At 72.3% G+C, this 56,778-nt stretch carries 51 protein-coding genes (2 of these 51 running past the window's edge); 21 read left to right on the top strand and 30 right to left on the bottom strand.

Annotation, left to right across the window (positions count from 1 at the left end; translation table 11 throughout):
* Positions 1–1,144 carry the start of a caspase family protein gene (locus AB0M93_RS15705; RefSeq protein ID WP_364273582.1) on the bottom strand. The gene continues 1,256 nt to the left of window position 1, outside the view, so the window shows 1,144 of its 2,400 coding nt (coding positions 1–1,144); the start codon lies at positions 1,142–1,144; its stop codon lies off the left edge, out of view.
* A gap of 54 nt (positions 1,145–1,198) precedes the next feature.
* The gene (locus AB0M93_RS15700; protein ID WP_364273580.1) at positions 1,199–2,326 is read right to left on the bottom strand and encodes an erythromycin esterase family protein; all 1,128 of its coding nucleotides are present in this window, start codon (positions 2,324–2,326) and stop codon (positions 1,199–1,201) included.
* Positions 2,327–2,357: 31 nt separating this feature from the next.
* Here AB0M93_RS15700 and AB0M93_RS15695 point away from each other — a divergent pair, with 31 nt between their 5' ends.
* Entirely contained in the window at positions 2,358–2,993 is a 636-nt protein-coding gene (locus AB0M93_RS15695; RefSeq protein ID WP_364273577.1) for a TetR/AcrR family transcriptional regulator, read from the top strand.
* Here the strand turns inward: AB0M93_RS15695 and AB0M93_RS15690 are convergent.
* From AB0M93_RS15690 to AB0M93_RS15680, 3 genes are read right to left on the bottom strand one after another with little or no spacing between them, the layout of a single operon-like run.
* Positions 2,953–3,093 (bottom strand): hypothetical protein, encoded by a 141-nt coding sequence (locus AB0M93_RS15690; protein ID WP_364273574.1) that lies wholly within the window; start codon positions 3,091–3,093, stop codon positions 2,953–2,955. The two genes, AB0M93_RS15695 and AB0M93_RS15690, sit on opposite strands and share 41 nt — an antisense overlap.
* A 20-nt stretch (positions 3,094–3,113) precedes the next feature.
* Positions 3,114–5,267 (bottom strand): ATP-dependent DNA helicase RecG, encoded by a 2,154-nt coding sequence (gene recG / locus AB0M93_RS15685; RefSeq protein ID WP_364273571.1) that lies wholly within the window; start codon positions 5,265–5,267, stop codon positions 3,114–3,116.
* Positions 5,268–5,271: 4 nt separating this feature from the next.
* A complete protein-coding gene (locus tag AB0M93_RS15680) occupies positions 5,272–6,846 on the bottom strand; it encodes a DAK2 domain-containing protein (protein ID WP_364273568.1) in 1,575 nt (524 codons plus the stop codon).
* 133 nt (positions 6,847–6,979) lie between these two features.
* Here AB0M93_RS15680 and rpmB point away from each other — a divergent pair, with 133 nt between their 5' ends.
* On the top strand, positions 6,980–7,171 hold the full coding sequence (gene rpmB, locus AB0M93_RS15675) for a 50S ribosomal protein L28 (RefSeq protein ID WP_003091970.1): 192 nt from the start codon (positions 6,980–6,982) through the stop codon (positions 7,169–7,171).
* Positions 7,172–7,222: 51 nt separating this feature from the next.
* Here the strand turns inward: rpmB and AB0M93_RS15670 are convergent, their stop codons facing one another.
* The 3 genes from AB0M93_RS15670 to AB0M93_RS15660 all read right to left on the bottom strand — a co-directional run bounded on the left by AB0M93_RS15670 (position 7,223) and on the right by AB0M93_RS15660 (position 9,290).
* Entirely contained in the window at positions 7,223–7,990 is a 768-nt protein-coding gene (locus tag AB0M93_RS15670) for an alpha/beta hydrolase (protein WP_364273565.1), read from the bottom strand.
* 61 nt (positions 7,991–8,051) lie between these two features.
* Entirely contained in the window at positions 8,052–8,729 is a 678-nt protein-coding gene (locus AB0M93_RS15665) for a uracil-DNA glycosylase (RefSeq protein WP_364273562.1), read from the bottom strand.
* Positions 8,730–8,759: 30 nt separating this feature from the next.
* A complete protein-coding gene (locus AB0M93_RS15660; RefSeq protein ID WP_364273559.1) occupies positions 8,760–9,290 on the bottom strand; it encodes a gamma carbonic anhydrase family protein in 531 nt (176 codons plus the stop codon).
* Positions 9,291–9,382: 92 nt separating this feature from the next.
* Here AB0M93_RS15660 and AB0M93_RS15655 point away from each other — a divergent pair, with 92 nt between their 5' ends.
* The gene (locus AB0M93_RS15655) at positions 9,383–10,537 is read left to right on the top strand and encodes a glycoside hydrolase family 27 protein (RefSeq protein ID WP_364273556.1); all 1,155 of its coding nucleotides are present in this window, start codon (positions 9,383–9,385) and stop codon (positions 10,535–10,537) included.
* On the opposite strand, the gene AB0M93_RS15650 is transcribed toward AB0M93_RS15655, so the two are convergent.
* Together AB0M93_RS15650 and AB0M93_RS15645 are read right to left on the bottom strand one after the other, a co-directional pair.
* Positions 10,524–11,003: a GNAT family N-acetyltransferase gene (locus AB0M93_RS15650; RefSeq protein ID WP_364273553.1), complete on the bottom strand. Its 480-nt coding sequence runs from the start codon at positions 11,001–11,003 to the stop codon at positions 10,524–10,526. The genes AB0M93_RS15655 and AB0M93_RS15650 overlap by 14 nt on opposite strands.
* Positions 11,004–11,019: 16 nt before the next feature.
* A complete protein-coding gene (locus AB0M93_RS15645) occupies positions 11,020–11,976 on the bottom strand; it encodes a thiamine-phosphate kinase (protein WP_364273550.1) in 957 nt (318 codons plus the stop codon).
* Between the two features lie 137 nt (positions 11,977–12,113).
* Between AB0M93_RS15645 and AB0M93_RS15640 the strand changes: the two genes are divergently transcribed.
* Both AB0M93_RS15640 and AB0M93_RS15635 read left to right on the top strand, forming a co-directional pair.
* A complete protein-coding gene (locus AB0M93_RS15640; RefSeq protein ID WP_003091994.1) occupies positions 12,114–12,347 on the top strand; it encodes an Lrp/AsnC ligand binding domain-containing protein in 234 nt (77 codons plus the stop codon).
* A 66-nt stretch (positions 12,348–12,413) separates the two neighbouring features.
* A complete protein-coding gene (locus tag AB0M93_RS15635) occupies positions 12,414–12,953 on the top strand; it encodes a DUF3515 domain-containing protein (protein WP_364273547.1) in 540 nt (179 codons plus the stop codon).
* On the opposite strand, the gene AB0M93_RS15630 is transcribed toward AB0M93_RS15635, so the two are convergent.
* Positions 12,950–14,044: a D-alanine--D-alanine ligase family protein gene (locus AB0M93_RS15630; protein ID WP_364273544.1), complete on the bottom strand. Its 1,095-nt coding sequence runs from the start codon at positions 14,042–14,044 to the stop codon at positions 12,950–12,952. The two genes, AB0M93_RS15635 and AB0M93_RS15630, sit on opposite strands and share 4 nt — an antisense overlap.
* A gap of 904 nt (positions 14,045–14,948) precedes the next feature.
* On the bottom strand, positions 14,949–16,319 hold the full coding sequence (locus tag AB0M93_RS15625; protein WP_364273541.1) for a PLP-dependent aminotransferase family protein: 1,371 nt from the start codon (positions 16,317–16,319) through the stop codon (positions 14,949–14,951).
* Between the two features lie 80 nt (positions 16,320–16,399).
* Here AB0M93_RS15625 and AB0M93_RS15620 point away from each other — a divergent pair, with 80 nt between their 5' ends.
* Positions 16,400–17,056: a pyridoxamine 5'-phosphate oxidase family protein gene (locus AB0M93_RS15620; RefSeq protein WP_364273539.1), complete on the top strand. Its 657-nt coding sequence runs from the start codon at positions 16,400–16,402 to the stop codon at positions 17,054–17,056.
* Here AB0M93_RS15620 and AB0M93_RS15615 read toward each other — a convergent pair.
* On the bottom strand, positions 17,028–18,449 hold the full coding sequence (locus AB0M93_RS15615) for a HAMP domain-containing sensor histidine kinase (protein WP_364273535.1): 1,422 nt from the start codon (positions 18,447–18,449) through the stop codon (positions 17,028–17,030). The two genes, AB0M93_RS15620 and AB0M93_RS15615, sit on opposite strands and share 29 nt — an antisense overlap.
* Complete coding sequence (locus AB0M93_RS15610; protein ID WP_364273532.1) at positions 18,446–19,159, bottom strand: response regulator transcription factor; 714 nt, start codon at positions 19,157–19,159, stop codon at positions 18,446–18,448. Before AB0M93_RS15610 ends, AB0M93_RS15615 begins: the two co-directional genes overlap by 4 nt.
* A 147-nt stretch (positions 19,160–19,306) precedes the next feature.
* On the opposite strand from AB0M93_RS15610, the gene AB0M93_RS15605 reads away from it, so the two are divergent.
* From AB0M93_RS15605 to AB0M93_RS15585, 5 genes are all read left to right on the top strand, one after another.
* Positions 19,307–20,653 (top strand): ferredoxin reductase family protein, encoded by a 1,347-nt coding sequence (locus AB0M93_RS15605; protein ID WP_364274340.1) that lies wholly within the window; start codon positions 19,307–19,309, stop codon positions 20,651–20,653.
* Positions 20,654–20,665: 12 nt separating this feature from the next.
* A complete protein-coding gene (locus tag AB0M93_RS15600) occupies positions 20,666–21,157 on the top strand; it encodes an FMN-binding protein (RefSeq protein ID WP_364273529.1) in 492 nt (163 codons plus the stop codon).
* Positions 21,154–21,894, top strand: coding sequence for an FAD:protein FMN transferase (locus AB0M93_RS15595; RefSeq protein ID WP_364273526.1), 741 nt, complete (start codon positions 21,154–21,156; stop codon positions 21,892–21,894). The genes AB0M93_RS15600 and AB0M93_RS15595 overlap by 4 nt, the downstream gene beginning before the upstream one ends.
* 64 nt (positions 21,895–21,958) lie before the next feature.
* Positions 21,959–22,339, top strand: a complete 381-nt coding sequence (locus tag AB0M93_RS15590) for a VOC family protein (RefSeq protein WP_364273523.1) — start codon at positions 21,959–21,961, stop codon at positions 22,337–22,339.
* 41 nt (positions 22,340–22,380) lie between these two features.
* Positions 22,381–23,358 (top strand): asparaginase, encoded by a 978-nt coding sequence (locus tag AB0M93_RS15585; RefSeq protein ID WP_364273520.1) that lies wholly within the window; start codon positions 22,381–22,383, stop codon positions 23,356–23,358.
* A gap of 4 nt (positions 23,359–23,362) precedes the next feature.
* Here AB0M93_RS15585 and AB0M93_RS15580 read toward each other — a convergent pair whose 3' ends face one another.
* The 3 genes from AB0M93_RS15580 to AB0M93_RS15570 form a co-directional block, all read right to left on the bottom strand.
* Complete coding sequence (locus AB0M93_RS15580; protein WP_364273517.1) at positions 23,363–23,842, bottom strand: cysteine dioxygenase family protein; 480 nt, start codon at positions 23,840–23,842, stop codon at positions 23,363–23,365.
* A gap of 178 nt (positions 23,843–24,020) precedes the next feature.
* Positions 24,021–25,037 (bottom strand): NAD(P)H-dependent glycerol-3-phosphate dehydrogenase, encoded by a 1,017-nt coding sequence (locus AB0M93_RS15575; RefSeq protein WP_364273514.1) that lies wholly within the window; start codon positions 25,035–25,037, stop codon positions 24,021–24,023.
* On the bottom strand, positions 25,037–25,756 hold the full coding sequence (locus tag AB0M93_RS15570) for a lysophospholipid acyltransferase family protein (protein ID WP_364273511.1): 720 nt from the start codon (positions 25,754–25,756) through the stop codon (positions 25,037–25,039). The genes AB0M93_RS15575 and AB0M93_RS15570 overlap by 1 nt, the downstream gene beginning before the upstream one ends.
* A gap of 769 nt (positions 25,757–26,525) precedes the next feature.
* On the opposite strand from AB0M93_RS15570, the gene cofC reads away from it, so the two are divergent.
* The 3 genes from cofC to AB0M93_RS15555 are packed head-to-tail and all read left to right on the top strand — an operon-like array spanning position 26,526 to position 30,523.
* Positions 26,526–27,137, top strand: a complete 612-nt coding sequence (gene cofC / locus AB0M93_RS15565; protein ID WP_364273508.1) for a 2-phospho-L-lactate guanylyltransferase — start codon at positions 26,526–26,528, stop codon at positions 27,135–27,137.
* Positions 27,138–27,179: 42 nt separating this feature from the next.
* Positions 27,180–29,573 carry an RNA degradosome polyphosphate kinase gene (locus AB0M93_RS15560; RefSeq protein ID WP_364273505.1) on the top strand — a complete coding sequence of 798 codons (2,394 nt, stop codon included), beginning with the start codon at positions 27,180–27,182 and terminating at the stop codon, positions 29,571–29,573.
* Positions 29,570–30,523, top strand: coding sequence for an NUDIX hydrolase (locus AB0M93_RS15555; protein ID WP_364273503.1), 954 nt, complete (start codon positions 29,570–29,572; stop codon positions 30,521–30,523). The genes AB0M93_RS15560 and AB0M93_RS15555 overlap by 4 nt, the downstream gene beginning before the upstream one ends.
* Before the next feature lie 529 nt (positions 30,524–31,052).
* Here AB0M93_RS15555 and AB0M93_RS15550 read toward each other — a convergent pair.
* From AB0M93_RS15550 to leuC, 4 genes are all read right to left on the bottom strand, one after another.
* Positions 31,053–33,764: a BTAD domain-containing putative transcriptional regulator gene (locus AB0M93_RS15550; protein ID WP_364273500.1), complete on the bottom strand. Its 2,712-nt coding sequence runs from the start codon at positions 33,762–33,764 to the stop codon at positions 31,053–31,055.
* A 799-nt stretch (positions 33,765–34,563) separates the two neighbouring features.
* Positions 34,564–35,232: an HU family DNA-binding protein gene (locus tag AB0M93_RS15545; protein WP_364273498.1), complete on the bottom strand. Its 669-nt coding sequence runs from the start codon at positions 35,230–35,232 to the stop codon at positions 34,564–34,566.
* 232 nt (positions 35,233–35,464) lie between these two features.
* Positions 35,465–36,067 carry a 3-isopropylmalate dehydratase small subunit gene (gene leuD / locus AB0M93_RS15540; RefSeq protein WP_364273495.1) on the bottom strand — a complete coding sequence of 201 codons (603 nt, stop codon included), beginning with the start codon at positions 36,065–36,067 and terminating at the stop codon, positions 35,465–35,467.
* Between the two features lie 19 nt (positions 36,068–36,086).
* Positions 36,087–37,520 (bottom strand): 3-isopropylmalate dehydratase large subunit, encoded by a 1,434-nt coding sequence (gene leuC / locus AB0M93_RS15535; RefSeq protein ID WP_364273493.1) that lies wholly within the window; start codon positions 37,518–37,520, stop codon positions 36,087–36,089.
* A gap of 141 nt (positions 37,521–37,661) precedes the next feature.
* Here leuC and AB0M93_RS15530 point away from each other — a divergent pair, with 141 nt between their 5' ends.
* The 3 genes from AB0M93_RS15530 (at position 37,662) to AB0M93_RS15520 (ending at position 39,512) form a co-directional block, all read left to right on the top strand.
* A complete protein-coding gene (locus tag AB0M93_RS15530; protein ID WP_004560682.1) occupies positions 37,662–38,363 on the top strand; it encodes an IclR family transcriptional regulator in 702 nt (233 codons plus the stop codon).
* A gap of 280 nt (positions 38,364–38,643) precedes the next feature.
* A complete protein-coding gene (locus AB0M93_RS15525) occupies positions 38,644–38,898 on the top strand; it encodes a hypothetical protein (protein WP_364273490.1) in 255 nt (84 codons plus the stop codon).
* A 35-nt stretch (positions 38,899–38,933) separates the two neighbouring features.
* Entirely contained in the window at positions 38,934–39,512 is a 579-nt protein-coding gene (locus tag AB0M93_RS15520) for a hypothetical protein (RefSeq protein WP_364273487.1), read from the top strand.
* A 4-nt stretch (positions 39,513–39,516) separates the two neighbouring features.
* On the opposite strand, the gene AB0M93_RS15515 is transcribed toward AB0M93_RS15520, so the two are convergent.
* The 6 genes from AB0M93_RS15515 to AB0M93_RS15490 all read right to left on the bottom strand — a co-directional run bounded on the left by AB0M93_RS15515 (position 39,517) and on the right by AB0M93_RS15490 (position 49,296).
* Positions 39,517–39,726, bottom strand: a complete 210-nt coding sequence (locus AB0M93_RS15515) for a hypothetical protein (protein WP_364273484.1) — start codon at positions 39,724–39,726, stop codon at positions 39,517–39,519.
* Positions 39,727–39,733: 7 nt separating this feature from the next.
* On the bottom strand, positions 39,734–41,785 hold the full coding sequence (locus AB0M93_RS15510) for a glycoside hydrolase family 3 C-terminal domain-containing protein (protein WP_364273481.1): 2,052 nt from the start codon (positions 41,783–41,785) through the stop codon (positions 39,734–39,736).
* Between the two features lie 185 nt (positions 41,786–41,970).
* Positions 41,971–42,948, bottom strand: coding sequence for a hypothetical protein (locus tag AB0M93_RS15505; protein WP_364273478.1), 978 nt, complete (start codon positions 42,946–42,948; stop codon positions 41,971–41,973).
* Positions 42,945–46,346: an AAA family ATPase gene (locus tag AB0M93_RS15500; protein WP_364273475.1), complete on the bottom strand. Its 3,402-nt coding sequence runs from the start codon at positions 46,344–46,346 to the stop codon at positions 42,945–42,947. The genes AB0M93_RS15505 and AB0M93_RS15500 overlap by 4 nt, the downstream gene beginning before the upstream one ends.
* Before the next feature lies 1 nt (position 46,347).
* Positions 46,348–47,508, bottom strand: coding sequence for an exonuclease SbcCD subunit D (locus AB0M93_RS15495; protein WP_364273472.1), 1,161 nt, complete (start codon positions 47,506–47,508; stop codon positions 46,348–46,350).
* Positions 47,509–47,544: 36 nt separating this feature from the next.
* Positions 47,545–49,296: an ATP-binding protein gene (locus AB0M93_RS15490; protein ID WP_364273470.1), complete on the bottom strand. Its 1,752-nt coding sequence runs from the start codon at positions 49,294–49,296 to the stop codon at positions 47,545–47,547.
* An 803-nt stretch (positions 49,297–50,099) separates the two neighbouring features.
* Here AB0M93_RS15490 and AB0M93_RS15485 point away from each other — a divergent pair.
* The 3 genes from AB0M93_RS15485 (at position 50,100) to AB0M93_RS15475 (ending at position 52,169) form a co-directional block, all read left to right on the top strand.
* Complete coding sequence (locus AB0M93_RS15485) at positions 50,100–50,780, top strand: HU family DNA-binding protein (RefSeq protein ID WP_364273467.1); 681 nt, start codon at positions 50,100–50,102, stop codon at positions 50,778–50,780.
* 531 nt (positions 50,781–51,311) lie between these two features.
* Entirely contained in the window at positions 51,312–51,506 is a 195-nt protein-coding gene (locus AB0M93_RS15480; RefSeq protein ID WP_364273464.1) for a hypothetical protein, read from the top strand.
* A 249-nt stretch (positions 51,507–51,755) separates the two neighbouring features.
* Entirely contained in the window at positions 51,756–52,169 is a 414-nt protein-coding gene (locus AB0M93_RS15475) for an Lsr2 family protein (RefSeq protein WP_364258903.1), read from the top strand.
* 199 nt (positions 52,170–52,368) lie between these two features.
* Here the strand turns inward: AB0M93_RS15475 and AB0M93_RS15470 are convergent, their stop codons facing one another.
* Genes AB0M93_RS15470 through AB0M93_RS15460 form a run of 3 tightly spaced genes read right to left on the bottom strand, consistent with a single transcriptional unit; the run spans position 52,369 to position 55,506 of the window.
* Entirely contained in the window at positions 52,369–52,968 is a 600-nt protein-coding gene (locus tag AB0M93_RS15470; protein WP_364273461.1) for a TetR/AcrR family transcriptional regulator, read from the bottom strand.
* 28 nt (positions 52,969–52,996) lie between these two features.
* A complete protein-coding gene (locus tag AB0M93_RS15465; protein ID WP_364273458.1) occupies positions 52,997–54,058 on the bottom strand; it encodes a hypothetical protein in 1,062 nt (353 codons plus the stop codon).
* Positions 54,055–55,506, bottom strand: a complete 1,452-nt coding sequence (locus AB0M93_RS15460; RefSeq protein ID WP_364273455.1) for an FAD-dependent monooxygenase — start codon at positions 55,504–55,506, stop codon at positions 54,055–54,057. The genes AB0M93_RS15465 and AB0M93_RS15460 overlap by 4 nt, the downstream gene beginning before the upstream one ends.
* Before the next feature lie 400 nt (positions 55,507–55,906).
* Between AB0M93_RS15460 and AB0M93_RS15455 the strand changes: the two genes are divergently transcribed.
* Positions 55,907–56,778 carry the 5' portion of an alpha-L-arabinofuranosidase B gene (locus AB0M93_RS15455; protein ID WP_364273452.1) on the top strand. It continues 664 nt past the right edge of the window, so the window shows 872 of its 1,536 coding nt (coding positions 1–872); its start codon is at positions 55,907–55,909; its stop codon lies off the right edge, out of view.

The following is a 56,778-nucleotide window of genomic DNA, read 5'->3' as shown; positions in this document are numbered from 1 at the left end:
GCGGCTCCGCTCCCGGCGTCACCCTCACCTCGGCACCGCCCGCGGTCTCCCGGACCTCGATCCACTCCGCCGACGCTTCGAACCGGCAGGCCCGCGCCACCGGCGGCCCCAGCAACCGGATGCGCCTGCTGGCCACGTCCGCCTCGAACCGCACCGACGGCACGTCCGCCCGCACCACCGCGAACGCCATCGCGTCCGCGGCCGCCGCCGCGATGTGCTCGATGTCCGTCGATGCCATTGCCTTGAGCGCCTCGAACGCGCCCATCGCCACCGGCAGGTTGTCGCTCGACAGCCTCCGCCGCAGCTCCGCCACCGCCCCCAGCCTGGTGAACGGGTTCTCCGCCCCGATCGCCGCCGCCAGGTCCGCCGGGACCGGGGACGGCTTGATGCGCCGCCGCCGGCTCTTCGCCAGGTACAGCTCGCCCTGCATCTCGATGTCGCGGCTCGGCGTCTGCTTGGGGTTGCGCTCGCGGACCCGGTCGAACAGGTACTCGTACAGCTCGCCCAGTGCGATCCAGCCGTCCTCGTCGCGGTCGGCTTCGCCCGTGCGCAGGCCCTCCACCAGCGCCGAGGTGAACACCGACGGCCGGGCCGGCTCGTCCGAGGCCAGCCTCGCGCCCTCGAAGGCGTACTCGATCGAGTTCGACGCCGTGATCACCGCCCGGCCGCGGCCGCCGCGGAAGCTGTCGAGGACGTTCGCGTCGCCCGACGCCCGGACCGCCACGCCCTGGCCGAACGCGCCGCCGTAGCAGCAGTCCAGCAGCAGGACGATGCTGCGCGAGCGGCTCTGCCGGATGCACTGCTGCACGAACTGCGCCGGCACCGCCGTCGACCGCAGCCGGTCGGGGCGCGTGTTGCGGGCGGCGAAGTACAGGGCGCCCGAGTCGTCCTTCAGGCCGTGGCACGAAAAGTGCAGCAGCAGGACGTCGTCGGGCTTGCCCTCCACGCAGAGGTCCTCGATCTCCGCCTGCACCGTGTACGCGGTCTCGTTCCGCACGACACGCACGTCGAAGTCGCTGATCGCCCGGTCGGCGAGCACCCCGGCCAGGGCGTCGGCGTCCGCCGCGGGCGAGCCCAGCCGCTGCAGCCCCGCGTTGTCGTACTCGCCGTTGGCGACGATCAGCGCCCGCCTCCGCCCGGCCATACCGCCAGGAAACGCCCATCCGGCGCATTACTGCAAGCAGCCGAACGGGCGCACCTATCCAGCCGCGGACCGGAAAATCGTTTCCTGCTTCTCCAGGCAAACCACCGCGTCGAACGCCGAAGCGACATCGACCGGCACGGTCACGTGCGCGTGCCGGATGCCCGACGCCGTGGGACGCGCGACCACGCACGGCGCCCGTGAGGCCAGCGCTGCCTCGACGCTGCCTTCCGCCGGCTCGTCGAGACCCTGCTCGAACATCCGGAACCCCAAGGGGAAGGCCGGATCGGACGCCAGGCCGGTCGTCGTCCCCGAGACGGCGGTCAACGCGAGCGCGAAATACCGATCCCCCAGCTCGGCGGCCAGGTGCGTGCCCGCCGTCGGCGCCAGCATGCCCGGCACCGGCGACAACGGGACGCGCTGCAAGTGTCCGTTGTGGAGCATCAGGACGATCTTCTCGCCGGGGAACCGCCGCCGCAGCAGCCGCACGGTGGCCGCCATGTACGTGTCCCGCGACGAGCTCTGCGGCTCCGGCGCCTGCCCGGCCATCAGCGCGTCCAGCTCCCGCAGGTACAGGTCGACGCGCAACGCGCCATCCGCGTCGTGGGCGGCTTCGGGTGCCACCGACTCGACGTGTCCTTTGAGGACAGTCAGCGCCACGGTGGCCGCGTCCCGTGCCGCGACGCTCATCTCCCGGTACCGGTCCGGCGCCACCGCACTGCTCACCGACGCGTACGCCTCGCAGGCCGCCAGCGCATTGTCCACAAGGAACACATTGGCGGGATCCACCCGCGAGAGGACTTCGCGCACCGCCTCCAGCGACGGCACCGGCGAGCCCGCCGAACCCGGCACGTCGAGGCCGGAAAACCGGACCCCGCGGCCGCGCAGCCACGTCAGCATCTCGTGCACCTCGGCCGAGTCGCCGAGGCCGAAGGTGAAGCCGTCCCGGGCGACGTCGGCGACCTCGCCCGGACCGCCCCGCAGCCACGCGTCGACCAGGTGGCCCTCCGGGAAGCCGCCTTCGAACCCGAGCACGGTGAACCCGCACTCGGCGACGAGGTGGCGCAGGAGGCGGTCGCGCAGCACGCCGAACTCGCGGATGTGATGGTTGTTCTCGCCGATGGCGACGACTTCGGCGTCGCCGATCAGGCCGGCGATCTCGGCAACGTCGACGGTTCCTGTCATACTGAGCACACTAACGCAACAGGAGTAGCAGTTGGCAACCGAGATTTCCGGGACGAAGCGCCCGGGCGGCCGCACCGAGCGGACCCGCCTCGCCGCGCTGAACGCCACCCTCGAGCTGCTCGGCGAACGCGGGTACGCGGAGCTGAGCGTCGAGGCGGTCGCCGAACGCTCCGGCGTGCACAAGACCACGCTGTACCGCCGCTGGGAGTCCGCCGAGGGCCTGGTCGCCGCGGCCCTGCTGATGGGCGCCGAGCAGGAGTGGGCCGTGCCGGACACCGGCTCCCTCGAAGGCGACCTGCGCGCCGTCAACCTGGAGCTGGTCCGCTACTTCACCACCCCGGGCGAGCGCGAGCTGCCGACGGCGTCGATCTCGGCGGCCTTCCTCTCCCCGCGCGCGGCCGACGCCCTGCGGGAGTTCTACGTCGACCGCCACGCCCGTTCGGCGGCCGCGGTGACCCGGGCGATCGAGCGCGGCGAAGTCCCGCCCGGCACCGACCCGGTCGAGGCGGTGCGCGTGGCCTGCGGGCCGATCTTCTACCGCCTGTTCGTGTCCCGGGAGGGCGTGACACCGGCGGACGCGGGCGTCGCCGCCGCCGCGGCTGCGGCGGCGGCGAAAGCCGGCGTGTTCACGGCAACGACCGGCGGAACCGCATCTCCTCCAGGGTGACGCGCCCGTCGTCCTCGACGACCAGCACCCGGCCGCCGTCACCGATGCGCCGGGCCCACGCCGCCGCCCGCGTCTCGCCGATCGCCGGGGCGTCGGCCACGGTGGCGGCGCGGACGGCACTCAGCTCTTTTCCAGGTACTCCGCCCGGTCGACGTCGACGACGTCGCCGACCATCTGGGCCAGGCCGCGGTACTTCTCCAGGTCCGGGTCCTTCTCGACGATCTCCTGCGCGCTCTGCCGGGACGCGGCGATGACGTCCTCGTCCCGCAGCAGCGACAGCAGTTTCAGCGTGGACCGCTTGCCCGACTGCGCGGCGCCGAGGATGTCGCCTTCGCGGCGCAGCTCCAGGTCCAGCCGCGACAGCTCGAAGCCGTCCGTCGTGGATTCGACCGCCGCCAGCCGTTCGCGGGTCGCCGTGCCGTCGAGGGTCTCGGTGACCAGCAGGCACAGCCCCGGCACGCTGCCCCGGCCGACGCGGCCGCGCAGCTGGTGCAGCTGGCTGACGCCGAACCGGTCGGCGTCCATGATCACCATCGCGGTGGCGTTCGGCACGTTCACGCCGACCTCGATCACCGTGGTGGCCACCAGGACGTCCAGCTGCCCCGCGGAGAACGCGCGCATCACGGCGTCCTTGTCGTCGGGGGGCATCCGGCCGTGCAGCACGCCGATCTTCAGCCCCTGCAGCGGGCCGTGCTCCAGCTCGGGGGCGACGTCCAGCACCGCCAGCGGCGGCCGCTTGTCGCTCTTGTCCGACGGCGGCTCGTCGCCGATCCGCGGGCAGACGACGTAGGCCTGGTGGCCCTTGCCGACCTCTTCGCGCACGCGCTGCCAGATCCGCTCGAACCAGGCCGGTTTTTCGGCGACCGGCACGACCGTGGTCGAGATCGGCGACCGCCCGACCGGCATCTCGCGCAGCGCCGACACTTCCAGGTCGCCGTACACGGTCATGGCGACCGTGCGCGGGATCGGCGTCGCGGTCATGACCAGGACGTGCGGGCTGGTGTCGCCGGCGCCTCGCGTGCGCAGCGCGTCCCGCTGCTCGACGCCGAACCGGTGCTGCTCGTCGACGACGGCGAGGCCGAGGTCGGCGAACTCGACGTGGTCCTGGATCAGCGCGTGCGTGCCGACGACGATGCCCGCTTCGCCGCTGACGATCTCCAGCAGCGCCTTCTTGCGTTCCTTCGCGCCCATGGACCCGGTGAGCAGCGTGACGCGGGTGGCGTTCTCCGCCGCGCCCAGCTCGCCCGCCTGGCCGAGGTCGCCGAGCATCTCCCGCAGCGACCGCGCGTGCTGCGCGGCCAGCACCTCGGTCGGCGCCAGCATCGCGGCCTGCCGCCCGTTGTCGACGACCTGCAGCATCGCCCGCAGCGCGACCACGGTCTTGCCCGAGCCGACCTCGCCCTGCAGCAGCCGGTTCATCGGGTGCTCGGACGCGAGGTCCGTCGCGATCTCGTCGCCGATGCCCCGCTGGCCGGCGGTGAGGTCGAAGGGCAGCCGCTTGTCGAAGGCGTCCAGCAAGCCGCCGCTGACGTGCGGGTTCGCCTTCGCCGGCCGTGAGATGGCCGAGTGGCGCCGCTGCGCGAAGATCAGCTGGACGGCCATGGCTTCGTCCCACTTGAGCCGCTTCTTCGACGCCTCCAGGTGCGCCCAGTTCTCCGGGCGGTGGATGCCACGCAGGGCGTTGTCGAGGTCGGCCAGCTTGTGCAGCCGCCGCAGCTCGGCGGGCATCGGGTCGTCGTCGACCTCGAGGACGTCGAGGACCTGGCGCACGCACTTGGCGATCGACCACGTCGGCATGCCCTGCGCCGCCGGGTACACCGGGATGATCGCGGCGAGGAAGTTGTCCATCGCCTCGGCTTCGTTCTCGGCGTCGAACAGCTCGTACTCGGGGTTGGTCAGCTGCAGGGTGTCGCGGAAGGCGGACACCTTGCCGGCGAACAGGCCGGTCTTGCCGGGGACCAGGTCCTTCTCGCGCCACGCCTGGTTGAAGAACGCGCAGGTCAGCCGGCGTTTCCCGTCGGTGATCACCATGTCGAGGATGGTGCCGTTGCGGGCCTTCATCCGCCGCTTGCTCACTTTTTCGATGCGCGCCAGCACGGTGGCGTGCTCGCCGAGCTCGAGCCCGTGGATGTCCGTGAGCTCGCCGCGCTCGGCGTAGCGGCGCGGGTAGTGGCGCAGCAGGTCGCTGACCGTTTCGATGTCCAACGAAGTGGCGAGCGCCTTCGCCGTCTTGGCGCCCAGCAGCAGCGGCAGCTTGTCGCGCAGTCCGGCCATCTCGCTATTCGACTCCCATCAGCAGCACCGCGTCCGCCTGGCCGCTGGCGTAGCTGGTCAGCTCCACCTCCGGGTGCTCCACCCGCAGCTGCTCCGCGAGCTCGTCGGCGACCCCCGGCGGAGCGGCGGCGCCGCTGAGCACCGTCACCAGCTCGCCGCCGAGCGCCAGCATCCGGTTCAGCACCTTCATCGCGGCCGCGACCAGGTTCGTCTCGGACGCGGGCGCGGGCTCGATCAGCACCACCTCGTCGTCGACCAGGCCGACCACGTCGCCGGACTGGGCCCGGCCCACCCAGGTTAGCGACTCCTCCTGCGCGATCCGCAGTTCGCCACGCCTGGTCGCGGCGGCCGCTTCGGCCATCGCGACGACGTCGTCGTTGGTGCGGCGCCCGGCGTCGTGCACGGCGAGGGCGGCCAGCACCTGCACCGGCGAGGCGCACGGGATGACCACGACGTCCCGGTCGGCGGCCATCGCGTGCCCGGCGGCGGTGTCGGCCGCGGCAGTGAGGGCGACGCTGCCCGGCAGCACGGTCACCTGCCGCCCGGCGGCCTCGTTGAGCAGGCTCATCATGTCCTCGACACTCGGCGTCCCGCCTTCGGGCACGGCCAGCACCGGGATGCTTTCGGCGCGCAGCAGCTCGGCCAGCGCCCCGCCGTGGACGACGGCGACGACCGTGCGGTCGATCCCGCCGCCCGGCTCGATCGGCGTCGGCGTGAGCAGGGGTTCGACCCGGATCCTGCGCGGCCGGCCGAGCGCGAGCCCGGCTTCGATGGCGCCGCCGATGTCGGCGCAGTGGACGTGCACGGCGTGGCTGCCCGAGCCGTCACCGGCCACGGTGACGCTGTCCCCGAGGCCGCTCAGCTCCTTCTGCAGCGTCGGCAGGCTCGCCTCGTCGACGCCGTCCAGGAGGTACATGACCTCCCAGGCGTAGGCCTCGGCGCTTTCGGTGTGGACCTCGAGGGGGTGCTCCTGCTCGACGGGGGCGCCGGTGAGCACGCCGACCAGCGCGTCGAGCACGGCGACCAGGCCGCGCGCCCCGGCGTCGACGACCCCGGCCCTGGCCAGCGCGGGCAGCTGCTCGGGCGTCTTCTCGAGGGCGTGCGCGGCCTCTTTCGCTGCTTTGGTGGCGATCTCGGGCAGGGAGCTCGTGTCGCCACGCACGGCGAGGGCGACGGCGTGCAGGACGGTCAGGATGGTCCCGGCGACCGGGCGGCTGACGGCGCCGGTGGCGACTTCGTCGGCGTGCCCCAGTGCTTTCGCCAGCCAAGCGCCGTCCAGGTCCCCTTCGGCGCGGTCGGCGAGCCCGCGCACGACCTGGGAGAGGATCACGCCGGAGTTGCCCTTGGCGGAGGCGACGGCGCCCCGCGCGAGGGTCTTCAGCGCTTCGGCGGCGGTTTCCGGCGTGGACCGCTCGAGCTCCCGGGCCGCACCGGTCATCGTGAAGAGCATGTTCGAGCCGGTGTCGGAATCGGCGACGGGGTAGACGTTGATCTCGTCGATGGCCGGCCGCAGGCTCGCGAGACTGTGCACACAGCCCGCAGCCCAGGCCGACACCGCCGCCGCGTCCAGCACCCGCACCCCGTAACCTCCTGACCGGTCCGAGGCAGCGTATCGACCCGGTGCCGAGGGCCGCGAAAGCACTAGTTACTATGGTCGAGTTGCCCAGTGCATCTGGGCTCATTTCTATGACCCAGATCCAAAGGAGTTCGACGTGGCTGCCGTGTGCGACGTCTGTGGCAAGGGACCCGGCTTCGGCAAGTCGGTCTCGCACTCCCACCGCCGTACCAACCGCCGGTGGAACCCGAACATCCAGACCGTCCACGCCAAGGTGGGTGTGTCCCAGCGCAAGCGCCTGAACGTGTGCACCTCGTGCATCAAGGCGGGCAAGGTCGTTCGCGGCTGAGGCGAGAAGAGTTCGAATGGCGGGTGCTCCTCGGAGCACCCGCCATTTTCTTTACTTCAGGAAGTCCGTCAGCAGGGGCTTGAGCGTCTCCGGGTACTGCAGCACCCCGTGGTCCTGCCCCTCCAGCGTCTCGTGACGAGCACCCGGCACCGCCGCGGCCGCCGCGCGGGCGCCCGCCTGGAGCGTGTCGTCGCTCGCGCCGCCGCCGATCACCAAGGCCGGCACCTTGATGCGGGCCAGGTTCTCCGTCCGCGGGCGGGCGTCCGGGCCGACGATCGTCAGGTCGTACGGCAGCGTGTGCGCCAGCGCCGTGAACCAGCCCCACACCGGGGCCTGCTTCATCCCCTCGATCATCTCTTCCGGCGTGCCCGCGACCTTCAGGAACGTCGCCACCGCGCCGTCGCGGTCCCCCGCCGCCAGCCGGGCGCGCACCTCGGCCACGACGTCGCGCGGGTGCTCGTCGGTCGCGTACGGCGGCTCGTACGCCACCACGCGCTCGATCGGGAGCCCCGCCGCGGCCGCCTCCAGGGCCAGGACCGCGCCCGACGAGTGGCCGAACACCGACGCCGTCCCGCCCACCTGGGCGATCAGCGCCGCGATGTCCTCGATCTCGCGCTCGACCGCGTACTCGGCCGAGTCGCCGGAGTCACCCCGGCCGCGCCGGTCGTAGACGATCGTCGTGAAGTCGCCGGCCAGGACCTCGGCCAGGCCCACCGTGGTCGTCCGGTCGTTGAACGCGCCGCCGACCAAGATCACCGGCGGGCCGTCGCCGCGCTGCTCGAAGAAGATGGTCGTGCCGTCGGCCGATGTGACGTTCATGTGCCCTCCAAGGATCCGTTTCCCCTCGGTCGGAGCCGTCACGCGGATCCGGACACCGAACCTACGGCAGTTTCCAGTCCACCGGCGCCGCGCCCTGCTGCTCCAGCAGCTGGTTCGCCCGGCTGAACGGGCGCGATCCGAAGAAGCCGTTGTGCGCCGAGAGCGGGCTCGGGTGCGCCGACTCGATGCACGGCACCTCGCCCAGCATCGGCCGCAGGTTGCGCGCGTTGCGGCCCCACAGGATCGCCACCATCGGCTCCGACCGGGCCGCGAGGGCCTTGATCGCCTGCTCGGTGACCTCTTCCCAGCCCTTGCCCTGGTGCGAGTTCGACTTCCCCGGCTGCACGGTGAGCGCCCTGTTGAGCAGCAGCACGCCCTGGTCGGCCCACGGCGTCAGGTCGCCGTTCGACGGCAGCGGGTGGCCGAGGTCGTCGACGTACTCCTTGTAGATGTTGACCAGGCTCTTCGGGATCGGCCGGACGTCCGGCGCCACCGAGAAGCTCAGGCCCACCGCGTGCCCCGGCGTCGGGTACGGGTCCTGCCCGACGATCAGCACGCGCACGTCGTGGAACGGCTGCTGGAACGCCCGCAGCACGTGTTCACCCGCCGGCAGGTAGGTGCGGCCCGCGGCGATCTCCGCGCGGAGGAACTCCCCCATCGCGGCGACCTGCGGCGCCACCGGTTCGAGGGCTTTCGCCCAGCCTGCCTCGACGATGTCCTGCAGCGGTCGTGCGGTCACGGCGCGCAAGCCTACCGGGCGTGGCCGGCGTCACCCGAGCGGGTCGAGCCGCCTCAGTTCGGCGCGGAACCGCTGCGCCCGCTTGACGTACGAATCCACGACGAGCGCGATGTTCTCCGCGCTGAACGACTTGTTCTCGCGCACCTTCCCCGGCACGCCCAAGGCGATCTCGCCGGTCTTCACGTGTGAGCCGTACGACAGCACCGCGCCCGCGCCGACCATGCCGCCGTCCTCGATGACCGAGCCGTTCAGCACCACCGAACCGGAGGCGATCAGGCAGCCGGTGCCGATCGTCGCGCCCTCGACGTGCACCGCGTGCCCGATCGCCGACGACGGCCCGAGGATCGTCGGGTGCCGCTCGGTGCAGTGCAGGACGCAGCCGTCCTGGACGTTCGAGCGCTCGCCGATCTCGATGTAGCCGTGGTCGCCGCGCAGCACGGTCTGCGGCCACACCGACGCGTGCGCGCCGATCCGGACGTCGCCGATCACCGTCGCGTCGGGGTGGACGTAGGCGTCGGGGTGGATCGTCGGTTCGAGATCACCGAGTGCGTAGATCGCCATGCCGCCTCCGGGTGACTGCGGTTTCACTTCCGGTGCGATTGGATCACGCCATCGCCGCGGAAAGGAACGCCAGTACCGGGAGCACGGGCCTCGTGCTCCTGCTCGTCGTGCTGACCTGGCTGCTCAGCCTGCCCGTGGCCACCCCGGCACTCGCGAACGGCCTGGCCGGGACCCCGCCGATGGGCTGGAACAGCTGGAACCAGGTCCGCTGCTACGACCTCACCGAGGATGTCGTGCGCAAGGCCGCCGACGCGCTCGCCGACAGCGGCCTGCGTGACGCGGGTTACAAGTACGTCGTCGTCGACGACTGCTGGCAGGCGCCCGCCCGGGCCGCCGACGGGTCGCTGCAGCCGGACCCGAAGCGGTTCCCGCACGGCATCGCCGACCTCGCCGACTACGTGCACTCCCGCGGCCTGCTGTTCGGCATCTACGCCGTCCCCGGCAGCCGCACCTGCGCGATGGCGAACGACGCCTACCCGGCGGCCGGCATCGGCTCGCTCGGCCACGAGCGCCAGGACGCCGAAACGTTCGACCGCTGGGGTGTCGACTACCTCAAGTACGACTGGTGCAACGCCGACACCGTCGACGGCCTCGACCGGAAGGCCGCGTTCGAGAAGATGCGCGACGAGCTCGCCGCGCTGCCCCGGCCGATCGTCTACGCGATCTCCGAATACGGCGTCTCCAGCCCGTGGACCTGGGCCCGGCCGGTGGCGAACCTGTGGCGCACCACCTACGACCTGGTCCCTACCTGGGACTCGGTGCTCGCGACGATCGACCAGCAGGCCGCCGTCGCCGTGCACAGCGGCTCGCCCGGCGGCTGGAACGACCCCGACATGCTGCAGGTCGGCAACGGCACCCTCACCGCCGACGAGGCCCGCGCGCACTTCAGCGTCTGGGCCGTGCTCAACGCGCCGCTGTTCGCCGGCACCGACCCGGCGAAGCTGAGCGACACCGACCTCGCGACGCTCGGGAACACCGAGGCGATCGCGGTCGACCAGGACTTCGCGGGCGGCCAGGGACGGCGGCTCGCCGCGGGCCCCGGCTACCAGGTGTGGGGAAAACCGTTGTCCGGCGGCGGTTTCGCGGTGGTGCTGCTCAACACCGGCAGCACCACCGCGACCGTCTCCGCGTCGGTTCCCGGCGCGTGGCAGGTCCGCGACCTCTGGGCCCACCGGGACGCCGGAACCGGCGTCTCGGCGACGCTGCGTCCGCACGCGGCGGCCCTGCTGAAGCTCACACCGAGGTGAGGTCCTTGCCGTAGCAACGGCTTTCCGGCTCGTTCCGGTAGACGCCGAACTTCGGGATCTCGACGTACCCCGACGACGTGTACAGCGCGATCGCTTCCGGCTGCTTGGTGCCGGTCTCCAGGACCGCGCGCTTGCGGCCGCACAGCGCCGCCGTGCGCTCCAGCTCGGACAGGATCATCCGGGCGAACCCGCGGCCGCGGGCGGAATCGGCCACGTACATCCGCTTGAACTCGGCGTCGCCGTCCTGGAAGTCGGGCTCGGGGCCGTCGTGGGCGCGCCACGCCCCGCACGCGACGGGCTCGTCGCCCTGGTAGCCGACGAGGAACACGCCCTGCGGCGGATCGAAGTCGGCCGGGGTCATCGGGGTGATGTCCTCGCTGCCGTAGCGCTCGACGTACACCTGCTGCACCGCGGCCATGAGCGTGGCCGCGTCGGGATGGTCGTAGGGGACCGGAACGATTCTCACGCTTCCGGAGCCTAGATCAGCGCCAGTGCGTCCAGCCGCCTTCTCGCGAAAACGGTTTCCCGTCGACGGTGATGCCGGAGCCGGCCATCGTGACGACGCCGATCGTGCGCCAGCCGTCCGGGAGCTCGGTGAACGGCGGGAAGGTGGCCGCCAGTGCGTGGTCCTCGCCGCCGGTGAGCACCCAGTCCAGCGGGTCGGCGCCCAGCGCGGCGCCGACCTCGGTGAGCCGGGCCGGGATGTCGAGGTCGGCGGTGCGGACGTCGATGCCGACGTCGGATGCCTCGCCGATGTGGCCCAGGTCGGCGAGCAGGCCGTCGGAGACGTCGATCATCGCGGTGGCCCCGGCCAGCGCGGCCCGCGGACCGGCCTCGTAGGGCGGCTCCGGGCAGCGCTGGGCGTTGACGACCCCGACCGGGGACCGGAAGCCCCGGCCGAGCACGGCCAGGCCGGCGGCGGCCCAGCCGAGCCGCCCGTTGACGGCGACCAGGTCGCCGGGCCGGGCCCCCGAGCGCGTCACGGGCTCGCGGTCGCCGAGGTCACCGAGCGCCGTGACACTGATCACGAGCTGGTCGGCGCGCACCATGTCGCCACCGGAGACACCGACCCCGGCGCGTTCCGCTTCGGCCCACATACCGTCGGTCAGCGCCTTGACGACGTCGCTCGGTGTGTCGGGCGGGCAGGCCAGGCCGACCAGGACGGTGGTCGGGGTGGCGCCCATGGCGGCGATGTCGGCCAGGTTGACCGCGACGGCCTTGCGTCCCACGTGCTCGGGCGAGGACCAGTCGAGCCGGAAGTGCACGCCCTGGACGAGCACGTCGGTGCTGGCGACCACCCGCCCGTCGGGGGCGGCGACGACGGCGGCGTCGTCACCCGGGCCGAGCAGGGTGCCCGGCGGCTGGCGCCGTCCTTCGGTGACGGCGCGGATGAGCGCGAACTCGCCGGTCTCGGCGACCGTTCCGTCGTTCGGTGACACCGGTCACCTCTGCTTTCTCTACCGGGACAAAGATCGATCACCGATAGTCGGATGCCCTATGTTTTTCCGTGAGCTGGCGATACGTTGCTGATGACGTTCCTACCTTGAGAGACAAGATCCCGACGAAAGGGCGCGCCGTGGTCCACGCATACATCCTCATCCAGACCGAGGTCGGCAAGGCGGCCGCGGTGGCTGCCGAGATCTCCAGCATCCCGGGTGTGACCAGCTCGGAGGATGTCACCGGACCGTACGACGTGATCGTCCGCGCGGCCGCCGACAACGTCGACCAGCTGGGCCAGCTCGTGGTCGCGAAGGTGCAGAACGTGGAGGGCATCACCCGGACGCTGACCTGCCCGGTCGTCCACCTCTGAGCAGCGTCATTCCTGGGGGGACGACCCCCAGACCCCCGGAACTGACCGCAGTGGTGTCATGGTCGGGTGCCTGAATCCGACACCGGTGCCCCACCGAGGGTGGTCCTCGTCACGGCAGCGGCGCTCGCCGTGGCCTTGGCGGTCGCCGTCGCCGTGTTAGCCCTGACCCGGCCCCCCGCGGACTCCGCGGATTCCGGTCCCCTGCCGCTCGTCCCGGTGCCCGCGCCGTCCGCGGGGTCACCGGGGTGCACGACGTTGCTGGGAGCGGTCCCGACGGAGCTGACGTCCAACGGCGCTTCTCTGAAGGTGCGCTCCCTGGCGTCCCCGGCCCCGCCCGCCACGGTGGCCTGGGGCACGACCGACCCGCTGGTGCTGCGGTGCGGCCTGGACCGGCCGCCGGAGCTGACGCCGTCGGCGCAGCTGCGGCTGGTGAACGGCGTCCAGTGGCTGCAGGTGCCGGGCGAGGGCGCGTCGACGTGGTACGTGGTGGACCGCGAGGTCTACGCGGCGCTGACGGTGCCGGACAGCGCCGGAACGGGCCCGCTGCAGCAGATCTCGGACACAGTGGCCGCGAAGCTGCCCGCGCGGCCGCTGCGTTTCGGCTAGCGGAGCCCGGTTCCGCGCGCGATCGCGGTCTCGACGAGGGTGGTCAGCAGCGTCGGGTAGTCCATGCCGGTGACCTCCCACATCTTCGGGTAGGCGGACTTCGTCGTGAAGCCGGGCATGGTGTTGACCTCGTTGATGACCAGCTCGTGGTCTTCGGTGACGAAGAAGTCGACGCGCGCGAGCCCCTGGCAGTCGAGGGCCCGGAACGCTTCGACGGCCATCGCGCGGAGCTTCTCGGTGAGGGCGTCGTCGAGCTTGGCCGGGATGTCGAGCTCGGCGTCGTCACCGAGGTACTTGGTTTCGAAGTCGTACCAGGCGTTCTCGTCCTCGGACAGCACACGGATCTCGGCGGGCAGCGAAGCTTCGACGCGGCCGTCGGGGAATTCGAGGACACCGCACTCGACCTCACGCCCGACGACGGCGGCCTCCACGAGAACCTTCGGATCGGTAGCCCGCGCGAGTTCGACGGCGGCGTCGAGTTCGGCCCAGTCGGCAACGCGCGAGATCCCGACGGAGCTGCCGGCACGCGACGGCTTGACGAACACGGGCAGCCCGAGCTCCTCCCGGTCCGTTTGCTCCAAAGTAGACTGTCCACGCTTCAGGGCGACGTAGGTTCCGACCGGAAGCCCTTCGGCGGCCAGGAGTTTCTTCGCGGTCTCTTTGTCCATGGCGGCAGCGCTGGCGAGCACCCCGGGCCCGACGTACGGGATGCCGGCGAGTTCGAGCAGGCCCTGGATGGTGCCGTCCTCACCGAAGGCCCCGTGCAGCACGGGGAAGACGACATCGACACGCGACAGCATTTCGCTTTCCCGCCCGGGTTCCACGGCAACGAGCCCCTGGCTGGACGGATCACCGGCGAGAACGAGCCCCTTCCCCCCGTCGACGGACGGCAGTTCACGGCCCCGGATGGCGAGCTGGGCGGAATCGCCGGTCCCGAGCACCCAGCGGCCTTCCCGGGTGATCCCGACGGGAACGGCCTCGAACCGCGCGGGATCGAGGTGCCCCAGGACACTGCCGGCGGAAAGGCACGAGATGGTGTGCTCGCTGCTGCGCCCACCGAACACGACGGCAACCCGGATCTTCTCGCTCATGGTGAGCCACGGTACCCGGTGACCTCGCGGAACAGCCCAGCCCGGTGCGCCGGGTGGCGCCCGTCGAGCGGTGAACGCAACGGGTGACGGGGTTGGCACGTCTGGTGTGTCGAGGGGGTTGGTGGGCGGGTTGTGGATTCGCCGGGCCGGGCCTGCCGCACCAGTTCCGCCGAGCCGGGCCCGCCGGGCCCGCCGGGCCCGCCGGGCCCGCCGGGCCGGTTCGCCAGGCCGGTTCGCCAGGCCGGTTCGCCAGGCCGGTTCGCCAGGCCGGTTCGCCAGGCCGGTTCGCCAGGCCGGTTCGCCAGGCCGGGTTCACGAACCGCGGCCGCCGGCGCCAAGTCCACCGGGCCGAGCTCACGAACCGCGCCCGCTCGGGCCAAGTCCGCCGGGCCGAGCCCGCCGAGCCGGGTCCGCCGAATCAGATCCGCCGGGCCGGGTCCGCCAGGCCGGGTCCGCCAGGCCGGGTCCGCCAGGCCGGGTCCGCCGGGCCAGATCCGCCAGCCGCGCCCACCAAGCCAGATCCGCCAGCCGCGCCCACCAAGCCGGGTCCGCGAGCCGAGCCGCCGCACCAGTCCCACTGAGCCGGATCGGCAAGGCCGCATCTGTCTCGCCCGGATTCCCCCAGCCTGGTCCGCAGCACCAGGGCCGCCTGGCCCCAGGTATGCGACCCGCGCCCGCCAAGCCGGATCCACCCACCCAGCTCCCCAACCCAACCTCACCCCGCAGGTCCACTCGCCACACCTGATCGTGCAGCCCCATCGCCCCTCACCCGAACAGGACCCGCCCTCCCAGGGGGAACCACCACCAAATTGACCATATCCACCCCCACTGACCCCAACGCCCGAAAAACCCCGCCCAGACCGAGCTTCTCCACATCACAACAGCCCTGTGCACAACCCAGAGCTCACCGCAGCAAAGCCACCAAGGTAGGCAAAGCAGCCACCAGCGCCTCCCGCGAACACCCCGCGTACCCGATCGCCACCCCGAACACCGAAGGCGGCCCGGCGAAGTGCCGCGCCAGCCCGTCCAGCCGGATCCCGCGCCGCTCGGCCGCCGAGATCACCGATGCCTCCACCGAAGCCGACGAACACGGCACCACCAGGTGCGCTCCGGCGTCGTCCCCGCGCACCGGGATGCCCGCCGCCGACAACGCTCCCGCCAGCAACGTTCGCCGCTCGGCCATCTCGCGGCGCAGTTTTCGCAGGTGGCGGCCCAGGTCTCCGTTTCGCGCGAACTCGTGCAACACCCGCTGTCCCGCCGGTGACGGCCGTGTCCCGGTCGAATCGCGGTATGCCAGTACCGCCGAAGTGATCGCCTCCGGCGCCACCATCCATCCCGCCCCCAACGTAGGCGTGAGGATTTTCGACGTGGTCCCCAGATGCGCCACGACGTCCGGTGCCAATGCCGCCAGCATCGGCAGCGGCGCCACGTCGAACCGCAGCTCTCCGTCGTAGTCGTCCTCGATCACCAGCATCGACGATGCCCGCGCCCGCTCCACCAGCGACACCCGCCGTGCCGCGCTCAGCCTGCTGCCCATCGGGTACTGGTGTGCCGGCGAGCAGTACACCGCCCGCGCACCCGCCGGAATCGCGGAAGGCCGCAACCCTTCGTCGTCCACCGGGACGCCCACCACCCGCATCCCCGCCCGCCGGAACGCCTGCACCGCCCGCTGGTAGCCCGGCTCTTCGACCGCGACGACGTCCCCGCGCTCCAGGACCGCCGCCGCCAGCTCCACCACCGCCGCCGTCGTGCCGCCGGTCGCCAGGACCGAGCCCGCGGCCAGTCCCCGGTGGCGCAGCAGGTGCTCCGACACCGCCGCGCGGTACTCCGGGAGGCCCGCCCGGTGGGCCCGCACCAAGGGCTCCGGGTCGGCCGCCGCCCGCCAGGCGCGGCGCCAGGCCGCGCGGTCCAGGCCCGCCGCCCACGGTGCGCCCGGGCTGAGGTCGAGCAGCACCGGCGGCGATGCCTCGACCGCCGGGACCGCCGGCGCCGGGACCTCCGAAGCCGAGGAAGAAGGCGGCGTCGTCACGTACGTGCCCGAGCCGTGCCGCCCGGCGATCCAGCCCTCCGCGTGCAGCTGCTCGTACGCCGCGGACGTCACCGTGCGGCTGACGCCGAGGCGGCCGGCCAGTGCCCGCGTCGACGGCAGCCGGTCGCCGCCGCGCAGGTGGCCGCTCGCCGCCGCTTCGCGCAGCGCGTCGGCCAGCTGGACCGCCAGTGGCGTCACCGCCGAACGGTCGAGGCTGACCGGGAGCGCGGTGTCGGCGTGGGTCACGGGGCCTCCTCGAGTGGACTTCCCAAGTGTACGAGAAGTGGCCGTTTTCCGAGGCCACTGGCGCGGGAGACGCTGGTCGCATGTTGTCGACCACGCCCCGCACCACGCTCGGCCGCAAGAAGCACCGCGCTGTCACCGACCGCTCCGCGCTGCACGCCGTCCTCGACGAGGGGCTCATCTGCCACCTCGGGATCGTCCGCGACGGCGCACCGCTGGTCCTTCCCACCGGCTACGGCCGAGACGGCGACACGCTGTACCTGCACGGTTCGACCGGCGCCGCCAGCCTCCGCACCGCGGCGGACGGCCTCGACGTCTGCGTGACGGTGACGCTCCTCGACGGCATCGTCTACTCGCGCTCGGTCAACAACCACTCCATGAACTACCGCAGCGCCGTCATCCTCGGCCAGGCGAAGCCCGTCCTGGACGCGGAAGCGAAGATGCACGGCCTGAAGGTCCTCACCGACCACCTCGCGCCGGGGTCGTGGGCGCACGCGCGCGAGGTCAACGCCAAGGAGTTCGCCGCGGTGTCCGTGCTCGCGCTGGACCTCGCCGAGGCGTCGGTGAAGATGCGCGCCGAAGGCCCGGACGACGAGCCCGAAGACATCGAGGCCGACACCGCCTGGGCCGGGGTGCTGCCGGTGCGGACGGTCTACGGCACGCCGGAGCCGTCCGCGGACCTCTCCCCCGGCTGGACCACACCGGAGCACGTCACCGCGCGAGCGGCAACCGCACGCTGAAGGTCGTCCGGCCCGGCGACGAAGCCACCGACACCGTGCCGCCGTGCGCGGTGACCAGGGACTGGACCACCGACAGCCCGAGCCCGGTGCCGCCGTTGCCGCGGGTGCGGGAGTCGTCGACGCGGAAGAACCGGTCGAAGATCCGCTCCTGGTCCGCCACCGCGATCCCCGGCCCGGTGTCGGTGACGGCGACGACCGCTTCGGCCCCCGAAGCCGCCACCGAAACGTGCACCGACGTCCCCGGCGGGGTGTGCACGGCGGCGTTGGCCAGCAGGTTGTCGAGCACCTGCCGCAGCCGCAGCGGGTCGGCGTCGACGAACGCCGTCGCCAGCGACGAGGTCAGCGGGTGGTCCGGCCGGCCGGCGGCGAACGCGTCCGCCGCGTCTCCGGCCAGCTCGGCCAGGTCGACGCGCTCGGGCCGCAGCGGCGCCTCGGTGGCCCGCGCGTCGAGCCGGGCCAGCAGCAGGAGGTCGTCGACGAGGACGGTCATCCGGGCCGTCTCCTCGCGGATCTTCGCCAGGTGTGCCTCGCGTTCCGCCGGCTCGTTCGCCGCGGCGTAGCGGAAGAGGTCGGCGTAGCCGCGGATCGACGTCAGCGGCGTCCGCAGCTCGTGCGAAGCGTCCGCGACGAACCGGCGCAGCCGCTCGTTGGCCTCGGTCTTCGCGGCCAGCGACGTGTCGATGTGGGCCAGCATGACGTTGAACGCCGTCCGCAGCTCGTCGACTTCGGCGCCGCCGCCGGTGCCCGCGGCGCGCACCGGCAGGGCGGGGTTCGCCGTGAGGTCGTGGGAGGCGATGTCGTGTGCGGTGCCGGCCATGTCGGCCAGCGGGCGCAGGCCGCGGCGCAGCACCAGCCGTCCTACGACCACCAGTACGGCCAGCGCCAGCGCGAACGCGCCGACCTCGACCCCGATCAGCTGCCGGACCGTTCCGTCGAGGTCCTTCTGCGGCGCGGCGGACAGCAGCACCGAGTCGGTGTCGACTGGGCACGCGCGGACCCGGTACGGGCCGTCGTCGCGCAGGTAGATGTCGCGTGTGACGTCGCCGTTCACCGCCTCCGCGGCGATGTTCGCCAGCTGCTCGGCGTCGCCGGGCAGCTGGCCGCCCCGCTCCGGGACGGCCACGCCGCCCTGGATCTTGTACAGCGCCGAGTACCACGAGTAGACCGACTGCGGCGAGCCGTGCGTCTCGCGCAGCAGCGGCAGCTGCCCGTTCTGGCTCTTGGACAGCTGCTCGTCGAGCCGCCGGTCGAGGTAGCCGTGCATGATCCCGACCGTCGTGACGCCGACCGCCGCGAACACGACCAGCGCGAGCGCGCCGAGGCCGAGGGTGATCCGGGTGCCGAGCCGGGTGCGCTGCCAAGCCCCGTACCACCGGGTGAAAAAGCCCTTCACCGGTGAGCCTGCCGCACGACGTAGCCGACGCCGCGCACGGTGTGGATCAGCGGTTCGCCGCCGCCCGCGTCGACCTTGCGCCGCAGGTGCGAGATGACCAGTTCGACCACATTGGACCGGCCGCCGAAGTCGTACTCCCAGACGTGGTCAAGGATCTGCGCCTTGGTCAGCACCGCGGGCGAGCGGCGCATGAGGTAGCGCAGCAGCTCGTACTCGGTCGGGGTGAGCTCGGCCACGCGGTCGCCGCGGCGGACCTCGCGGGTGTCCTCGTCCAGGGTCAGGTCGCCGACCCGCAGCACGGCACCGCGCGCTTCCGGCTGGTGCGCGGCACCCGCGCTGCGCCGCAGCACCGCCCGCAGCCGCGCCATCAGCTCCTCGACCGAAAACGGTTTCACGAGGTAGTCGTCACCCCCGCGGGTGAGCCCGGCGATCCGGTCGGCCGTCGCGTCCTTGGCCGTGAGGAAGACCACGGGCACCGCGTTGCCGCCCGCCCGCAGGCGGTCGAGCACGGTGAAGCCGTCGAGGTCGGGCAGCATCAGGTCGAGCACGACGATGTCCGGCCCGAACTCCGCGGCCCGGCTCAGCGCGGCCTGCCCGGTCCCGGCCGTGACCGCCTGCCAGCCCTCGTACCGGGCGACGGTGGCGACGAGGTCGGCGATGTGCGGCTCGTCGTCGACGACGAGCAGGCGCACGGGGTCGGGAGTCTGCACCCCTGCATCTTCTCCCGCCGCGCGCGGGCCGGGCGACCGGACGGGGCGGCCGACAGGATTCCGACAGCCGGTACCCAGACTCGCCACAGGACGGGCGGCGAGGCTGGCCTTCGTGAACCGAACCGAAGGGGAATCCGTGTGACCACCATGACGCAGACCGCCGAGGCCGCGCGCCCGGCGATCCGCCCCCGGATCGCCGCGAAATCCGGCCTCTTCCTCTTCCTCGGTGCCAACGTGGCCGCCGTCACGGTGCTGTTCGCGCAGGCCGGGCTGTCGCCGAACTCGCTGATCACGATCGGCCGCCTCGCCGGGCTGTACGGCGCGCTGGCGATGGCGTTCCAGCTGCTGCTGGTGGCCCGGCTGCCCTGGCTGGACCGCCGGATCGGGATGGACCGGCTGACCACGTGGCACCGCTGGACCGGCTTCACGATCCTGTGGACGCTGCTGGCGCACCTGGTGTTCATCGTGTTCGGCTACGCGCAGGTCGAGCGCCACGGGGTCGTCGACGAGCTGGTCGACATGGCCGACCAGCTCGAGGGCATCCTGCGCGCGCTGGTCGCCTTCGCGGTCATCCTCTTCGTGGGCGCCGCGTCGGCGAAGTTCGCGCGCAAGCGGCTCGCGTACGAGACGTGGCACTTCATCCACCTCTACACCTACGCCGCGGTGCTGCTGGCGTTCACCCACCAGCTCGCGCTCGGCACGTCGTTCGCCGGCTCGGAATGGGCGGAGGCGTACTGGTGGACGCTCTGGCTCGGGGCCGGCGCCGCCGTCCTCGCCGGGCGCGTCCTGCTGCCGCTGTGGCGGAACCTGCGCCACCAGCTGCGCGTCACCGCGGTGGTTTCCGAGGCCCCGGACGTCGTTTCGGTGTACATGACCGGCAAGCACCTGGACAAGATGCCCGCCAGGGCGGGGCAGTTCTTCCTGTGGCGGTTCCTCACGAAGGACCGCTGGTGGCAGGCCAACCCCTTCTCGCTGTCGGCCGCGCCCGACGGCCGCACCCTGCGGCTGACCGCGAAGGCCCTCGGCGATTCCAGCGCCGGGCTGCGCAACCTCCGGGTCGGCACGCGCGTGTTCGCCGAAGGCCCGTACGGCGCCTTCACGACGATCCACCAGAAGCAGCCCAACGCGCTGCTCGTGGCGGGCGGCGTCGGGATCACGCCGATCCGCGCGCTGCTGGAGGACATCGACGGTCACGTCGTCGTGCTGTACCGGGTGCGCACCCAGGCCGACGCGGTGCTGCTGCCGGAGCTGAACGAGCTGGCCAAGGCCCGCGGCGCGGTGGTGAGCGTCCTCACCGGACCGGACCAGGCGGCCGGGCCGCGCGGGGTGATGCTCGGGCCGGCGAACCTGCACATGATGGTGCCGGACGTGCACGAGCGCGACGTGTTCGTCTGCGGCCCGCCGGGGATGACCTCGGCCGTGCTGCGCAGCCTGCGCGAGCTGCGCGTGCCGAACGCCCAGGTCCACGCCGAACGCTTCAGCCTCGCGGCCTAGGGGGATCCTGTTGTGAAGAAGACCATTTTCGTCGTCGCGCTGTCCATCGCCGGGTTCATCGCGGTCTGGCGGTTCGAGCCGGGGCCGGTGCACAACACCGCCGCCGTCGCGCAGGCACCGCCGCCGAGCGTCACCGCACCGTCCACATCGGCCCCTCCCGCACCGTCCTCGCCGACGCCGTCGACGGCGGCCAGTCCGTCCACTTCGGACAGCCCGTCCACTCGGGACACCACGAACGAGACGGTGACCACCCAGGGCAGCGCCGAGTCGAGCCGGTACGGCACCGTGCAGGTGCAGGTGACGTTCACCGGCGCCCGGCTGACCGCCATCACCCTGCTGCAGGCCCCGGACAGCGGCCGGTCCCTCACCGCGCTCCCGCGGCTGCAGGAAGAAGCGATCAAGGCGCAGAGCGCAGACATCGACACGGTCACCGGCGCCACCGAGACCAGCGAGTCGTACAAGACGTCCCTGCAGGCCGCGATCGACGCGAGAGGAACCCGATGACCAACCGCGTCGAACAGGTGATGGGCCTGCCGATCTCCCTCGACCTGCGGGACGAGGGTGACTTCGCCGAGGTCGTCGACGAGGTCTTCGCGTGGTTCCGCGACGTCGACGCCCGGTTCAGCCCGTTCAAGGAGGACAGCGAGGTCAGCCGGTACGACCGCGGCGAACTGACCGCCGCCGAGCTGAGCGACGACCTCCTGGAGGTGCTGGAGCTCTGCGCGTACTACGAGCAGCTCTCCGGCGGCGCGTTCCGCGCGCGGCTGCCCGGCCGCGGCCTCGACCCGTGCGCGGTGGTGAAGGGCTGGGCGGTGCAGCGCGCCGCCGACCTGCTGAAGGCCGAGGGCGCGACGACGTTCTGCCTCAACGCCGGCGGCGACGTCGTCACGGCAGGCGAACCGGAGCCCGGGCGGCCGTGGCGGGTCGGCGTGCGCCACCCCGAGCAGCCCCTGGCGGTGTGCGCGGTGCTGGAGTCGCGCAACGGCGCGATCGCGACGTCGGCGGCGTACGAGCGCGGCTCGCACATCCTCGACGGCCGTTCCGGCACGCCGGCGACGGGGCTGATGAGCGTCACCGTCGTGGCCGGGGACCTGGTGACCGCGGACGCGCTGGCCACGGCGGCGTTCGCGATGGGCACCGAGGGCATCACCTGGGCCGCGGACCGCCCGGACTGCGAGATCCTGATCGTCGACGACAGCCGCCGCGTGCACCGGACGGCGGGCCTGTCGCTGGCGTCCTGAATCGGGTCGCCCTTCCCGGACGGCTGGGCCAGACTCGGGCCCGTAGCCGTCTTCGAGGAGTGCCATGCCTTCGTCCGTCCTGCACGTGTCCGTCGACTGCGCCGATCCCTACAAGCTGTGCCAGTTCTGGAGCGCGGTCACCGGGAAGCCGATCCCGGAGACCGATTCCCCCGGTGACGACGAGGTGGGCATCGAGCTCGAAGGCGGGATCGACCTGCTGTTCCTCAAGGTGCCCGAGCCGAAGACGGTGAAGAACCGGCTTCACGTGTGCCTGCAGCCGGACATCGCCCGTGACGACGAGATCGAACGGATCCTGGGTTTGGGCGCGACGCTGGTGAACGACCTGCGCAACCCCGACGGCACCGGCTGGGCCGTCCTCGCCGACCCCGAAGGCAACGAATTCTGTGTGCTGCGCAGCGCTGCCGAGCGCGCGGCGACGTCGTGACACGCGCCAGGCGGTCGTGGGCGGCTGAATAGGGTGGCCGCATGCCCCTGATCGCCCTCGCCTCCCTCGGCGGCACCATCTCGATGGCCCCGGTCGACGCGGACGGCGGCGCGGTCCCGCGGCTCGGCGCGGCCGATCTGCTCGGCGGCCTCGGCGACCTGCCGATGGACGTCCTGGCCGAGACGCTGGCCGGGATCGGCAGCGCGTCGATGGACTTCGCGACGCTGCTGCGCTGCCGCGACTGGGGCCTGCGGCAGGACGCCGACGGGTTCGTCGTCGTCCAGGGCACGGACACCCTCGAGGAGACGGCGTACTTCCTCGACCTGGGCTGGCCGGCGGAGATCCCGGTGGTGGTCACCGGCGCGATGCGCAACGCCGGCCTGTTCAGCGCGGACGGCCCGGCCAACCTGCGCAACGCCCTCACGGTGGCGGCCGACCCGCGCAGCCGCGGCCGCGGCGTGCTGGTGACGCTCAACGACGACGTCCACGCGGCGCGCTGGGTGCGGAAGGCGCATTCGAGCCGCCTGGACGCGTTCTCGTCGGCGCCCGCGGGGCCGCTGGGCATGGTCGTCGAGAACGCGGTGCACTACTTCCACCCGTCGCCGCCGCGGCCGCCCGCGCTCACCGGGGTGGACTTCGGCGGGCTGGTGCCGGTGGTCGAAGCCGGCCTGGACGACTCGGGCGCGGTGCTGGCGCACGTGGCTTCGCAGCCGGACGTGCGCGGTGTCGTGGTCGCGGCTACCGGCGCGGGGCACGTTTCGTCGGGCACGGCCGACGTCGTGTCGCGGCTGCTGCCGTCGATCCCGGTAGTGGTCGCATCGCGGACGGGAGCGGGCCCGACGCTGCGCTCGACGTACGGCTTCCACGGCTCGGAGTCGAGCCTGATCGCGATGGGCGCGACGATGGCGGGCTGGCTGGACGCGCGGAAGGCGCGGATCCTGCTGCACGCGCTGCTGGCGTCCGGCGCGGACCGCGACGGGATCGAGCGGGAGTTCCGCCGGCGCGGCGACCTGGACTGAACGGCTAGTCCGGGATCGGACCTTCCACCGGGTCGAGGTGGTACGGGCGCATCGCGCGGCCCGCGTCGCGGTAGACGTGGACCGAGATCGCCGGGTCCGGACCGTCGTTGCGGACCTCGTGCACGTACCCCGGCCCGAACACCCGCGACTGCCCGGCGGCGAGCGCGTGCAGCTCGGTGACCGCGCGGCCGTCCGGCGCACGCCGCGCCACGGCCTCGGTCAGGTGACCGCTGACCACGGTGAACGCGCCGCTGGCGAACGCGTGGTCGTGCAGGTCGGTGCGCTGGCCGGGCAGCCAGCTCATCAGCCACACCTCCTGCTGCTCGTCCTTCGACACGAGCGCCGCGAAGCGCTCTTCGGGGTCGTAGCGCAGCAGGTGGCGCCAGCGGTCGCGGTCGGCGGCGACCTCGAGGGCGACGCGCACCGGGTGGCGCAGGGCGGGGTTTTCGGGACGCAGCAGGGTGTTGTCCGGAACGGCGAACATGAGGGTCCTCACGGGAAGAAAGGGGTGTCGAGCTGGGCCGGGGCGGGGTTCACCGACAACAGCGACACGCGCGCACGCTCGAGCGGAGGCCCATCGGGCCCCACGACTCGGACACGGCTTGCGCGAACATGCGACCAGAGTCGCAGCCGCGTCCTTCCCGGTCAAGCCGTCCCACGGATCAGGACCATTCGTGTTTCTGGGACCGTCCGAGCAGCTCGGCGCCGGCCTGGCGCGGGTCGACGCCCTCGTGGCAGACGCGGTGCATGGCGTCGGTGATCGGCATGTCGACCCCGAGGCTCTGCGCCAGCGCCCGGATCGACGAACACGACATGACGCCCTCGGCGACCTGGCCGCCGGTGGCCGCCTGCGCCTGCTCGAGGGTCTCGCCGCGGCCGAGGCGCTCCCCGAAGGTGCGGTTGCGCGAAAGCGGCGACGAGCAGGTCGCGACCAGGTCGCCGACACCGGCGAGCCCGGCGAACGTCAGCGGGTCGGCGCCCAGCTTCGCGCCCAGCCGGGCCATCTCGGCCAGCCCGCGCGTGATGAGCATCGCCATCGTGTTGGTGCCGAGGCCGAGGCCCGCGGCCATCCCGGTGCTGAGCGCGATGACGTTCTTGCAGGCACCGCCGAGCTCGCAGCCGACGACGTCGGTGTTGGTGTACGGGCGGAAGTAGGAGTTGCCGCAGGCCCGCTGGATCGCGACGGCGCGTTCGTGGTCGGCGCAGGCGAGCACGGAGGCGGACGGCTGCCCGGCGGCGATCTCCTCGGCCAGGTTCGGCCCGGTGACGACGACGACCTCGTTCGGGTCGATCCCGACGATCTCGCCGATCACCTCGCTCATCCGCTTGAGCGTGCCGAGCTCGACGCCCTTGGCGAGGCTGACGAGGATGGCGCCGGGCGGCAGCAGCGGACGCCACGACGTCAGGTTGGCGCGCAGGCTCTGGCTGGGCACGGCCAGGACGACGGCTTCGGCGCCGTCGAGGGCCTTCGCCGGGTCGCTGGTGGCGGTGATGTTCTCCGGGAGGGCCACACCGGGCAGGTAGGCGCTGTTGGTGTGCCGTTCCCGGACGTCCCCGGCGACCTCCTCGCGGCGCGCCCACATGGTGACGTCCCGTCCGGCGTCCCCGAGCACCTTGGCGAAGGCGGTGCCCCACGAACCGGCCCCGAGCACGGTGACCCGCTGCACGTCGGCGCGCATCAGGCGGACTCCTCCGGCTTCGCGGCGGGCGGTTCTTCGTGCCGGATCTCGGCGAGCAGCCGGGTCACGTCGTCCATCATGATCTTGGTGACCTCACGCAGCTTCGAGGCGCTGCGCGTGTTGCCGCCGCGGTAGGCGGAGAGGTCGAGCGGATCGCCGACGGAGTGGGTGATCGTCTTGCGCGGGAAGGGCGTGAACTTCTTCGTGTAGCCGTTGAAGATCTGGCTGGTGCCCCACCGGGCGATCGGGATGACGGGGACGTCGTTCTGCAGCGCGAGCCGCGCGGCACCGGTGAAGGACTCCTTCGGCCACCCGGCGGGATCCTTGGTGATGGTGCCTTCGGGGTAGATGACGACGATCTTCCCGTCCTGAAGGGCCTGGTGAGCAGCCTTGAGACTGTCCCCGGCGGCGGCCGACCCACGCGAGACGGGAATCTGCCCGGACCCGGAGACGATCGGCCCGAGGATCGGCGCGCGCTGCAGGCTCTCCTTGTAGAGGAACCGCGGAACCCGCTTCTGCCGGTGCACGAAGACGGCATCGACGGCGGGATCGAGGTGCGAGATGTGGTTCAGGACGAGCAGAGCGGGCCCCTGCCGGGGAATCTTCTCGGCCCCGAGGTAGACCCGCCGGGCAATGGCGGTAAGGGGGTAGAACAGAACGGCGGCGAGCCCCACCCAGAAGCCACCCTTTTCACGCCGGGCCACGATCTCCTCCTCCACATGTGACGTCGGGCGTTGATCCTGCCGCGCCGGGCTCGGAGCAGTCCAGGGAGGGTGGGTTCGGCCTGCTCGGGAGCGGTTTCGGGGCGTGTTGGCGCCGTGGCGGGCCTGGGGCGGTGGGCGCTTTGACGGGCTGGGGTCGCGGGGCTGGAGTGGGCGCTTCGGCGACCTGGGGTCGCAAGGCTGGGCGGTCGCCTTGGCGGCCTGGGGCCGCAGGCTGGGCGGGCGCTTCACCGGCCAGGTCGCGAGGCTGCGCCGGCGCTTCACCGCCGGTATCGCGGGGCTGGGCGGGCGCCTGGCCTGCGGTGATGTGGGACCGGCCGCTCGGCGTGCCTGCCGCGGATCCACGGCGAGGTGCCTGCCCCGCAGCAGCTGGTCGAAGGGTCGCCGGGAGCCGATCCACCCCCGGCTCACAACGATCCGGCCGGAGCCTGCCTCATCGGCGTGCTCGCCGCCGATCCATGCCGGGCCACCCCCGGCACCGGATCTCGTAAGCACCGCGAGCGGACGGCTGCCGATGAGGCTCGGCTGCGAGGTGCAGCCCACCCAGCAGCCCACCCACCCAGCAGCCCACCCACCCAGAGCCCACCCACCCAAGGGGGCCGCCATCCCCCATCGGGCCCACCCCGGAACCGACCGTATCGACCCCGGCCGACAAAACCCGCCCCGAGCCCACCGCCACCCCCAGGTTGTCCACAACACCCGTCACCTGTGGACAACCCACCCCACCCGGCCACCTCCGCACCAGCTTTCCGGTAAAGATGGACACGTGGACGTGGATCTGGTCGTGCCGATGAAACACCCCCGCGACGGCAAGTCGCGGCTGCGTGGTGCCGTCGAGGCGGACCGGCACCCCGGGCTGGTCCTGGCGCTGGCCGCCGACACGCTCGCCGCCGTCGTCTCGGCCGGGCGGGTGCGGCGGGTGCTGCTCGTCGCCGCCGATCCGCGGGCCGTCGGCGAGCTCGCCGAGCTCGGTGTCGAAATCGTCGGCGAACCCGCCGAACAATCCCTCAACGCCGCCTTCCGCCACGGCGAAGCCCTGCTGAAAGCCGACGATCCGGCCGCCGTCGTCGGCGCGCTCCAAGCCGATCTGCCCGCCCTCAGCGCCGGCGACCTGACCGCCGCCCTCACCGAGGCCGCCGGCAACCGGGCCTTCGTCGCCGATCGGCAGGGCACCGGCACCACCCTGCTGCTGGCCGCGCCCGGCGAGCCCCTCGACCCCCGGTTCGGGCCCGGCTCGGCGCGCCGGCACGCCGCGTCCGGCGCGATCGCCCTGCGCCAAGCCCTCCCGACCCTGCGCAGCGACGTCGACACTCCCGATGATCTCGCTCACGTCCGCGCCCTCGGTGTCGGAAAACACACGGCCGAGCTGTTCATCTGACCTTCACCGCGGCCTGCGCAATCCGGCGCGGCTTAGTGAAGAATGGGGGCCGTGAGCACAGACGACGGCGGCACGCCCGCACCGCGGAGGCGACGGAACCCGGCGAACGGATCTTCGGAGACGGCGAAGAAGACGACCGCCCGGGCGAACGCGGCCAAACCGGCCACCGCCAAGAAGGTCCCGTCGAAGTCCACCGCGCGCGACACCGCCGCCCGTGCCACCGCCGGCAAGGCCAGAGCCCGCAAGACCACCACCGCCGCGGCCACCCCGGCGACGCGGCGGCGCAGCTCCACGCAGGGCAACGCCCGCAACGCCGAGGAGTTCCGGGCCGTCCCGTCGGCGCCGCCCGCGGTCACCTCCACCGCGCCGACCGCCGTCGAGACGCTGCCGGACGACCGGTACTTCAACCGCGAGCTGTCGTGGCAGGACTTCAACGCCCGTGTGCTCGCGCTGGCCGAGGACGAGTCGCAGCCGCTGCTGGAGCGGGCCAAGTTCCTGGCCATCTTCGCGTCCAATCTGGACGAGTTCTACATGGTCCGCGTCGCCGGTCTGAAGCGCCGCGACGAGACGGGCCTGCTGGTCCGCAGCGCGGACGGGCTCACCCCGCGCGAGCAGCTCGGCTACATCGCCAAGCGCAACCAGGACCTGGTCGAGCGGCAGACCGGCGCGTTCGAGAAGCACCTGCGCCCGCAGCTGGCCGAGGAGGACATCCACATCGTCGGCTGGGCCGACCTGGCCGGCGCCGACCAGCTGCGGCTGTCCAGCTACTTCTCCGAGCAGATCTTCCCGGTCCTGACGCCGCTGGCCGTCGACCCGGCGCACCCGTTCCCCTACATTTCGGGCCTTTCGCTCAACCTCGCGGTGACGGTCCGCGACCCGGAAGGCGGCACCGAGCGCTTCGCCCGGGTGAAGGTGCCGAGCAACGTGCCGCGCCTGATGCGCGTCGAGACCGATCGCTCCAGCCGGACGGCGACGTTCCTGCCCCTCGAAGAGCTGATCTCGGCGCATCTGGGCGAGCTGTTCACCGGCATGGACGTCACCGAGCACCACGTCTTCCGCGTCACCCGCAACGCCGACTTCGAGGTCGACGAGGACCGCGACGAGGACCTCCTGCAGGCCCTCGAGCGCGAGCTGGCGCAGCGCCGGTTCGGCCCGCCGGTGCGCCTCGAGGTCGCGCAGGACATGAGCGAGCACATGCTCGAGCTGCTGCTGCGCGAGCTGGACGTCGACCCGGCCGACGTCGTCGAGGTGCCCGGGCTGCTCGACCTGACCTGCCTGCACCAGCTGTCCGCTGTGGACCGCAAGGAGCTGAAGGACCGGCCGTTCGTCCCGGCGACGCACCCGGCGTTCGGCGAGCGCGAGACGCCGAAGAGCGTTTTCGCGACGCTGCGCGAGGGCGACGTGCTGGTGCACCACCCGTACGACTCGTTCTCGACGAGCGTGCAGCGGTTCATCGAGCAGGCGGCGGCCGACTCGAAGGTCCTGGCGATCAAGCAGACGCTGTACCGGACGTCCGGTGACTCCCCGATCGTCGACGCGCTGATCGACGCCGCCGAGGCGGGCAAGCAGGTCGTCGCGCTGGTCGAGATCAAGGCGCGGTTCGACGAGCAGGCGAACATCACCTGGGCGCGGACGCTGGAGCGCGCGGGCGTGCACGTCGTGTACGGCCTGGTCGGGCTGAAGACGCACTGCAAGGTGTCGATGATCGTGCGCCAGGAGGGCTCGACCATCCGCCGCTACTGTCACATCGGCACCGGCAACTACAACCCGAAGACGGCGCGGCTCTACGAGGACATCGGCCTGTTCACCGCCGACCCGAGCATCGGCGCGGACGTCACCGACCTGTTCAACGTGCTGACCGGTTACTCGCGGCAGGACACCTACCGGACGATCCTGACGTCGCCGCACGGCATCCGCCGCGGCATCGTGCGCGCGATCGGCGAGGAGATCGAGCTGGCGCGGGCCGGGCAGGACGCCGGGATCCGGATCAAGTGCAACTCGCTGGTCGACGAGCAGGTCATCGACGCGCTCTACCACGCGTCGCAGGCCGGGGTGCCGGTCGAGATCGTGGTGCGCGGCATCTGCACGCTCAAGCCCGGCGTCGAAGGGCTGTCGGAAAACATCCACGTCCGCTCGATCCTCGGCCGGTTCCTGGAGCACTCGCGGATCTTCAACTTCCGCGCCGGCGGCACGCACTGGATCGGCAGCGCGGACATGATGCACCGCAACCTGGACCGGCGCATCGAGGCACTGGTGCGCGTCAAGGACCCGAAGCTGACCGCGCAGCTGGACAACATCTTCGACTCGGCGCTGGACCCGGCGACGCGGTGCTGGGTGCTGACCGAAAGCGGCGAGTGGTCGCCGTTCCCGGCGGACGGCTCGCGCGTGCGTGACCACCAGCTGGAGCTGGCGAAGCTGCACGGAGCCGCTGGATGACCCAAGAGGTACGGGCGGCCGGCGCGGTGCTGTGGCGCGTCGCCGGAGGGGTGACGGAAGTCGCCCTGGTGCACCGCCCGCGGTACGACGACTGGTCGTTGCCGAAGGGGAAACTGGACCCGGGCGAGACGATCGCCGAAGCGGCGGTCCGGGAAGTCCGGGAGGAGACGGGGTTCACGGCGGTCCTGGGCCGGTACGTGGCCAGGACGGCGTACCCGGTGCCGTCGAAGAGCGGTTCCGGAACGGTCCCGAAGACGGTCGACTACTTCGCGGCGGAGGCGGTCTCCGGCGAGTTCACCCCGAACGACGAGGTCGACGAGCTGCGCTGGCTAGAGCCGGCGGCGGCCGAGAAAGCGCTGACGCGGCCCGAGGACGTGCGGGTGCTGCGCTCATTCTGCGAGCTGCCGGTGGGCCTGACGACGGTGTTGCTGGTCCGCCACGCAAAGGCGGGCAAGCGCGACGACTGGACGGGCGACGACGACCTGCGCCCCCTGTCGGAGGCGGGCCAGCGCCAGGCGGCGGCCCTGCGCCGGGTGTTGCGGTTGTTCGGCCCGGACCGGGTCCTGTCGGCGCCGCGGCTGCGGTGCGTGCAGACGGTCCACGGAGTGGCGGAGGACCTGGGCGCAGAGGTCCGCCACGAGCCACTGCTGTCGGAAGAGGGCTACTGGCCGGACCCGGTCCTGGGCGTGGCGCGATTGCTGGCGGTGGCGGGCGACGGCGGAACACCGGCGGTGTGCAGCCAGGGCGGAGTGATCCCGGACCTGGTGAGCACCCTGGCCGACCGAGACGGCGTGGAGATATCAGCGGCCCGCGGCGGAGTGGTCCCGAGCAAGAAGGGCTCGTTCTGGGTCCTGTCATTCCGCCCACCGACGGCCACGGAAGGCCCGATCCTCCTGGCGGCGGACTACCACCCGAGCGCCTTGCCGGCCCCCTCCCCAAGCCGCCACTGACCAGGTAGTCCACACCCAGGCGGCGATGTGGACAACAGGCCCCAGCGAACCCCCATTTCCGGCTTTTCGTCGGACCCACCCGATAGGCTGGACAAGGGCACGCCCCCCAGGGAGGGCGGGGGCGCGACCTGACCACGACGGGCACCCAGACCCCCGCAACCCCGATCCGAAGCCAGAACACGGCCGGCGGTACCGGGTCAAGGCACGCTTTCCCGCCTTGACGCGGTACCACCGGCCGTAGTCACAATCGGGCTTCGGGGTGGCGGGACTGCTCAGCCGGCGGCCAGGCCGTAAACCGCCACCAGGCCCACCAGCCGCGACCGACGGCGGCCGGCGCCGACGGCCCACCACGGAAACCCAGCTCCGATCCCCACCCCCGCGCCACATCCGCGGCCGGCAGCGCCCCCCCAGAGATCCCGGTTCCCACCATCACCGCATGCCCCACCCCGACAACTCCTGTCGGCACAAGACAGCGGCATGACAGTCGATCTTGGTGTACTTGATCAGGGTCCCGTTGGGCTGCGCCGGGCTAGGGGTACGGCGCATCCCCGGGCGAGGGGGTTTCTGTCGGCACCGTGGCCAGCAGGGTTTGGATCTCCGCGACGCGGGGATCGCCGAGGCGCTGGCTGACCGTCAGCGCCTCGGCCCAGTGACCGCTTGCTTCCCGGTCCCGGTCCGTGCGGTGCTTGAGGCGGCCGAGGGTGATCTGGACGTCGATCGTGCCGTAGTCGGCGTTCAGTTCCTTCAGCTCGGCGAGGGCGGCGAGCCCGGCGCTTTCCGCCTCGTCGTACCGGCCCGCGCCTTCGAGGGCCTCGGCGACGTTCCCGAGCGCCAGCGCCGCGTGATAGCGGTCGCCGAGTTCCGCGAAGGCCTCGTGGGCGGCCTGGGCGGCTTCGGCCGCGTGGTCGTAGTCGCGCAGGCCGATGCGGCTGGCGCTGACGTTCAGGAGCGCGTGCGGGACGAACGTGCGCTGGCCGTTGTCGCGGGCGAGGCGCACCGCTTGGAGCGCGTGGCGTTCCGCTTTGGCGTATTCGTCGCGGACGTAGTAGGCGCCGGCCAGGTTGGACTGGATCGCCACGGCCAGCGCGGTGCCGTCGCCGGCCTCCGACGCCGCGCGTGCTTCCTCCAGCGCTTCGAGCGCCTTGTCGGGCTGCAGCGTGCGCAGGTAGGCCGAGCCGAGGTTGTTGGCGCTGTACTGGAGCCCCGTGTTGTCGCCGGCGGCGCGGGTGGCGGCGACGGCCGTGCGCGCGGTGGTGATCCAGTCGTCGCGGTCGTGGCGTTCGGCGAAGAAGCCGCGCAGGAGCCAGGCCAGTTTCCAGGCGTGCGCGGTCCAGCCGTGGCGGGCGGCGATGCCGACCAGCGCGGTCAGGGCCTGGCGTTCGGTCGTGTACCAGGCGATCGTCTGCTCGTGCTGTGCGAAGCGGACGGCGGGCAGCGGCGCCGGGTCGAGCGTGATGTCCTCGGTCAGCAGGTCGGGACGGACGAGTTTGTTCGCTTCGGCGACACTCGCGAGGTACCAGTCGAGGAGCCGGCGCAACGCGGCTTCGCGCTCGGCCGCTGTCGTTTCGGTTTCGACGAGTTCGGCGGCGTAGACGCGCAGGAGGTCGTGGAACTGGTAGCGGTCGGTGCCGGGCTGGTTGAGCAGGTGCGCGGCGGCGAGCTGATCGGCGAGTTCCCGGGCTTCGCGCAGGTCGGCGCCCGCGAGCGCGGCGGCCGAGGACAGGCTGAAGCCGTGGCCGGGGTGGAGGCCGAGCAGCCGGAAGAACCGGGCGGCCGCCGGGCGCAGGGCCTTGTACGACCAGGAGAACGCGGCCCGCAGGTCGGTACCGGCGTCCTCGGGGTCGCGAAGGGTGTCGAGCCGCAGCCGCTGGTCACGGAGTTCTTCGACGATCCCGGCGAGCGAAACACCGGAGAACCGCGAAGCGCGTTCTCCGGCCAGCGCCAACGCCAGCGGCAGCCGGCCGCAGAGCTGGACGAGTTCGGCGACGGCGTCGGGCTCGGCGGCGAGACGCTGTGACCCGACGCTGCCGGCCAGCAGGGCGGTGGCGTCGCGGTCGTCGAACGAGCGCAGCGCGATGCGGCGGGCGCCGTCGCGGGCGACGAGGCCGCGCAGCTGGTTCCGGCTGGTCACCACGACCAGGTTGCCGGGGCCCGGCAGGAGCGGGCGGACCTGGTCGGCGTCGCGGGCGTTGTCGAGCAGCATCAGGGTGCGGCTGCCCGCCAGCCTGCTGCGCAGCAGCGCCGACCGTTCCTCCACTGTGGAAGGCAACGTCTCGGCCGGGACACCGAGGGCGCGGAGGAAGCCGGCCAGTGCGGCGCCGGGCGCGACCGGGGTGTCGGCGGAGTGACCGCGCAGGTCGAGGAACAGCTGGCCACCGGGGAAGCGGTCGCGGACGCGGTGGGACCAGTGCACGGCCAGCGACGTCTTCCCGACGCCCGCGGTGCCCTCGATGACGACGATGCCGGAGGCGCCACCGGGCGGCAGCCGGTCGAGCTCGGCGAGTTCGGGGCCGCGGCCGGTGAAGCCGGCGACGTCGAAGGGCAGCTGCCGCGGCACGGTGTGGACGGCCGGGTCGGCATCGGCGGCCAGCAGTTCGGCGTGCAGGCGGCGAAGATCCTCGCCCGGCTCGACACCGAGTTCGTCGGCCAGCAACGCGCGCAACCCGGCGTAGCGCGCCAACGCTTCGGCGCGGCGCCCGGAGCGGGCGAGGGCACGCACCAGCCGTTCCCACAACGACTCCCGCAGCGGGTGCTGCGCGACGAGGTCGGTCAGCTCGGCGACGAGCCGCGCATCGGGGACCAGCCCGGCGTCGAGATCGATGCGCTGTTCGACGGCGAAGAGGTACCGCTCGGTCAGCAACGGCCCCCATTCGGCGGCCAGCGCGGGAGATCCGACGCCTTCGAGGGGGACGCCGCCCCAGCCGGCGAGGGCGGTGGTGAGCAGTTCGCGCCGCTGGGCGGGTTCGGCGGTGGCCGCGGCCTGGTCGAGGGTGTGGAGGAACCGCAGGGCGTCCACCCGGGACGGCTCGACGACCAGCCGGTAGCCGTCCGGTTCGGTGACGACGGAGTCTTCGCCGCAGAGCCGGCGCAGGCGCATGACGTAGGTTTGCAGGCTGCCGCGGATGTGCGCGGGCGGCGTTTCCCCCCAGACGCCCCGGGCGAGGGCATCGATCGACACGAGCCGCCCGGCGGCGAGCGCGAGGGTGGCGAGCAGCGCGCGTTGCCGGGAACTGGTCAGCACGACCGGCGAACCGTCGACGAGCACCTGGAACGGGCCGAGCAGCCGGATGTCGATGGTGGTCGCCCCCAGGTTCGCCTCGCCCCGCCGGCCCCGCCGGACGCGGGCCAGGAAGGCAGCGTGGCATCACTCGGCCGGGCGCTCAAGCAACTTTGAGAAATTGGCCGGAACCGGTCCCGGAGCCGAGGTTGCTCCGAGCGGGTGGCGAGCGGCGCCGGTTCGCGCACCGGTGCGGCAGATGGTGACTTTGGGCGATCACCGCTTCGCGTAAGTGGATGGTCGGCTCACGTACCCGAGGGGTCGGTTCGCGTACGCGGAGGGTCGGCTGGCGTGCCGGGACAGTCGGTTCGCTTGGCCGGGTCGGCTTGGGCCGCGCGCCTGGGGTCGCGGTTCGCTGGTGCCACTCGCTTCGCGCGCTGGTCACCTGGGCGCGGGAGCCGCCCGGTCTCCGTACGCGACCCGACCGTCCCGGTACGCGAGCCGACCCGCGAGGTACGCGAGCCGACCCTCCACGTACGCGAGCCGACCGTCGGGGCACGCGAGCCGACCGTCCTCGTTTCCGAGCCTGCCCTTGGGGTACGCGAGCCGACCGTCGGGGTACGCGAGCCGACGCTTCCGGCCGACCCGCTGGCCTCCGAAGGTGCGAACCGCTTCTGGCGCGCCGGCGCCGGCGCCGGACATACGGCAGGGCCCCGCGCACGTCGCGCGGGGCCCTGCCGGAAAGCTGCTCGCCCAACAGGGGGTCGCCCCCAGGGGACCCCCTGATTTCACGTTACCGCAGGGGTCCGACAGTTTCGGGTGGTCAGGCCTTCTTCGCCGCGGTCGACGCTCGCTTGGCCGGTGCCTTCGCCGCGGTCGTCTTGCGAGCCGTGGTGGTCTTCGCCGCCGTCGTCGGCTTTGCCGCCGTCGTTGTCTTCGCCGCCGTTGTCTTCGCCGCCGTCGTCCTTGCGGTCGTCGGCTTCGCCGCCGTTGCCTTGGGGGCCGCCGCCTTCGCTCGGGTCGTCGTCTTCGGGGCCGTCTTCGCCGCCGTCGCCGCCGGCTTGGCTGCCGTTGTGCGGGTTCGCGTCGTCGTCGCGCGGGTTGTGGCCGGCTTGGCCGCCGCCGTGCGGGAGGTTGTTGCGCGCGTTGTCGTCGGGGCCGCGGCTCGCGTTGCCGTTGTCGTGCGCTTGGCCGGGGTGGCCTTCGGCAGCTTCTTCGCGCCGGAAATGACGTCCTTGAACGTGGTTCCGGCGCGGAACGCCGGCACGTTCGTCTTCTTGACCCGCACCGCTTCGCCCGTGCGCGGGTTGCGGGCCGTCCGGGCGGCGCGGGCGCGCTTTTCGAAGACGCCGAAGCCGGTGATGTTGACCTTTTCGCCCTTGTTGACCGTCCGGATGATGATGTCGACCAGACCGTCGACCGCCTCGGAAGCGGCCTTCTTGTCGCCCAGGCGCTCCGTCAGCGCCTCGATCAGCTGGGCCTTGTTGGCCATGTCCAGTCCTCCAGGAAGGATCCACGGCCGCGTCGGCCGACTAGCGACACGGTATTACCAAGGCAGCACAAATTCCAAACGGCACGCGGAACTTTCCCTTGCCCCGGGACGGGTTCCGCCTCGCGCGGAGCCCCGGTAAAAGGGCTCGCGGAGGGCCGTTCGGCGTCTGTCGAAGCGACCGGTCGGGGGCGGGAATCCCCTGTCACACAAGCGATCCCGCCCCCAAACCGGGCTAGCCGGCGGCCACCGGTGTCGTCGTCGGCTTCCACGACGGGCGGCTCGCCTCGAAGCTGTCGATCTCACCGGCATGGCGCAACGTGAGAGCGATGTCGTCGAGGCCTTCCAGCAGCCGCCAGCGGACGTAGTCGTCGATCTGGAAGGGCGCGGTGAAGTCCTTGGCGCGCACGGTCTTGGTCTCGAGGTCGACCGTGACCTCGGTGCCGGGCTCGTTCTCGAGCAGCTTCCAGAGCAGCTCGACGTCGTGCTGCTCGCACTGCGCGGCCACCAGGCCGCCCTTGCCGGAGTTGCCGCGGAAGATGTCGGCGAACCGGGCGGAGATGACGACCTTGAAGCCGTAGTCCATCAGGGCCCAGACGGCGTGCTCGCGGGAGGAACCGGTTCCGAAGTCCGGCCCCGCGACCAGCACGCTCCCGTTCCGGAACGGCTCCTGGTTGAGGATGAAGTTCTCGTCGCCGCGCCAGGCGGCGAACAGGCCGTCTTCGAAGCCGGTCCGGGTCACCCGCTTGAGGTAGACCGCGGGGATGATCTGGTCGGTGTCCACGTTGGACCGGCGCAGCGGGACGCCGACGCCGGTGTGCTGGGTGAACGGTTCCATGGCAGTAGCTCCTCGGTGGTCAGCGGGCGGCGGTCAGCAGGTCTTCCGGCGACGACAGCGTGCCCCGGACGGCCGTGGCGGCGGCCACCAGCGGCGACACCAGGTGCGTCCGGCCGCCCTTGCCCTGCCGGCCCTCGAAGTTGCGGTTCGACGTCGACGCGCTGCGCTCCCCCGGCTTCAGCTGGTCCGGGTTCATGCCAAGGCACATCGAGCAGCCGGCCTGGCGCCACTCGGCGCCCGCGTCGGTGAAGACCTGGTCGAGGCCCTCCTCTTCGGCCGCCTTGCGGACGCGCATCGAGCCGGGAACCACCAGCATCCGGACCGAGTCCGCCACTTTCCGACCGCGCAGCACCTCGGCCGCGGCCCGCAGGTCCTCGATCCGGCCGTTGGTGCAGGAGCCGAGGAAGACGGTGTCGACGGCGATCTCGCGCAGCGGCGTGCCCGGCTTCAGGTCCATATAGGACAGGGCTTTTTCAGCGGCGATGCGGTCGTTCTCGTCCGGGATCTGCTCCGGGTCGGGCACCTCGGCGCCCAGCGGCAGCCCCTGGCCGGGGTTGGTGCCCCAGGTCACGAACGGCGTCAGCTCGCTCGCGTTCAGGTGCACCTCGGCGTCGAACTCGGCGCCGTCGTCGGTGCGCAGCTCCCGCCAGTTCTCGACCGCCGCGTCCCAGTCCGCGCCCTGCGGGGCGTGCGGACGCCCCTTCAGGTAGGCGAACGTCGTCTCGTCCGGCGCGATCATCCCGGCGCGGGCGCCCGCCTCGATCGACATGTTGCACACGGTCATCCGGGCCTCCATCGAGAGCGCCTCGATGGCCTGGCCGCGGTACTCCAGGATGTAGCCCTGGCCGCCGCCGGTGCCGATCTTCGCGATCACCGCGAGGATGATGTCCTTCGCCGTGACGCCGGGCCGCAGCTCGCCGTCGACGGTGATCGCCATCGTCTTGAACGGCCGCAGCGGCAGCGTCTGGGTGGCCAGCACGTGCTCGACCTCGGACGTGCCGATGCCGAAGGCGATGGCGCCGAACGCGCCGTGCGTCGAGGTGTGGCTGTCGCCGCAGACCACGGTCATGCCGGGCTGGGTCAGGCCGAGCTGCGGGCCGATGACGTGCACGATGCCCTGCTCGGCGTCACCCATCGGGTGCAGCCGGACACCGAACTCCTTGCAGTTGCGGCGAAGGGTGTCGACCTGCGTGCGCGAGACCGGATCGGCGATGGGGAGCTCGATGTCGACGGTCGGGACGTTGTGGTCCTCGGTCGCGATGGTCAGGTCGGGGCGGCGCACCGGCCGCCCGGCCAGGCGGAGGCCGTCGAAGGCCTGCGGGCTGGTGACTTCGTGCAGCAGGTGGAGGTCGATGTAGAGCAGGTCCGGTTCGGCGCCTTCGCCTCGGCGCACGAGGTGGCTTTCCCACACCTTCTCCGCCAGCGTGCGGGCCTTGCCGGTCGGGCTGGTCATCTCCGGCTCCTTCCACGGTTCGTCGACGAACTCGGGCGCGCACCTGCGAACGGATGCGAGCCGCGAAAGGAGGGCGCAGCTCGAGTTCAGGGTTTTCCCAGATGCTGGACTTCCCAAAGTGCGGGACGCTAGTATCGGGTCGTGGGACAGCATAGCGGTATCGGAGTACTGGACAAAGCAGTGGCCGTCCTGCAGGCGGTCGCGGACGACCCCTGCGGCCTGGCGGAACTGTGCACGCGGACGGGCCTGCCCCGGGCCACCGCGCACCGGCTCGCGGTGGGCCTGGAGGTGCACCGCCTGCTGCGCCGCGGTCCGGACGGCCGCTGGCGCCCCGGTACGGCACTGGCCGAGCTGGCGGGCGGTTCGACGGACCCCCTCCTCGACGCGGCGGGCGTGGTGCTGCCGAAACTGCGCGACGTGACGGGCGAAAGCGTCCAGCTGTACCGGCGCGACGGCGTCCAGCGCGTGTGCGTCTCGACGGCGGAGCCCCCGAGCGGGCTGCGCGACACGGTCCCGGTGGGTTCCCGCCTGCCGATGACGGCCGGCTCGGGCGCGAAGGTGCTCGCGGCCTGGGCGGACCCGCACACCCAGCGCACGATCCTGGCGGACGCGGTCTTCGGCGAGCGAACCCTCCTGGAGGTCAGGCGCCGAGGCTGGGCCCAGAGCGTGGCGGAGCGAGAGCCGGGAGTGGCGAGCATCTCGGCCCCGGTCCGCGACTCGGCGGGCACGGTGGTGGCGGCGGTATCGGTGTCAGGCCCCATCGAGCGAATAGGCCGCAAACCGGGAGCACGCTGGGCAGCGGACCTTCTGGCGGCGGCGGACGCCCTGCAGGAACGGCTCTGAGAAACCCCGAGCGGACAGCGACGGACCGGCGAAACCGGACCACGACGGACACCCACACCCTCCGCAACCCCGATCCGAAGCCGTAGTCACAATCCGGCTTCGGGGTGGCGGACCCAACGGCTCGACATCCGGCGTTCAACGCATCGACGAACGCACCCGGTCTCGGTCAGGTCACCGTCGCCGCAGGATCGTGCACCTGTTCGGGTGACCCTGGCCGAAACCGCGTATTCGGTGACGGCCGTCACGTCTCTTCCTTGTCAGCACCACAAAGGGGGAGACCATGATCACCGAACTGAATCGCCGGGCGCTGGCGATGCTGCGGGCCGTCGGGGCCGGGCGCGCCGAGCTCACCTGCAGCTGTGAACCCGATCTGCGTGTCGACGGCCTGCCGTGCTGCGACCAGGCCACCGCCCACCAGCTGGCCCGGGCCGGGCTGATCCGGCCGGCGCGGGTCGTCGCCGTCGGGCAGTGGACGCAGGCGGAGCTGACCGAAGACGGCAAGGTCGCGCTGGGCGGGACGCTCGCCGCCGCCTGACGCAACCTTCCGGGCCTCTCGCGCGTGTACCACCCGTGAAGATCGCTGCGGCGCTGCTCGGCGCCGGCCTGCTGGTGACCGCCTGCGAGCGCACGCCGGCCGAAGCTCCGCCGTCCCACTACCTGAGCCCGGTCGACACCATCCCGCCGTCGCCGATCGCCGATCCGGTGGCGGTGCGCTGGATGGACGGCTTCTGCACCGCGGTCCACGGCTACCGGGACCGCGCCCGCCGGGAGGCCGACCCCACGCGGCCGGTGCCCGGCACCGTCGCCGAGGCGCAGCAGGCGCTCAGCGCGGACCTGGGCGGGATGGCCGCCCGCACCGGCGAGGTCGTCGGCAAGCTGGCCGCGCTGCCCGCCGCACCGGTGCCGGCCGCCGAGACCGCGCGCCAGGCGTACGTCGCGAAGTTCTCGAAAGCCCGCGATCGCGCGGCGGCGGCGAAGGCCCGGCTCGACCGGGCGAAGCCAGGCGACCAGGCGTCCCAGGGCCCGGCGGCCGAAGCGCTCGAGCAGGCGCAGCAGGACATCGAGGGCACCTACGACCCGGTCGGCGCGGTGACGGCGTCACCGGAGCTGATGCTCGCCGCCGAGAACGCGCCGAGCTGCAAAGCCTGAGACCTCAGACGAGCGCGGCGAACCGCCGGCCCCAGAGCGGATGACGGCGGTAGGCGGGATCCGGTTCGCCGAGCTCCAGGCCGTCCCACGCCAGCCACGCGCTGCTGAGCCAGCGGCCCACCAGCGCCGCGAGCCGCGCGGCGTGGGCCGCGGTGATCGCTTGCCGGCCGGCGAGCCAGTGCGGCTCGTACCCCTCGATGTCGAAGAACGTCACCCCGCCATCATCGCCCGAGCGGCGCCTGCAGCGGCAGCGAACGCGACGAGTCGCCGACCGACACCGTGAACGCGCCGCGCACCGGCTGCCACGCGTGGTGGCCCGTGTCCCAGACCGAGAAGTCGCGCGTGTCCAGGTGGATCGTCACCCGCTGGGACCGTCCCGGCGCGAGCGAAACCCGCGAGAAGCCCTTCAGCTGCCGCGGTGGCTCGCCCGCGGCCGCCGGGAAGCCCAGGTAGAGCTGGGCCACCTCGGCGCCCGCGCGGCGACCTGTGTTTCGGACCGTGAACGTCGCCGTGGCGCCGTCACCCGTGTTGCGCACCTTCAGGTCCGAGAAGGCGAACGTCGTGTACGACAGGCCGTGGCCGAACGGGAACAGCGGCGTGCGTTCCTGCGCGTCGAACCAGCGGTAGCCGATCTGCAGGCCCTCCGAGTAGGTCGCGACCCCGTTGACGCCCGGGAACTGCGCCGGCGTGTTCGCCGGGGTGTCGGCGTCCGCCGCCGGGAACGTGATCGGCAGCTTCGCCGACGGGTTGACGTCGCCGAAGAGGACGCTCGCCACCGCCGCGCCGTCCTGCTGGCCGGGGTACCACGCCTGGAGGATCGACGGCACGCGCGAGGCCCACGGCATCAGCACCGGGCCGCCGCTCTTCACCACGACCACCGTGTGCGGATTCGCCTCGGCGACGGCCGCCACCAGGGCGTCCTGGTTGCCGTCCAGGGCCAGGCTCGCGCGGTCCTTGCCCTCGGCCTCGTTGTCCCCGACCATCGCGACGCTGACGTCGGCGGTCCGGGCCAGCGCGGCCGCCCGGGCGGGGTCGCTGCCGTCGTCCAGGGTCACCGCGGCGCCCGGCACGCGCTGCTGCAGGCCCGGCAGCGGGTCCACTGTGGACGTCGGGATGACGGCCGAGCTGCCTCCGCCGCCGGTCTTGGCCTTGGTGGCGAACGGGCCGATGAGCGCGATCGAGCGCACCGCGGGGTCCAGCGGGAGCTGGGCGTGTTCGTTGCGCAGCAGCACCATGCCGCGTTCGGCGAACTCCTTCGCGGCGGCGTCGTGGCGGGCGGTGGGCAGCGGGGTGAGCACCGGCGGGTGGTCGAACTGGCCGAAGGCGAACATCGTGCGGAACCGCGGCAGCAGCAGCTCGTCGACCCGCTGTTCGGTCACCTGCCCGGCCAGCACGGCCTGCTTCAGCTTGTCGCCGTACCAGGTACCGTCGATCATTTCGAGGTTCATGCCCGCGTTCGCCGAGCCGACGGTGCTGTGCGCGGCACCCCAGTCGGACTGGACGAACCCCTTGAACCCCCAGTCGTCGCGCAGCTTGCCCTGCAGCAGGGCCGGGTTCTCGCACGTGAACACGCCGTTGATCTTCGGGTAGGCGCACATCACCGAGCCCGCGTGCCCTTCGGTCACCGCCTGCTCGAAGTGCGGCAGGTAGATCTCGTTGAGCGTGCGCTCGTCGATGCGTTCGTCGACGCCGTGGCGGTCGGTCTCCTGGTTGTTCGCCGCGTAGTGCTTGACCTCGGCGATGGTGCCGTTCTCCTGGATGCCGCGGATGTCGGCGGCGGCCAGCGTGCCGGCGAGCACCGGGTCCTCCCCCATGCCCTCGAACGTCCGGCCGTTGCGCGGGACGCGGGCCATGTTGATGTCCGGCCCCTCGGACACGTTGTGCGCGAGCGCGCGCGTCTCGCTGCCGATCAGCCGGCCGTACCTGCGCGCGACGTCGGTGTCGAACGTCGACGCCAGTGCCATCGTGGCCGGCAGCGCCGTCGCCGGTTTCTGCGGCTTGTCATCGGCCGGGCCCATGCCCGCCGGGCCGTTGGCGATGCGGAACCCGGGCACGCCCAGCCGCGGGATCGGCGGCACGAACCGCTGGTGCTCGGCGTCGGGCTGCAGGTGCAGCTGGGAGATCTTCTCGTCGAGCGTCATCGCGGCGACGAGCTCCGCGGCCCGCCGGTCGGGCGACTGACGCGCGTCACGCCAGGGTTGCGCGGCCGCGGCCGCCGGCGTCGCCAGCGACAACCCCAGGACCACGACGAGAGCGAGCGGGCCGTTGCGCATCGAGTCTCCCTCGGCACCGGACGGAACCAACGGCGGCCAAGCTAACCCATACGTGACAAGGAAACATAGACTCGATCTGCGTTCACGTACTCGAATACACCGAGGTCTCGACCATTTCCCCGGCTCAACGCGGGAAAGAAGACCGGCGAAGGACCTCGACCGCGGTCGAGAAAACCCTGATCGGCCTAACGGGCGGCGGCCAGCCGCAGCGCCCGGTAGACGAACTGCTGGTCGCCGAGCCGGTGGCGCAGGTCGCGCTCCAGCCCGGCGATCGGGTAGAGGTTCTGCGGCGCCCGAGAGTCCTTGTAGGGGACGGACGCGAACCGCCCCAGCACCGACTGCGTCAGGTTGGCCAGCTCGGCCACCTCCGCGCGCCCGAGGTGCGGCGCCGCCTCCACGCGCACGACCCCCGACCACGGCGGCCCACCCGCCGACGGCAGGCGCAGGTACCACGAGTGGCGCACCCAGGTCGTGCCCATCAGGAACACCGGCGTGCGCTGGTGCGCGCCGAGCCGGCCGACGAGGGAGTTGAGCTCGCCGGGCAGGTACGTCGTCTGGTGGCTCTTGATGAACCCGACGGTCCGCTCCAGGTGCGCCCGGCCGCGCAGCGGGCCGTCGACGACCAGCAGGTCGCCGCGCACATGGCCGGCGATCGCCGTACGCGCCCGGATCGCCGTCTCCAGCTCGGTTTCGGCCAGCTGCTCCTGCAACGCCGACGACAGCACCACCGGCAGCGGCTTGTCCTCCTTGGCCGCCGCCCGGTGCGCCGTGTAGACCCCGGCCGGGGTCACGATGTCGTCCGCCTGCGGGGCGACGGTGAACAGCCCGCGCCGGACGTCGGTGCCGACGACGTGCGCCCGCCCGTCGCAGCAGCACACGACCCCGGCCGCGTAGGACGCGCAGATCCCGATGGACGCCGAGTTCGTCCCGGCCGGGTCGTCGATCCAGACGCGGGCGTCGATCCGCCGGACGCCGTCGACGAAGCACACCGCTTCCGGCTGCGGCACCGGCGACGGGTCGATCGGGGCCCACTCGGCCGACGGCACCTCGACGTCGAGCTCGACCTCGGCCTGCGAGCGGCCGAGGTCCTCGGCCTCCATCGAGCTGCCGTAGCCCGGGTCCCAGGCGTCGATGCTGAAGTTCATCCCGGCCATCGCGGTCATGCGCCCTCCCTGGCGATGTGCGAGCCGGCGCCGTCCCGGGTCACCTGGAACCGCACCGGGACGCGCTCGGCGAGCGCCGGCACGTGCGTGATCACCCCGACCATCCGGCTGCCGGTCGCGGCGAGGTTCTCCAATGTGGACGCCACGACGTCGAGGGTGGCCTCGTCCAGCGTCCCGAAGCCCTCGTCGAGGAAGATCGACTCCAGCCGGGTCGCGCCCTCCGCGGCCATCGCGCCCAGCTGCGAAGACAGCGCGAGGGCCAGCGAAAGGGACGCCTGGAACGTCTCGCCGCCGGACAGCGTCTTCACCGGGCGCCGGGCGTCGGCTTCGTTGTGGTCCACCACCAGGAAGTCGCCCTTGTCGTGGGTCAGCTCGAACTGGCCGCCGGACAGCTCCAGCAGCGATGCCGACGCCTCGGCGACCAGCGTGTCGAGTGCTCCCGCGATCAGCCAGCGCGGGAACTTGTCCGAGCGCAGGAGATCCGCGAGCAGCCGCGCGACCTGGGCGTCGGACTCCGCCGCCGCGATGTCGCCCTGCAGCCCGGCCACCCGCGCGACCCGCCGCTGCATCTCCGTGTGGTCGGCTTCCGCGCGGGCCCGGGCGGCCGCGACGGCGACCGGGACGCGGTCCCGCACCGGCCCTTCCGGCACGGCGACCCCGAGCGCGGTGACGTCGTCGGCGACCGCACGTTCGGCCACGCGCAACGCTATGGCGGCTTCGCCTTCGGCGGTCGCCGCCGCGGCCAGGCGTTCGCGGTGGACGCCGGCCTGGCGCGCGGCCCACTCCGTGAGCGCGGTCCAGGCGTCGAGCAGGCTTTCGCCGTCGATCGGCGGCGCGCCGAGGCGCACCAGCGGGTCGCGGGCCCGGGACAGCCGCTGCCGTTCGGCCTCGACCTGCGCGCCGATGCCCTCCTGCGCTTCCACCGCGCGTTTCGCCGCCGCCCGCGCGGCCCGCAGATCCGCGTCCGCCGCCTTCGCGGCTTCTTCAAGCGAAGCGACCTTCGCCAGTTGCTCGGTGACGACCTCGGCCGACGGCGCACCGGCCAGGATCTCGGCCAGTTCGCCGTGGCGGCGCCGGGTGTTCGCCCACCCGGTGCTCGCCGACTGCTCGGCCAGCGCCGCCTCTTCCGCCCGCTTCCGCCGTTGTTCGGCGCTCCGCTCCGCGGCCGTGAGGTCGTCGGCCGCGACGGCGGCTTCCTTGCCCGCGGCTTCGGCAGCCGCTTCGAGGGAAGCGAGGACCGTGCGGCGTTCGGCCAATGCGGAAGCCGCCCACGTGGTCAGGCGCTGCCAGGCCGCCGGGACGTCGTCGGCGTCGACGGCCGGCGCGCCCAGCTCGACCAGGGGATCACGGGCCGCCCGCAGCGCTTCCCGGGCCGCCGCGACGGACTTCCCGAGGACGTCGGCGTCGTGCTGGGCCGCCGCGCGTTCGGCGCGGGCCGCGGCGAGTTCCGCGTCCGCCGCCCGGGCCGCCTCGGCGACGCGGGCGCGGCCGTCGATCGTCGCGGACAGCCACTCCCCTCGTTCCCGCACGGCCGTGACGAGATCCGCGTAGTCCTGCTCCGAGAAAGCGGCCTCGACCGGGCGGCGCAGCACCGCCGACTCGGGCGGGCCGTCGACGGCCACGAGCGCGGCACGCAGTTCTTCCGCCTGCGCGGCCGCGGACGCGCTCGCGTCGGCGTCGCGGTCCACCGCCCGCTCCAGCTTGCGCAGCGCGGACTCGGCCGCGGCCCGGCCGCGTTCCGCGCGCTCGAGGCGATCCTTGGCCTCGGCCAAGTGGGCGTGCCCGCCCGCGTCCGGCAGCGTCGAGACCTGCTGCTCGCACACCGGGCACGCGTGCCCGACGGCGAGCCCGGCCCGCAGCACCAGGGCCTGCCCGATGCGTTCGGCTTCGGCCAGCGCGGCCTTTGCTTCGGTGACTTCGGTGTCGGCGCGTGCGAAGGCGGTCCGCGCGGCTTCGAGCTCCTTCCGGCGCGCGGCCTGCTCCGGCGCGGCCTTCCGTTGCGCGTCGCACACCGTATAGAGCGTGCGCGCGTCGGAGCGGGCCGCGGCGAGCGGCGCGACGTCCGGCTGCGCGGCCAGCGCCGCGCGCGCTTCGGCGTCGGCGGCCTCGGCCGCGTTCAGCCGGGAGGTCGCGTCCGCCGTGCGCTTCGCCACCCGCGCCGCTTCCGCCGTCAGGTCCCCGAGCTCCACGGGCGGACGCAGGCCGGCCAGGCGATCGCGGTCCTGCCGGGCCTTCGCGGCTTCGGCGGCGGCGTTTTCGGCCGTCCGGGCCGTGGTGTCCCGGTTCGTCCGGGCCGCTTCGACGATCGACACCGCTTCGGCCACCGCGACGGCGGCGGCGTCTTTGGCCTGCGCTGCCGCCGTCGCGGCTTCTTCGAGGTCCGGGAGCGACTTCTCGGCCGCGGCGAGTTCCGCACGGTCGGCGCGGATCCGTTCCAGCTCGCTTCGCGCGGGAGCCGCGGCGAGCGCGGCCCGCGCCCCTTCGTCCGCCGTTTCCGCCGCCTCCAGCCCGGTCCGGGCCGCCGTGACCGCGTCCGCCGCCGCCCGGCGCCGGGATTCGAGGTCTTCGACGCCGTCCGGGCGTTCCACCGCGGCGAGGACGCTCAGCTCCTGCGTCAGCGTGGCGACGCGCTGGCGGGCATCGTCGTGCGCGCGGGCCGCGTCGTGCAGCCCCGGCAGCGCCGCGTTCACCCGGGCGTCCAGCTCCGCGAGCGCGGTCATCCGCGCGGCCAGGTCCCCGACGGCTTCCTCGGTGGCGTCGGCGTAGCTGCCGAGCTGCTCGGTGAGCACGGCGGCCCGCTGCTTCTGCTGCTCCGCGGTCACGCCGGCGCGGCGCCCGATCCGCTCGTAGACCTCCAGGCCCAGCAGCTTGATGAGGATCTTCTGCCGGTCGGCGGCCTTCGCGTGCAGGAACTCCGCGAAGTCGCCCTGGGGCAGCGCCACGCAGGTGCAGAAGTGCTTGAACGTCAACCCGAGCAGCCGCTCGACGGCCGGCGTCACCTCGGAGTCCGCGGCGATGGCTTCGGCGTCGTCCTCCGGCCCGCCCAGCGCGGTGGGGTCGGCGAGCCGTTCCAGGCGGACGTTCTTGACGCTGACCGTGGGTTTCTTCCCGCCGCTGCGCCGGACTTCCCGCACGACGTGGTAGCGCGCGCCGCCGGCGTCGAAGACCAGGCGCACGGTGGCGCGGTTCACCGTCGGCGCCAGCGCGGGCGCGACGAGGCCCTCGTGGTCCCAGCGGGCGACGGACCCGTACAGCGCGAAGGTGAGCGCGTCGATGACAGTGCTCTTACCCGCTCCGGTCGGCCCGACGAGCGCGAAGTAGTCCGTGTCCTCGAAGCTGACTTCGGTCTTCTCGCGGAACGACGCGAAGCCGGTCATCTCCAGCAGCACAGGCCGCATGTCACACCCCGCTCGTCTCTTCGTCGTGCAGCCGCGCGAAGAGCGCCTGCACGCGCTTGTCCTCGACGGTCCGCTCCGCGCAGTAGCTCGCGAACAGCTCCCCCGGCGAGCGGTCCGCGACCGCGCGGTCGCCGCCCGAGGTCGTCACCGGCGCGGCGAACTCCGGGTCGATGCGGATCTCCAGGGCGTTCGGCAGGGCTTCCTGGATCTCCTCCCGCAGCCCGGCCCGGGTCGCTTCGCGGACGTAGACGCGGAGGTAGTCCTCGCCGAACTCTTCGACGCGGCCGGTCAGTTCCGCCACCGTGCCGTGGACCGTCCGCAGCTTCCGCCCCGCGGTCAGCGGGATGTCGGTGATCTTCGCCGGCGTGGTCGGACTGACCTCCACCGACAGCACGACGCTGGTGTTGTCCTGCTCGCCGAAGTCGACGGCGAACGGCGAACCGCTGTAGTGCACCGGGCACGCGGCGGGCAGCGACTGGCGCCGGTGCAGGTGGCCGAGCGCGACGTAGTGCGGCTCGGCGCCGAACGCCGTCGCGGGCACGTGGTACTCGAAGATGGACTGCGCCGCGCGTTCCCCGCCGCCCATCGCGCCGCCGGTCACCGTCAGGTGCGCCATGACGAGGTTCACCGCGCCGTCGGTGAACCCGGACTTGAGGTGGTCCAGGATGTCGCGCACGCGCTGGTCGTACTGGCCGACGTTGTCCGCCGGGGTGCCGGCGAGCAGCTCGGCCGCGCGGACCGCGTAGCGCTGGGAAAGGAACGGCAGCACGGCGACGTTGACGCGCTCGCCGGTCGAACGCGCGTCGAACGAGTGGACGCCGCCGTCGTGGACCGGGCGCGGATCGCCGGTGAGCTGGATACCCGCGGCCCGCAGGAGCGGCCGGTACGCCTCGAACGTCGCGGCGTGGTCGTGGTTCCCGGCGATCGCGATCACCTCGGCACCGGTTTCGCGCAGCGCCATCAGCGCCCGCACCACGAGTTCCTGCGCGGCCGCCGAGGGCGCCGACGTCTCGTAGAGGTCGCCGGCGACGAGGATCGCGTCGAACCGCTCGTCCCGCGCGATCCGGACGATCTCGCCGAGCACGGCCCGCTGCTCGTCGAGCCGGTTGCGGCCCTTGAGCGTCTTGCCGATGTGCCAGTCGGAGGTGTGCAGGAACTTCACCCGGAGTCCTTCCGTTCGGGTAACGGGCGGTGAGTCTCAGAACGGCGGCGGGTCGTCGCCGAAGGGGTCGCTCCCGCGCGAAGGGAGACCGGCGAAGGGGTCGCTCTTCTTCGACGTGGACAGCCCGGCGGTGGCCGCCGGCACCTGCCCGGCCTCGGAAAGCCGGGTGGCCCAGGCGGGGAAGGGGAAGCCGACGGCGATCGGCACCGGGATCTCCGGCTGGCTCACGAACATCGTGCCCGGGGTGGCGAGCGTGGCGCGGACCCGCTGGCTGGCCGGGAGAAAGCCGTACTCGGGGCGCGATGCCTCGGCGGCGTCGAGGCGGCCGACGATCCGCACCGAGCTGTTGCTGACGATCCGGCGTTCGACCTCGCTGGCGGTCTGCTGCGCGCCGATCAGGATGACGCCGAGGGACCGGCCTCGCTCGGCGATGTCCAGCAGCACCTCCTTGATGGGGCTGCTGCCTTCCCGCGGCGCGTACTTGTTGAGCTCGTCCAGCATGGTGAACAGCAGCCCGCCGGGGCCGGCCGCCTCCTTGCGCGCGGTCTCCGCCGCCAGCGTCACACCGACGACGAACCGCTGTGCGCGCTCGACGAGGTTGTGGATGTCCACGACGGTCACCTGCTGGTTCTCCGTGGACAGCTTGCGCGCGGGGTGGTCGGCGAGGTCGCCGCGGATGAGGCCGTTGAGCGCGCGCTGGCTCGAGCGCAGGCGGCGGATGAAGGCGTTGACCGTGCCCGCGCCGGTGACCGCGCCCGCCCAGCTCGCCCGGGTTTCCTCGTCGGTGACGCGCTCGCAGATGACGTCGATGAGCTCGGCGTAGGTGCGGCACAGGACGCCGTCGACGTTCGCGGCGCCGTCCTTGCCCGCCGGCGTGCTGTCGAGCCGCAGCCGGTTCGCGACCTGGTGGATGACCATCGTGTACTGGTTGCGTTCGTCCTCGGCGTCGGCGAAGACGTAGGGCAGCAGGTCCTGGGCGCAGAACTCCGCGATGGTCCACCAGAAGGCGCCGACGCCGGAGGTCCGCCCGGTGACGTAAGGCTTCCCCGTGGTGTCCGACGGCGTCGGCGGCGCGTAGAACCCGACGGAGGCGAACGGCTCCGCGGGCAGGCCCAGCTTGGCGTACTCGGCCTTGAGCTTCTCGTCGAGCGCGCGGTTCGGGGTGTCGAGGAACAGCAGGTCCTCGCCCTTGACGGAGAAGACGAGGGCCTTGGCGTTGTGGGCGTTGGGCAGGGCGCCGCCGCGGAAGATCGAGTGCAGCAGGAACAACGCGAACGACGTCTTGGTGGCGACGCCGGAGACGCCGGAGATGCTGACGTGCGCGCCGCGGGTGCCGTCGAGGAAGTCCATGTTGAGGTAGACGGGTTCGCCGTCGCGGCCCAGCCCCACCGCCACCTGGCGGGTCATGTTGTCGAAGTACAGCGCCTGCGCGCGATCCTCCCCCTTGGCGCGCTCGACGACCGACCCCGGCTTCGGCGGGACGTAGCACTCGGGTTCGACGCGGGTGGTGGCGATCTCGGCGATCTCCTGCACCTGCGCGGGCAGGACCCCGTCGGAGATCAGGAAGACGTCGCTGCCGAAGCTGGCACCCTCGTGCCGCGCGCTCACCTGCGTCACGACGCCGTAGGAGGTGACCCGGCCGAGGCCGGGCAGTTCCCGCCGGGTCACGACGACGTCGTCGAGCTGCAGATAGGCCTCGGGATCGATGGCCACGTGGAACTGCAGCGGCGTCGAGTCCTCGGTGCCTGCCACCCGTCCGACGACGGTGGTGAGCGTCTCCTGGTCCACGGTTCTCCCTGTCGCACCCGGGGCTTCCTCCCGCGGCAGACTAGCCCGCGGGGCCGACAGTCCCGCGCCCAACACGGCGTTGCCGCAGCGGGTACCGGAGACGTCACCGCAGGCCACGACTGCGCCGAACGAGTGAGCTCACCCTTCGGGGGAGATCTTCCGGGCACCACAGGGCCTTCGGCGGGGCACGCGCCCCGAAGCCTTCCGGCGGACGGTGGTCCGGCCGGCGTTGCGGTGCTTCGCCGCACGGCGGCAGCCGTGTCCGGCGCGGGGATCCGCGTGCCGGGAGCGGCCGGTCCGGCGTCCGCGGATGGCCCTGCCCACCGGGGAGATCGCCCGCGGCGGCCGCGGAGTTACTGCCCCGCCGATCAATCGCGCGTGCCACTGCCCCGCGGCGCCGGCTGCCGGGGCCCGGCGGCGCCCGCCGGGACCCCCGCCCGGGGCCGTCCGGGCGGCCCGCGATCCCCCGTCGCTGCGGGGGATCGGGGTCCGGGTGGCCTCGGGCACACGCCGGGGCCCCCTCTCCGGCGTGTCGCGGGAAAAGTTCTCCGGAAGGGCCTCGGGTCCTATATGGACGACCACTGTGGACGGCTCGTGTACCGGGTTTTGCCTGCTCAGGGGCATGGCGGAGGTCCGCGCCGCGTTCGGGGGTCCGTCCGGCCGGGGGCTCCACGGGGGCGGAACCCGCCCCCGTACAAGGAAATATTTCGACCCCCGGTTGGATTTTGTGCGGTATTGGTAATACCGTGTGCAGTGTCGGCCGAGATGGGCCGTGACTAGTAGTTCCACTATGGAGGACTGGAATGACGAACAAGGCCCAGCTGATCGAGGCGCTGTCGGAGCGTCTGGGCGACAAGAAGGTGGCTTCGCAGGCCGTTGACGGTCTGGTGGACATCATCATCCGGACGGTCAACAAGGGCGAAAAGGTCAACATCACCGGCTTCGGGGTGTTCGAGAAGCGCGCTCGCGCCGCTCGCACCGCCCGGAACCCGCGCACCGGCGAGGCCGTGCGCGTGAAGAAGACCAACGTGCCCGCGTTCCGCGCCGGGACCACGTTCAAGGACGTCATCTCCGGCACCAAGAAGCTGCCGAAGGCCACCCCGGTCAAGCGCGCCACCACGGCGACGACGACCAGCACCCGGGCGACCGCCACCAAGACCGCGGCCGCGTCGGCCCCGGCCAAGGCGACGACGACCCGCACCACCCGCGCGGCGGCGGCCAAGCCGGCCACCACGCGTTCGACCACGACCCGGACCCGCACGGCGGCCGCGAAGCCGGCGGCGAAGGCCACCGCGACCAAGGCGGCCCCGAAGGCGGCCGCGACCAAGACGACGGCGGCCAAGGCCACCACGGCGAAGGCGACCACCACGCGGGCGAAGACCGCCGCCGCCAAGCCGGCGGCCGCGACCAAGACCGCCGCGGCGAAGAAGACCACGGCGGCGAAGGCCCCGGCCAAGCGCACGTCGGCCGCCAAGAAGAAGTAACACCGGCGACCTCGGAAGGGCCCCGCACCTGCCTGGTGCGGGGCCCTTCCGGCGTTTCGGGACGGGTCGGCTCCGCCGTGAGCTGTCGCCCGGCCGGGCGCTGAGGTCGCTTGTGACGGGACGACATCGGCCCGGGGACCGCCGGGGCCCAGGGTGGCTGTCGCGCCTCTCAGCGCGAACCCGCCGGGCAGGATCGGACTCGCGTTGCGCTCCTCGGCGGAAGCTCCCGCAAGAACACCGCCCACCGGACCACCGGGCTCAGGTGGATCGCCCCACACGAGCTCGGCCCCACACTCCCCGGCATTCCCGCCCGGCCCCTCCTTTCCCACCGCGGCCGTTCCCCGCCACGGTGAACGCCGTTTCCCCGCTCCGGAACCGGTCCCGGTCACCGCCTCACCCGATCCGCCGCCACCCCGCCGAAGAATCCCGTGCCACTCGTTGGGGTGAACGACGGCCGAATCGGGCGGCGGTGGTTGTCCGCGCTGCCGCCGGGGTAGCCAGGAGAAACCTGTCCGACCGCGAGGAGTGGCGATGACGGAGAACGAAAACCGGCCCGGCGACCCCGAAGACGACCTCGCCCGGAGCCGGCAGTCCATCAAAGAGGCCAAAGAAGCCGCCGAGAAGGCCGACCTGGCCGATCCGGCCGAAGGGGACGCCGACGAGGCGCTGGCCACCGATCCGCCCTACCACCACGGCGAGCAGGGCTCCACGCCGTCCGGCAAGTAGATTCCCGGCCGCCATTTCCGCCGGTATTGCCGCTCCCGGGCGAACCGGGCGGGTGCGGCCTTTCGCCCGGAACGCGGCGGCCGGCCAGTCCTATCAGGACCTGCCCGGCCGTCGTCCGTTCCGCGTAACCGGGAGGAAATTGCCGTACCTCTCCTCGGGTGGATACACTCCACCGAAGAACGCCGACCATTGTGCAACTTGTCACACGTCGCGTTCCCCCGGACGCACATCCAGCTGAGGAGCATTCACGTGGCCCAGAAAGTCCTCGTCGAGATCCTGGACGACATCGACGGCAGCACCGCCGCCCAGACCGTTCAGTTCGGCCTCGACGGCGTCACCTACGAAATCGACCTTTCGGACGGCAACGCCACCGCCCTGCGCGACGAACTGGCCCGCTACATCGCGGCCGGCCGGCGCATCGGCGGCCGGAAGGTCCGGGTCGCGACCGGCCAGTCGACCACGACCAGCACCACCGACCGCGAGCGCAACCAGCAGATCCGCGCCTGGGCCAACGCGAACGGCTACGAGGTCTCCGAGCGGGGACGGCTGTCCTCCGAGGTGATCTCCGCCTACGAAGCCGCCCAGGCCGAAGAGGCCGAGACGCCCGCCGCGCCGCCGCGCAAGCGCGCTCCGCGCAAGAAGGTCGCCGCCGCCAAGAAGTAAGGCGGTGGCCGGCAGATCACTGGGGAAAGAGCACGGCCGCGCGGGCGGCGAGGACTGAACCTCCTCGCCGCCCGCGTCCGGCATTCCGGATCGGGCGTGGGCACCGTCACACGATCCGCGTTGTCAGGAATTGTCATCCGCATTCGGCGGCGGTGTTTCCGCAAACCACAGCGCGACCGCACGGACACCGACAGCGAAACTATCCGCGCAACGCCGGCCCGATCCACCGGCGGACCAGGGCCCGCAGCTCGTCGTCGGTGAGCGGCTGCGCCGACGGGTACTGCAGGAAAGACAGGAACAGCCGCATCAGGATCTCGGCGAGCCCGCGAAGGTCCGCTTCGGTGCCGACGCCGGCGGCCGCCCAGTCCACCGGGAGGTTGCGGAGGATCCGCGCGCCGTAGGAAAAGGCCAGCGGCGAGACGACGCCGTCGGTGAAGAAGTCGGCTTCGCCCGCCTGCAGGAGCAGGCCCATGTGCGGCTCACCGGGGATCGTCCGGACCGCGAACACCACGGACTCCACCGCGGCCTCCTCGGCGTTGCCGAAGGCGGCCAGGTGCCGTTCCATCCGCCCGGCGAACTCCTCCACCCCGGCCAGCGCGACCGCGCGGAGGATGTCCTTCAGGCCCGGGAAGTAGCGGTAGACGGTCTGGCGGGTGACGCCTGCTTCGGCGGCGACGTCGGAAAGGCTCGTCTTGGCCAGGCCGGCCCGGTCGAGGCACGCCACCGCCGCTTCGACGATCCGGCGGCGTGCCTCGTCTTCGGTGCCGGGCGGGTTGCCCTGCCATCCGTGGTGCCCCATGCGGTCCATCTTCCCCGAGCCGGCGGGTTCAGGCGGCGGCAGGTGTTTTCCGCGACAGCGCGAGCAGCAGCCCGGCCGCGGCGAAGCAGGCGAGTGCGTAGAGGCCGCTGCCGATCGGGGTGCCCTCGGGGGTGATGCCGTCGCGGGCGGCGAAGTACGCCGGCAGGGCGCCGATCCAGCACACGAGCATCCCGCCCAGGTAGACGGCCGGGTAGATCCGCGTGAAGGCGGACAGGGGCTCCGGCCGGGCGGATCGCAGGACCACCACGGCACCGGCCAGCCAGATCAGAGCCAGTTCGACGCCGAGGATCCACGCCCGTGCGGTGGTGTTCTCCCCCGCCAGCCCCGAAGGGATCCCGGCGACCGCCATGGCCACCGGCGTCAGGACGCCCGCCAGCAGGATCCGCGGCACCAGCCGCCACCCGCGCCGCGGCACCGGTCCGCCGGCCAGGCGGACGACCAGGTACGTCATGGCCGCCATCGAAACCGACGCGAACAGCACCATGCTGGTCATCGGCACCGCCGCGAGCGCCGGGTGGTTCACGATCGTGTTGCCCGGGTTCCACGCCCACCACCGCAGCTGCGGGCCGAGCTGGTCGAAGACCTCGTAGAACACCTGGCAGGCGAACGCGACGGCCACCGAACTCCTCAGCGCGCCCCGGCGGAAGATCCCGAGCGAGCGCACGAGCTCGTAGGCGAGCTGGCTGATCACCGGGTAGAACGCCACGATGTAGAGCGGCAGCCGGTCCGCCATGAACTGCACGGTGAACCGGTTGTGGGCGAAGATGAAACCGTAGAGGCGGTCGAGCCCGAACCACTCCGGGAAGTACAGCGGCGGTTCGGTGACGAAGAGGTAGACCAGCGACGCCCACCACAGCGCCAGGTTCACCGGATCGCCCGCGCGGTACCGGCGGACCGCGTGCACCAGTGCGAACACCGCGCCGCCCACGACGAGCAGTTCCAGCAGCGGCATCGTCCAGTTGGCGAGCGTCCACGGCGGCCGGACCGAGACCACCGCGGAGACGTCGTGGCAGCCGAACCCGAGGCCGCGCGTGACGGCTTCGGCGTCCGGACCGCAGGCCGCGGTCATCGCGCGACGGCCGTCGAGTAGTCCGTCGCCGGCGGTTCCGCCCGGGGGTCGAACCCGGAGGGCACCCGCTGCCGGCCCAGCGCCGTGCGGACGCGGTGGCGCACCAGGCCCGCGAGCACCCGTGGGTTCCGCAGCATCTGCCCCAGTGACTCGTCCAGGTTGAACACCTTCGCGAAGTGCTCGTCGACCACGGCGTCCTCCCGGGCGGCGCCGACGACGAGGCTGAACGCCGGGGCCGACAGCGCCGCCACGATGCGCCGCCGCCACTCGGGCGGCTTTTCGGTGCCGGACGCGCACGCGTAACCCTGGTCCCGTGCCATCGCCAGGCTCCACGGCACGCGCAGCAGCTTGCGCTGCGCGGCGAGGAACCGGGCGGAGAACCCGGCGTCGAGCCGTCCGGCGCGGGCCAGGTGCTCGCGCAGCAGCAGCGCCGAACCCGACGCCGAGCTGATCCCCTGGGCGTAGAAGGGGTTGAACGCGCAGATCGAGTCGCCGACGAAGGCCAGCCGCCGCGGCGGGGTCCGCAGGCGGTCGTAGCGCCGCCACTTGTTGCCGGTCGAGCGGGTCAGGTGGACCGGCGAGGCGGGCTCGCACCGGTCCATCGCGGCGGCGAACAACGGGGTCCGGACGCGGCGGGCCGTTTCGGTGAAAGCCTCGGTGGTGCTGGGCATTTCCAGGCCCCACGACCCCATGCACGCGATCACGCGGTTGCCCTCGATGGGGAAGAAGTTGACCAGGTACTCGTGCTCGGCGGGGTGGTCGCCCTTGTCCGGCGTCGGCATGATCACCAGGTGCCGCCACCACCAGGACGCGGGGCGTTCGGCGGGCAGGTCGTACCAGCGCGAGGTGTAGGTGACCTTGGCGTCGAGCGTCCGCACCTCGGGCTCGGGCCAGCCGGCCGCCACCAGCCAGCCGGCGACCGGGGAACCGCGGCCCATCGCGTCCACCACGAAGTCGGCGTCGACATGCTCGTCGCCCTCGGCCGTGGTGAAGGCGGCTCCGGCGACCTCGCCGTCGCGCGTGGTCAGGCCGCGCACCGACGCTCCCTCGCGGACGACGACGTTGCCCAGCTCGCCCACCTTGTCCCGCAGCACGCGCTCGATGAGGATCCGCGAGCCGTAGACCATCGTCATGGCGCTGCGCTTGCGGGCCGACCAGCCCGGGCCGTCGAGGTAGGCCGCGTCCATGGACGGCATCAGCAGCAGGCCGCCGGCGGCGATGAGGTCGTCCTCGAACCCGGGGAACAACGCGCCGATCGCGCGCCGGCCGGAGTTCAGCAGGAAGTGCGGGTGCTTGCTCTGCGGCACGCCGCGCCGGTGCGCGGCCCCGGCGGGCAGTTCGTCGCGTTCCAGCACCAGCACGCGGTCGAAGTGCGGGGCGAGCGCGCCGGCGGCGCACAGACCGGCGGCGCTGCCGCCCAGGACGACGGCGGTCTTGCCGAGCCGCATGCGGATCAACTCCCGTCATTCATACAAAGAGACATCGAATGTATGAATGACAAGGTGCGGGTGTCAAGCCCCGCTCGACGTCCACAGTGGACACGATTGCCCGGTTCGCCGGAGATTTCCGGATATCCCCATCGGCAATTCGACGACGTCGGTTGCCAAACGCGGAACTCGCCGTCTAAGCTCTCTCCAGCACAAATGTTAGCGCTAACACCTTGCAGCGCCGCAGGGAGGTTCTCACGCTGCTCGTCATCGCCGTTCCCCTTGAGCCCGCGCTCCGCGCCTGATCACAGGCCCGGCCCGGGCCGGCTCCCCCAAGATCTTTCCCCGCATTCCGGCGTCTCCCGGAATTGTTTTCGCGCTGCGCTTTTTCCGATCCCCACCCTCGGAACGAGGAGCTTTCATGTTCGCTCGGAGAACTGCTTCACTCCTGACCGGTGGCGTGCTGGTGCTCGCCGCCACCGTCCTGAACGCCGGCCAAGCCGCCGAAGCGGCCACCTCGCTGCCGTGCGACATCTACGGCGCCGCGGGCACCCCCTGCGTCGCCGCACACAGCACCACCCGCGCGCTGTACGCGTCCTACAACGGCCCGCTGTACCAGCTGAAGCGCGCGTCCGACGGCGCCGTCGGAGACGTCGGGCTGCTGGCCGCGGGCGGGTACGCCAACGCGGCCACGCAGGACTCCTTCTGCGGCGGCACCACGTGCGTCATCAACGTCATCTACGACCAGTCGCCGCGGCACAACGACCTGTTCATCGAACCCGCCGGCGCCGCGGGACCGGCCAACTCCGGCGTGCCGGCCGACGCGCTGCCCGTCACCGCGGGCGGCCACGCGGTGTACGGCGCTTCGTTCTCCGGCCGCATGGGCTACCGGCACACCGCGGCCGCGGGCGTCGCCGTGAACGGCCAGGCCGAAGGCATGTACATGGTGACGTCTGGGACCCACGTCAACAACCGGTGCTGCTTCGACTACGGCAACGCCGAGGTGTCGATCGCCGACACCGGCAACGGCCACATGGACGCGATCAACTTCGGCACCGAGTGCTGGTTCTCCCCGTGCGCCGGCCAGGGCCCGTGGGTGCAGGCCGACCTGGAGAACGGCCTGTTCCAGTCGGACGCCGGCCCGAGCAGGAACAGCTCCTACACCGGCAACGCCGCGCCGTTCGTCACCGCGCTGCTGAAGAACAACGGGCAGAACTTCTTCGCCACGAAGGACGGCAACGCCCAGTCCGGCGGCCTCGCCACGCGCTACTCGGGGCCGGAACCCACCCAGGC

Source organism: Amycolatopsis sp. NPDC051102 (genome assembly GCF_040682815.1).
Lineage (GTDB): Bacteria > Actinomycetota > Actinomycetes > Mycobacteriales > Pseudonocardiaceae > Amycolatopsis.
The sequence above is the reverse complement of the archived record's forward strand: the minus strand, read 5'-3'. Positions and strand labels throughout refer to the sequence as shown.

Excerpts from the sequence above, each read along its gene's own strand:
- AB0M93_RS15510 (WP_364273481.1), bottom strand. The coding sequence starts at position 41,785 with ATGCGCAACGGCCCGCTCGCTCTCGTCGTGGTCCTGGGGTTGTCGCTG.
- AB0M93_RS15580 (WP_364273517.1), bottom strand. The coding sequence starts at position 23,842 with ATGTTCGCCGTTCCGGACAACACCCTGCTGCGTCCCGAAAACCCCGCC.
- AB0M93_RS15575 (WP_364273514.1), bottom strand. The coding sequence starts at position 25,037 with ATGCGCGCCGACGTGCAGCGGGTCACCGTGCTCGGGGCCGGTTCGTGG.
- AB0M93_RS15505 (WP_364273478.1), bottom strand. The coding sequence starts at position 42,948 with ATGACCGCGATGGCCGGGATGAACTTCAGCATCGACGCCTGGGACCCG.
- AB0M93_RS15660 (WP_364273559.1), bottom strand. The coding sequence starts at position 9,290 with ATGGCGATCTACGCACTCGGTGATCTCGAACCGACGATCCACCCCGAC.
- AB0M93_RS15560 (WP_364273505.1), top strand. The coding sequence starts at position 27,180 with ATGGGGGCCGTGAGCACAGACGACGGCGGCACGCCCGCACCGCGGAGG.
- AB0M93_RS15500 (WP_364273475.1), bottom strand. The coding sequence starts at position 46,346 with ATGCGGCCTGTGCTGCTGGAGATGACCGGCTTCGCGTCGTTCCGCGAG.
- AB0M93_RS15605 (WP_364274340.1), top strand. The coding sequence starts at position 19,307 with ATGACGCAGACCGCCGAGGCCGCGCGCCCGGCGATCCGCCCCCGGATC.
- AB0M93_RS15630 (WP_364273544.1), bottom strand. The coding sequence starts at position 14,044 with ATGAGCGAGAAGATCCGGGTTGCCGTCGTGTTCGGTGGGCGCAGCAGC.
- AB0M93_RS15700 (WP_364273580.1), bottom strand. The coding sequence starts at position 2,326 with ATGACAGGAACCGTCGACGTTGCCGAGATCGCCGGCCTGATCGGCGAC.
- AB0M93_RS15595 (WP_364273526.1), top strand. The coding sequence starts at position 21,154 with ATGACCAACCGCGTCGAACAGGTGATGGGCCTGCCGATCTCCCTCGAC.
- AB0M93_RS15545 (WP_364273498.1), bottom strand. The coding sequence starts at position 35,232 with ATGGCCAACAAGGCCCAGCTGATCGAGGCGCTGACGGAGCGCCTGGGC.
- recG (WP_364273571.1), bottom strand. The coding sequence starts at position 5,267 with ATGGCCGGACTGCGCGACAAGCTGCCGCTGCTGCTGGGCGCCAAGACG.
- AB0M93_RS15590 (WP_364273523.1), top strand. The coding sequence starts at position 21,959 with ATGCCTTCGTCCGTCCTGCACGTGTCCGTCGACTGCGCCGATCCCTAC.
- AB0M93_RS15480 (WP_364273464.1), top strand. The coding sequence starts at position 51,312 with ATGACGGAGAACGAAAACCGGCCCGGCGACCCCGAAGACGACCTCGCC.
- AB0M93_RS15670 (WP_364273565.1), bottom strand. The coding sequence starts at position 7,990 with ATGAACGTCACATCGGCCGACGGCACGACCATCTTCTTCGAGCAGCGC.
- AB0M93_RS15465 (WP_364273458.1), bottom strand. The coding sequence starts at position 54,058 with ATGACCGCGGCCTGCGGTCCGGACGCCGAAGCCGTCACGCGCGGCCTC.
- leuD (WP_364273495.1), bottom strand. The coding sequence starts at position 36,067 with ATGGAACCGTTCACCCAGCACACCGGCGTCGGCGTCCCGCTGCGCCGG.
- leuC (WP_364273493.1), bottom strand. The coding sequence starts at position 37,520 with ATGACCAGCCCGACCGGCAAGGCCCGCACGCTGGCGGAGAAGGTGTGG.
- AB0M93_RS15585 (WP_364273520.1), top strand. The coding sequence starts at position 22,381 with ATGCCCCTGATCGCCCTCGCCTCCCTCGGCGGCACCATCTCGATGGCC.
- AB0M93_RS15555 (WP_364273503.1), top strand. The coding sequence starts at position 29,570 with ATGACCCAAGAGGTACGGGCGGCCGGCGCGGTGCTGTGGCGCGTCGCC.
- AB0M93_RS15485 (WP_364273467.1), top strand. The coding sequence starts at position 50,100 with ATGACGAACAAGGCCCAGCTGATCGAGGCGCTGTCGGAGCGTCTGGGC.
- AB0M93_RS15470 (WP_364273461.1), bottom strand. The coding sequence starts at position 52,968 with ATGGGGCACCACGGATGGCAGGGCAACCCGCCCGGCACCGAAGACGAG.
- AB0M93_RS15525 (WP_364273490.1), top strand. The coding sequence starts at position 38,644 with ATGATCACCGAACTGAATCGCCGGGCGCTGGCGATGCTGCGGGCCGTC.
- AB0M93_RS15620 (WP_364273539.1), top strand. The coding sequence starts at position 16,400 with ATGTTGTCGACCACGCCCCGCACCACGCTCGGCCGCAAGAAGCACCGC.
- AB0M93_RS15460 (WP_364273455.1), bottom strand. The coding sequence starts at position 55,506 with ATGCGGCTCGGCAAGACCGCCGTCGTCCTGGGCGGCAGCGCCGCCGGT.